We start from the raw sequence: 55433 nt of genomic DNA, 5'->3' as shown, positions 1-55433 counted from the left end.
CCCGCAGAACGTGGGTCAGGGTCCTGGGCTTCCTGTACCCCTTCTTCACCTTCACCGTCATCCTCGCCACCGGCAACCACTTCCTCGCCGACGCCGTGGCGGGCGCCCTCACCCTGGCCCTGGGCTTCCTCATCCAGCGCCTGTTGCTCGGCCGCCCCGCCTACCTCTACCCGGCCCCCGACCCGCTCCCGCCGGGCCCCCTGGGTCCGGTGGGCGCCCGCACGGGCACCAGGCAGTAGTCCTCCGCGCGCCGCCGACGAACGCGCGCGCACCGCGGCCGCGAGGACGAACGCGGCCAGGACGCACGAGGGCCCGAGCCGTGTCGAACGGCTCGGGCCCTCGTCGTGCGTGTGGTGCCAGTCGTGCTGGTGGCGCCGGTCGTGCTGGTCGCGCGCCCCTGAGGGGTTACGCGGCGCCGCGCATCGGGGACGAGCGGCGGCGGGACTGCGACGTCGGACGGCCGCGGCGGGCGCGGGAGGACGGCGCGCCGGAGCGCTGCGGTCGGTCGGCGACCGGGTTGGTGATGGTGACCGGGATGCCGGACGGCGCCTGGGCGCCGGTGATCCGGGTCAGCTCGGCCTCGCCCGACCGCACCTGGGCCACCTGCGGCGCGATCCCCGCGTTGGCCATCAGACGGGTCATCTCACGGCGCTGGCTGGGCACCACGAGCGTGACGACCCGGCCGGACTCGCCCGCCCGCGCGGTACGCCCGCCGCGGTGCAGATAGTCCTTGTGGTCGCTCGGCGGGTCGACGTTCACGACGAGGTCGAGGTTGTCGACGTGGATGCCGCGGGCCGCCACGTTCGTGGCGACCAGCACCGTCACATGCCCGGTCTTGAACTGCGCGAGGGTACGGGTGCGCTGCGGCTGCGACTTGCCGCCGTGCAGCGCCGCCGCCCGTACACCGCTCTTGAGCAGGTGCTGGGTGAGCTTGTCGACGGCGTGCTTGGTGTCGAGGAACATCAGCACCCGGCCGTCGCGCGCCGCGATCTCGGTGACGGTCGCGTACTTGTCGGCGTCGTGGACGTGCAGCACGTGGTGCTCCATCGCGGTGACCGTGCCCGCCGACGGGTCGACGGAGTGGACCACCGGGTCGGAGAGGTAGCGCCGCACGAGCTGGTCGATGTTCCGGTCGAGCGTGGCGGAGAACAGCATCCGCTGGCCGCCGGGCCGCACCTGGTCGAGCAGCTCGGTGACCTGCGGCATGAAGCCCATGTCGGCCATCTGGTCGGCCTCGTCCAGCACGGTGATCGCGACCCGGTCCAGCCGGCACTCGCCGCGGTCGATGAGGTCCTTGAGCCGTCCGGGCGTCGCCACGACGATCTCCGCGCCGCCGCGCAGCGCGCTGGCCTGGCGGCCGATGGACATGCCGCCCACAACGGTGGCCAGCCGCAGCCGCAGCGTGCGGGCGTACGGGGTGAGGGCGTCGGTGACCTGCTGGGCGAGTTCCCTGGTCGGGACCAGGACCAGCGCGAGCGGCTGCCGGGACTCGGCGCGCTGCCCCGCGGTACGGGCCAGCATCGCCAGGCCGAAGGCGAGCGTCTTGCCGGAGCCGGTGCGCCCGCGGCCCAACACGTCACGTCCCGCGAGGGTGTTGGGCAGCGTGGCGGCCTGGATCGGGAACGGTACGGTGACGCCCTGTACGGTCAGCGCGTTCAACACGGCGTCGGGCAGGTCGAGTTCGGCGAAGGACTCGACGGCGGGCAGCGGCGGGGTGACCGTCACCGGCAGGGCGAACTCGCCCTGCGGCGCGGAGGGCCGCCGTCCGTAGCCGCCGGAGCGGGAGCCGCCGCCGCTACGGGACTGGCCGCCGGAGCGGCCGGAGCCCGAGCCGGAGCCGCCCGTACGGGAGGAACCACCCGTTCGGGTGCGGCTGAAACGGTCGTTCGTGCGAGATGTGCGGTTCAAAGGAACCCTTCCTCGATGCGACACGTATCGAGGATTTCCCGGCGGCCGTGAGGCGGCGGGGACAATCGCAAGAACGAGCCGGATAAAAAGCGAAACGAAGCCGGTCGGGACATTTCCTCCCGTGGCTTCGACATTTCCGCGCCATGAAAAAGCCGTGGAAAACGGCGGAACGCGGTGGAAATCCGTACAACGCAACAAGCCGGGACCCGCACCCCAAGGCGCGGGCCCCAGCTATATCGCTGAACGTATCAGGCGTATTCAGACGCGTCAGGCGGGAACGATGTTCTCGGCCTGCGGGCCCTTCTGGCCCTGGGTGACGTCGAAGGTCACCTTCTGGCCTTCCTGGAGCTCACGGAAGCCCTGGGCGGCGATGTTCGAGTAGTGGGCGAAGACGTCGGCGCCGCCGCCGTCCTGCTCGATGAAGCCGAAGCCCTTTTCAGCGTTGAACCACTTCACGGTACCGGAAGCCATATTAATCTCCTTCAGGGGCAGTACATCGAAGCCCGCGGATTACGGACCCCGTGTCGCCGCAATGATTGCCCCGTTCAGGAAAGAACAGCGGAAATACAAAAGTGCACCTATCGGCACGTATGCCGATGAAGGAGCACTTGTAAGTCTTTGGGAACCACAACTGCAACTGAAAACAACGGTACCACGGAACCAGATTTTCGCCGGGTAAAACGCGTCACACCCCGCCCCGGCGCGCCCCACGGGGTGCCGACGGGGGTGTCGTCGGGGTGTCGTCGGCCCCGCGCCCGGGCGCGGGGGCGGCCGGGCGCGCGCGCATCACGATCGCGCCCGTATCCCGGTCCCAGGGGCCGTTACGGCTGTCGCGGGCACAGGTTCATCGGCCATACTTCGCGCCGTGGAGCAGAAAACAGGTCCGAACACCCCGCCGATACCGCCCGCCGGAGTCGACCCGGCGTACATACCCGGCCTGACGCCCCCCGCGCGGTCCGCCGCCGAGGCGCCCGCGCCCGTGGTGGACGACGACGCCCCGGAGGACGCGCCCCCGGCCGCGCCCGAGGCCGCGCCGGAACCGGCGCCCGAGGCCGTGCCCGAAGCCGCCGTCGAGGCCGTGGCCGAGGACACGGGCGCGGCGGACGACGAGGACGCGACGGAGGGGGACACCGGCCCGGTGTTCTCGGTCTCCGACCGCCGCGGCTCGATCACCGCCGACCGCACCGGCATCACCTTCAAACTGGACGGCGAGACCGCCGACTTCGGCTGGGACGAGATCGGCGCCGTCGAGATCGACACCCCGCGCTTCGGCCGCCGCTTTTCCGTCACCGTCTACACCTCGACCCGCCGCTGGTTCGACACCGACGTCGAGGCGCCCTCCAAGCCGCTGCTCAAGACCTGGGCGGCCGAGCTGGACGCGGTGCTGGACACGTACTTCGAGGACGACAAGCCGGACGCGGCCGACGCCACGGACGACGTGGAAGAGGTCGAGGAGACCGAAGAGGCCGACACGACCGACACGGCCGACGCCACGGAGAAGGCCGACGGGAAGAAGGCCGCCGAGAAGAAGGCCAAGGCCACCGAGGACGCCGAGGCGTAGCCGTACCGTCGTGGACGGCGCCGGTTCTCACCCTCCGGCGCCGGTTCCCACCCTCCGGCGCGGGGCACCGCATACCGCCGACGTACCCGGCGCCGTACGCCACCGCGGGCGACGCGTTGAGCGAGGTGCCGACGGAGACGCGCCACCGGCAGGGCCCTGGTCGCGGCGGGTGTCGACCGTCGCCAGGCGCAGCCGTCCGGCGTCGTCCTTGAGGCCGTGGCCAGTGAAGTAGAGCAGGACGAGGGCTTCCGCGTCGTGCCCCGGCGCGGTCAACTGCCGCAGCCCCGCGTCCTCGTGCTCGTGCTCGTGCTCGTGCTCGTGCTCGTGCTCGTACGGAGCGATCAGCGGAGCAAGTCGCCGCCCCACGCCTCGTCGCCTCCCCCGGGTACCGCTCTTCGTGCCTGCGCGCCAGCGCGCCTCCGCGTCCGCGCGGCGCCGAAGTCCCCCCGATTCTCCCCCTGTTCGCACCCCCGCCGGGGCCGCTTCCCGGCAATCGCTCCGGCGCGGAGGCGGGGACGCCTGCAACAGGAGTTGCAGGTGATTGCAAGAAGTCAACCAACAGACGTAGTTCGACAGCAGAGTTACGAAATCATTTCGCATGAGCCTTGTGGAACCGGACGCGCGCGCCCTAATGTCACCTCACCCTCTCGGCAGGTCTCGACAGAAACGAGCTTTCGATGTCACGGAGCAGCACAGGCGCTGTGGTGGAGTGGTCGGGCAGACCGCGGCGAAGAGCCGCGGTCGTGGTCGCGACGGCGACCGCGGTAGCCGTCGGGTTCAGCATCATGGCCGGTGGTACGACCGCCCTGGCGGGTACGGGATCGGGCGGAACAGGCGGCGGTACGGCCCCGGTGGTGACGCGGGCCGCGCTCGACCCCTCGCTCGTCGCCGGCCGCGGCGCGAACGTCGGCTTCGCGGAGCAGGAGGCGGAGAACGCCGCGACGAACGGCACGGTCATCGGCCCCGGCCGGGACGCGTACACGCTGCCCGCCGAGGCGTCGGGCCGCAAGGCGGTGTCGCTGAAGCCGGGCCAGTACGTCGAGTTCACCCTTCCGAGTGCCGCCAACGCGATCAACGTGCGGTACAGCATCCCGGACGCGCCGACCGGCGGCGGCATCACCTCACCGCTCGACGTGACGGTGAACGGCAAGGACCGCAAGGCCCTGACGCTCACCTCGCAGTACGCGTGGCTCTACAACCTGTACCCGTTCTCGAACGACCCGGGCGCCGACATCCTGCACCCCGACTACTGGGTGACCGAGTGCGCCTGCGTGCCCCAGGACACCACGCCCGCACCGGTGTTCGCCAAGCCGTTCCGCCCCAACCACTTCTACGACGAGCAGCGGCTGTCGCTGGGGAAGACGTACCGCGCGGGCGACAAGGTGCGGCTCCAGGTCCCGGCGGGCGCCACCGCCGCGACCACCACGATCGACCTGCTGGACTCGCAGCTCGTCGCGCCGCCGAAGATCGACCTGATCGCGGCCAACGTCCTCGCCTTCGGCGCCGATCCGACCGGCCGCCGCGACTCGGCGAACGCCATCGACAAGGCCATCGCCTTCGCGAAGCTCACGCACCTGAAGGTGTACATCCCGCCGGGCACGTACCAGGTGAACCGGCACATCGTCGTCGACAACGTGACGATCGAGGGCGCGGGTAGCTGGTACACGATCATCAAGGGCCGCCAGGTCGACCTCGCCACCCCGGCGCCCGACGGAAGCGTCCACACCGGTGTCGGCTTCTACGGCAAGGACGCGTCGAAGGGCGGGAGTTCGAACGTCCACCTGTCCGGCTTCGCGATCCAGGGCGACGTCCGGGAGCGCATCGACACCGACCAGGTCAACGGCATCGGCGGCTCGCTGAGCAACTCGACCATCGACGGCCTGTACATCCAGCACACCAAGGTCGGCATGTGGTTCGACGGGCCGATGAGCAACCTGAGGATCACCAACAACGTGATCGTCGACCAGATCGCCGACGGCATCAACTTCCACACCGGCGTGACGAATTCGACGGTCTCCAACAACTTCCTGCGCAACACCGGTGACGACGCGCTCGCGCTGTGGTCGGAGAAGACCGAGGACGCGCGCAACACCATCGACCACAACACCGTGCAGACGCCGGTGCTCGCCAACGGCATCGCGCTCTACGGCGGCACGGACAACACCGTCTCCAACAACCTGATCGCCGACCCGATCCGCGAGGGCAGCGCCATCCAGGTCGGCTCCCGCTTCGGCTCCGAGGCGTTCACCGGCCACCTGTGGATCACGGACAACACCACGGTCAGGGCGGGCACGTACGAACTGAACTGGAACATCGGGCTCGGCGCGATCTGGTTCTACGCGCTGGAGAAGAACATCGACGCGGACATCCGGGTGACCGGGGACAACTTCCTCGACAACACGTACAACGCGATCATGCTCGTCGCCGACTGGCCGGTGAAGGACCTGTACTCGGTCACCAACGTCCACTTCAAGGACATCAAGGTCGACGGCACCGGTACCTCGGTGGTCAGCGGCCGGGTGGCGGGCTCCGCGTCCTTCGAGAACGTGGTCGCGCGCAATGTCGGCGCCGTCGGCGTCAACAACTGCGGTTCCTTCAACTTCCCGCCCGCGGGCTCGGAGTTCTCCCTGACCGACCTCGGCGGCAACACCGGCGGCGGCACGACCGGGCCGTGGTTCGCGTCGTGGGAGCTGCCGAACACGATCACCTGCGACGACCGCCCGCCGGTCGTGGCACCGCCGGCTCCGTCGGCGTGGTGACGGCTGCCCTTCGAGGAGCGCGCGGTGAGAAGCGCGCGCTGAGCGACACCTCGTGACAAGCGCCTCGCGCGAAGTCCATACGGAGATCCGTACAGGTTTCGCGCGGGGCCGCTAAGAAAGCGTTAAGACTCGCGGGCCGCGGTGGCCGGCGCGCCGGGACAGACCCCGGCAAAGCCACCACCGTCCCGATGAAATGCCTGGTCGGCCGCCCGGAACACCCCGGGCGGCCGATCATGTGTCAGCGGGGCAGGGGTGCGTACGCTGGCCGGGCCGTCATCCGCGATGGCCCGACCGATCCGCCGCACCCCAGGAGCCCTCCGGATGACCACGACCGTCCCGCCCGAGCGGTCCTCGACGCCCCCGCGCAGCCGCTTCAGGGCCTGGCTGCTCGAAGGTCTCTCCGACATGGGCAAGCACCAGTCGGGCGGCGGCGGGGCGGCGGAGCGGGAAGCCGCGCCCGCCCACAAGGGCCAGCGCTGGTGGCGGGTGATGTGCCTGACCGGCGTGGACTACTTCTCCACCCTCGGCTACCAGCCCGGCATCGCGGCGCTCGCGGCCGGGCTGCTGTCGCCGATCGCGACGGTCGTGCTGGTCCTGGTCACGCTGGCGGGCGCGCTGCCCGTCTACCGGCGGGTCGCCGAGGAGAGCCCGCACGGCGCGGGCTCCATCGCGATGCTGGAGCGGCTGCTGTCGTTCTGGAAGGGCAAGCTCTTCGTCCTGACGCTGCTGGGCTTCGCCGCCACCGACTTCCTGATCACCATCACCCTTTCGGCCGCCGACGCCTCCACCCACCTGGTGGAGAATCCGCACTTCGCCACGGCGCTGCACAGCCACCAGATGGTGATCACGCTGGTCCTGGTCGCGCTGCTGGGCGCGGTGTTCCTCAAGGGCTTCCTGGAGGCCATCGGGATCGCCGTCGTCCTGGTCGGGCTCTATCTGGCGCTCAACGTGGTGGTCGTCATCGCCGGCTTCTGGCACGTCGCGACCGCCGGGCACGTCGTCACCGACTGGTCGCACGCGCTGACCGCCGAGCGCGGCAACGTCTTCGTCATGATCGGCGTGTCCCTGCTGATCTTCCCCAAGCTCGCGCTCGGCATGTCCGGCTTCGAGACCGGCGTCGCCGTCATGCCGAACGTCGCGGGCGACCCCGGTGACACCGAGGAGCGGCCGGTCGGCCGGATCCGCGACACGAAGAAGCTGCTCACGACGGCCGCGCTGATCATGAGCGTCTTCCTGATCTGCACCAGCTTCATCACCACCGTGCTGATCCCGAAGAAGGAGTTCGAGACCGGCGGCAAGGCCAACGGCCGCGCGCTGGCGTATCTCGCCCACGAGTACCTGGGGTCGGTCTTCGGCACGGTCTACGACTTCTCCACCATCGCCATCCTCTGGTTCGCGGGCGCCTCCGCGATGGCGGGCCTGCTCAACCTGATGCCGCGCTACCTTCCGCGGTACGGCATGGCCCCGCACTGGGCGCGCGCGGTGCGGCCGATGGTGCTGGTCTTCACGCTCGTCGCCTTCCTCGTCACCTGGATCTTCGACGCCAGCGTCGACAAGCAGGGCGGCGCGTACGCGACCGGCGTCCTCGTCCTGATGAGCTCGGCCGCGCTGGCCGTCACGATCGCCGCCCGCAAGGCCGGGCAGCGGCGCTGGACGGTCGTCTTCGCCGTGATCTCGGTGGTCTTCCTCTACACGACGGTCGTCAACGTCGTGGAGCGGCCCGACGGCGTCAAGATCGGCGCCTGCTTCATCGCCGGGATCATCCTCGTCTCGCTGCTGTCCCGGCTCGCCCGCGCCTTCGAACTGCGCGTCACCAGCGTGGAGTTGGACGACATGGCCACGCGGTTCGTCCGCGACATCGCCAGCCGCCGCATTCGCTTCATCGCCAACGAGCCGGGGCTGCGCGACGCGGCCGAGTACCGCGACAAGGTGCACCAGATCCGCGCCGACAACGACATCCCGCCCGAGGACGACCTCGTCTTCGTCGAGGTCACCGTCCTCGACGCCTCCGAGTTCGAGTCCGCCCTGCGCGTCACAGGCCATGTCCTGCACGGCCGTTACCGCGTGCTGTCCCTGGAGAGCTCGTCCGTCCCCAACGCGCTGGCCGCCCTCCTCCTCCACGTCCGCGACACCACCGGCACCAAGCCGCACATCTACTTCGAGTGGACCGAGGGCAGCCCCTTCACCAACTTCCTCCGCTTCTTCCTCTTCGGCCACGGCGAGGTCGCACCGGTCACCCGCGAGGTCCTGCGCGAAGCCGAGCCCGACCGCTCCCGCCGCCCCCGCGTCCACGTGGGTTAGTCCGCGCGGGCAGACCGCGCGGGTTTGTCAGCGTGCGTCAGCCCGCGTGCCTCAGACCGCGTGATCGGCGGCCTCGCGGTCGTTGGTCGCGGCCCAACTGGCCAGCAGATCAAGGGCGTCACGCGCGGGCGTGCCGGGTTCCGCGCTGTAGGCCATGATGGTCAGCCCGGTGTCGGCGGGCAGCTCCAAGGCGTCGTAGGCGAGGGTGAGTTCGCCGACGACGGGGTGGTTGAGGCGTTTGACTCCGCCGCGGTGCAGGTGGACGTCGTGGGTGGCCCAGCGGGTGCGGAACAGGTCGCTCCGGGTGGCGAGTTCTCCGACCAGGTCGCTCAGGGCCCTGTCGTGGGGGTCGCGCCCGGCTTCGGCGCGCAGGATCGCGACGGTGCCCGCCGCCATCCGCTCCCAGTCGCGGTAGAAGTCGGTGGCCGCGGGGTCCAGGAACATGAAGCGGGCCACGTTGGGCGGTCGCCCCGGGGTCGCGAGGACCGGGCCGAGGAGCGCCCTGCCGAGTCGGTTCGTGGCCAGGATGTCCAGGCGGCGGTCGCGTACGTAGGCCGGGGTCGTCGTGGACATGGAGTCCAGGATGCGCTGGATGCTGGGGCGCACATGAGGCTTCGGGGCGCGGGCGGGTGTCCGCGCTCCGGAACCGGCGGCGCGGGCCAGGTCGAACAGGTGGGCGCGTTCGGCCTCGTCGAGGCGGAGGGCGCGCGCGAGGGCTTCCAGGACGCCGTCGGAGACGCCGCGGGCGTTGCCGCGCTCCAGCTTGATGTAGTAGTCGGCGCTGACGCCCGCCAGCAGCGCGACCTCCTCGCGGCGCAGCCCGGTCACCCGGCGGAATCCGCCGCCGACCGGCAGGCCGGCTTGTTCCGGGGTGATCCCGGCGCGGCGCGAGGTGAGGAAGTCGCGGAATTCGGTGCGGGCGTCCATGCGTCCAACCGTACGGCTGTTTTCGCCCGCCTGACAGGCTCCGTCAGTACCTGTAACAGCAGGAATCCCCTGGTGAGAGGCCATGGGCAGCGGTTCATGCCACGGTGGGAAGGGAAGGCGATCCGCCGTCCCGGAGCAGGCGAGCGGCTCCGCGTCACCGAGGAGGAACAGGCCATGGAGTACACGCGACTGGGAACGTCAGGGCTCAGGGTCAGCCGGATCGCCCTGGGCTGTATGAGCTTCGGCGACCCCGCCACCAGACTGACCTGGTCCCTCGACGACGACGCGGCCGAGCCGGTCTTCCGCCGGGCCGTCGAGCTCGGCATCACCTTCTGGGACACCGCGAACATCTACGGCCTGGGCACCTCGGAGGAGATCGTCGGGCGGGCGCTGCGCAAGTACACCCGGCGTGACGACATCGTCCTGGCCACCAAGCTGTGGGCGCCGATGCACCAGGGCCCGGGCGGTTCCGGTCTGTCCCGCAGGGCCGTCATGGAGCAGATCGACGCCTCGCTGCGGCGCCTGGACACCGACTACGTCGACCTGTACCAGATCCACCGGTTCGACCCCCAGACGCCGGTCGAGGAGACGATGGAGGCGCTGCACGACGTGGTCAAGGCGGGCAAGGTCCGCTACATCGGCGCCTCGTCGATGTGGGCCTGGCAGTTCGCCACAATGCAGCACACCGCGCAGTTCCACGGCTGGACCCGGTTCGTGTCCATGCAGGACCAGTACAGCCTGCTCCACCGCGAGGAGGAGCGCGAGATGTTCGGCCTCCTCGCCCACCAGGGCGTGGGAAGCATCCCCTGGAGTCCCCTGTCCGGCGGGCTGGTCACCCGGCCCTGGGGCGAGCGCTCCACGCCGCGCGCGGCCGTCAACCGGACCGTCGACCCGCAGGACCGCCCGATCTTCCTCGACGCCGACCGGGCCATCGTCGACGCCGTCCAGGAGATCGCCCGGAACCGAGGCGTCCCCATGGCCCAGGTCGCGATGGCCTGGGTGCTGAAGAACCCGGTCGTCTCCGCCCCCATCGTCGGCGCGACCAAGCCCCACCACCTCGCCGACGCCGCCGCCGCGCTCGACCTCACGCTCACCCGGGAGGAGGTCGACTCCCTCGAGGCCCCCTACACCCCTCGCGAGCCGACCTTCTTCTGACCCCGTCAGGGCCTAGCGCTCCTCGCGGAACTCCACGTGCCGGCCCGCCGCCGGGTCGTACTTGCGCAGCACCATGCGGTCGGGGTCGTTGCGACGGTTTTTGCGGGTGACGTAGGTGAATCCGGTACCGGCGGTGGACCGGAGCTTGATCACGGGACGTACTTCGTTGCGTGCCATGACGTCCACTATACGAAAACGGTTGTCGTTGTCAATAGACGGACTCTGGGCCGTCCCGGCGACCGCCACTGCGATGCCCTGCGTCCGGCGTCCGGGATTCCGAGCCGCGCTCACGCCGTGAGGTGGCCGAGGACGGCGGAGACGGCGGCGCGCAGGGGCGGGGTGGAGACGCGGGCGGGGTCGCGGGATTCGAAGGCGTGGTGGGCCTCGGGGGCTTCGACGACCTCCAGGGGCGCGCCGGAGGAGGCGGCCGAGGCGATGAACCGGTCGACCGTGGCGGCGATTTCGGGGACTTCGAGAGCCACGCGGGTGAGGACGGTGGGGAGGGCGGCGGGGGCGGGGTGGAAGCGGGTGGCGGACAGGCCCCAGTTGGGGAGGGGGGCGAGGACGGGGTAGGTCAGGGCGACGCAGCGCAGCCACGGCGGCGGGGCCGCGAGCCAGTCGGCGCAGAGCAGGCCGCCCGCCGAGAAGAACCAGAGGGCGACACGGTCGGGGTCCACGCGCGGGTCGGCCCGGACGAGGGCGACGGCCTCGGCCACGTCGTGGGCCGCGCGGTCGAAGTCGGTGAGGTCGTGGAAGCGGTGGTCGACGGTGGCGGCCACCACGCCCTGGGAGGACAGGAGTTGGGCGTAGCCCAGGAAGGCCGGCCAGTCGCGCGGAGTCGGGCGGACGTCCGGCGATACGGGGCCGCCGTGGACGAACACGACGGCGGGGGACGGGTGTTCGGCACGGGGAAGGTGGAGGTCGACGCGGCCGTGCCGCTCGCGGGGGAGTTCGGGGACGGGGAGGGGGAACGGCCGCTGCCGGGGGGCCTGTTCACCCCTGGGCGCGAGCCGCCGCCCCTCCCCCGCGACCGCCCGCAGCAGGACGTCCGCCAGCCCGCGCGGAGCCGACAGCATCGGCCAGTGCCCGGTGCCGAGGTCGAAGAAGGTCACCCGCGGTTCGGTGAGCACGGCGAGCCGGGGGTCGCCGAGCCCGACCAGCGTCTCGACCAGCGCGATGCTCGAACCATTCGCCGTACAGAAGACACCCGTCACCGGCAGCGCCGCGACCGCGCCCGTCAGGCGCAGCGGCCGGGTGAGGGTGGCGCGCGGCTGCGGTACGGCGCGGTCGGTCAGCCGGGCCAGCGCGTCCGCCGGGACCCCGGCCGTACTGCCGTGCCGTGCCCACTCCTCCGGGCCGGACGGCGGCGGAACCGGCCCGTCACCGTCCTGCGCGCGGTCCCGCAGCTCCTGGTCGCGGTAGAGCGCGAACGGCGGATCGCCGTCCTGCGGGATACCGGTGTCCAGATGGACGACGCGGGCGGTACGCGCCGGGCGGCGGTCGGCGGCGCCGACCACCGGGTGGATGCCGTAGTCGTGCCCGACGAGCACCACCGGCCCCTCGGCGGCGGCCACCGCGTCGATCACCTCCAGCACGTCCCGGATGTGCGTCTCCAGATCGGTGTCGGGCCCCGCCGGACGGCCGCCGTCGCCCATGCCGGTGAGCGTCACCGGATACGCCCGCGCGCCCGCTTCCCGCAGCGCCCGCGCGGTCTCCCGCCAGATCCAGCCGCCGGTGTGAGCGCCTGCCACCAGTACGTACGCCGTCATGAGATCTCCTCGGTCACCCTGCGGAACGGCCGCTTTCCCGGCCGCGGGTACCGTAGGAACTCCCCCTGAGGGAGGTTCAAGCCGTGCCGCCTGACCGTTTGTGGACCATCGGGGAACTCGCCGAACGCGCGGGCGTCACCGTCAAGACCGTCCGCTACTACTCCGACCGCGGCCTGCTCCCCGAGGCGCGCCGCAGCAGCGGGGGCCACCGCAGGTACGGCCCCGCCGCGCTCGACCGGCTCCGCACGATCCGCTCCCTGCGCGGCCTCGGCCTCGCGGTCCCCGACGTCCACCGGGTCCTCGACGAGGACGACCGCGCGAGCGCGGCCGGGGCCGACGCGGCGGCCGACGTGCTCGACGGCCTGATCGCCGGGCAACTGCGCGAGGTCGGCGCGGGCCTGGCCGCCCTGCGCTGGCGCGAGGCCGCGCTCCAGGCGCTCCAGGACTGCGGCCCCGGAGAGCGCGCCGAGCGGCTGCTGCTGGTCGGCGCGCTGCCGAGCCCGCCGAGCACCGCCGCCATGGCCCGCTTCTGGCGGCGCTGGCTGCCGCCGCGGATGCCCGCCCGGCTGGTCTCGGCCATCCTCGACGGGACGATTCCGCAGCTCCCCGAGGCGCCGACCCCGGCGCAGGCCCTGGCCTTCGCGCGCCTGCACGCGCTGGTGTCGGGGAGCTGCGACGGTGCGGGAAAGATCTCCGGAAAAGCCTCCGGCACGAGCCCCGGCGACGGCCGCGACCCCACTCAGCCCGCCGCGCACCGGCCCGAGGAGGGCTACCGCCCGGCCGTCCTGTACGACGGCCTCATCGAGGCGTACGGGCTCGCCGCCCCGCACCTGCGGGCCGGGCAGCGACCGCACGAGGGCGAGGCGCTGGACTGCTTCGTCGCCGCGTACGCCCGCTCGCGCGGCGCCCGCGACACCCCGGCCTTCCGCCGCCGCCTCGGCGGGGTGCTCGGCGCGGACCCCCGGATCGACCGCTACTGGCAGCTCGCCGGGGAGCTGTTCGGCCCGGCGGAGCCGACCCCGGGCAGCACACACGACTGGCTGCTGGCCGCGCTGGACGGCGCGACCGCCGAGGCCGCCTGAGCCGTACGCCGGTACGCCGGTACGCCGGTACGTCGGTACGTCGGTACGTCGGTACGTCGGTAAGCCAATACGCGGATACGTTCACCGGACCGTACGCCGCGGAAACGTTCCGGAAGGCGTCCCCGGAGAACGTACGAACTCGTCCGGACCTGTCCGGAATGCGAAAACCTTCGGGGGCCCCGATGCTGGGAGGGCAACGGGGAGAGCAAGGCGTTCCCCCAAGGAGGGCAGCCATGTCCATGCTCGACAAGCTCAAGGGCCTGCTGAAGGGTCACGAGGACCAGGCGCACCAAGGCGTCGAAAAGGCCGGTGACATGGTCGACAAGAAGACCGGCGACAAGTACAGCGGCCAGGTCGACCAGGTCCAGGACAAGCTGAACGACCAGCTCGGCGGCGGCACCCGTCCGTCGAACGAGCAGCCGTAACCGTACGACGCGGCCGGCATTCGTACGGCGTACGCGTCGACGTACGGGCAGCCGCGTCCACCTCCGCGGAGGCGGACGCGGCTGCCCGACGCGTCAGCCCGACGCATCAGCCCGACACGTCATGCGCGAACGGGGGCTCACGCCCAGCCGTACAGCTCCTTGAGCCGGTTCACGACGAGGTTGAACCTGCCCCGGTCCAGGGCGCACGCCTCGCGCCGCATGCCCTGGTCGTGCAGGCGCAGGACGCGGTCGACGGCGACCCAGGACTCGCGGCCCTCACGGTCCCAGGGCCCGGTGCCGATCGGCACCCACTCGTGGTCGTTGTCGTGGCGCTTGCTGGAGAGCTGGACGGCGAGCAGCGTGCCGCCCGCCTCGCGCGCCACGACCAGCACCGGCCGGTCCTTGCCGCGCCCGTCGTTCTCCTCGAACGGCACCCAGGTCCAGACGATTTCCCCGGGGTCGGGGTCACCGTCGTGATCCGGCGCGTACGACGTCCGCACCCGGCCCACCTCGCGCGGCTCCGCCTCGGTGGTGGCGTACGGCCCGCTGGCGCCGGGGAATTCAGCATTGGCAGCATTCGCAGTCATCCGCAAGACGGTAGGCCCTGCGGGCGGCGGCCCGGCGAGCGGGTCGCAACCCGTCGGTCACGAACCGCCCGGCGGCGCACCCGCGCCTCAGCCGTGCCTCAGCCGTGCCTCAGCCGTGCCTCAGCCGTGCCTCACCAACGGCCGTGCACCTGCGCCCTGATGCGGCGGTCGTACAGCTCGCGCACCGCGTCCAGCGTGGCGTCGGTCAGCGGCGGCAGCGCGGCAGCGGCGGCGTTGGCCCGCGCCTGGGCGACATCGCGCGCGCCGGGGATGACGCTGCTGACGCCCGGCTGCTGGATGATCCAGCGCAGTGCGGTCTGCGCGGGCGTGGCGCCCTCGGGCGCGAGCGCGGCGAATTCGGCGGCGGCGTCGAGGCCGGTCTCGAAGTCCACGCCGGAGAAGGTCTCGCCCTGGTCGAACGCCTCGCCGTGCCGGTTGTACGTACGGTGGTCGTCGGCGGCGAAGACGGTGTCGCGGGTGTACTTGCCGGTGAGCAGCCCCGAGGCCAGCGGCACCCGCGCGACGATGCCGACGCCCGCCTCGGCCGCCGCGGGCAGCACCGCCTCAAGCGGCTTGAGGCGGAAGGGGTTCAGGATGATCTGCACGCTCGCGACGCCGGGCCGCGCGATGGCGGTCAGCGCCTGCTCGCACGTCTCGACGCTCACCGCGTACGCCGCGACGCGCCCCCGCGCCACCAGCGTGTCCAGGGCGTCGTACATCTCGTCCGAGGAGTAGACGGCCGTGGGCGGGCAGTGGAGCTGCACCAGGTCGAGGGTGTCGACGCCGAGGTTCGCGCGCGAACGGTCGTTCCAGGCGAGGAAGTTGGCCAGTACGTAGTTCTCGGGCACCTGCTCGGCCCTGCGGCCCATCTTGGTGGCCACGAACACCCCGGCGTCCGGGCGCTGCTTGAGATACCGCCCGATGAACTGCTCGCTGCGGCCGTCCCCGTACACGTCGGCCGTGTCGAAGAAGGTCACGCCCGAGGCGACGGCCGCGTCCAGCACGGCGAAGGCGTCCGCCTCGCGCACCTCGCCCCAGTCGGCACCCAACTGCCATGTCCCGAGCCCGACGACGGACACCTTCCGGCCCGTCCTGCCAAGAATCCGCTGCTCCATGCGGCGATGCTACGTCGCCGGTGTCCGGTCCCCGCTCGTGGCGTCCGCCGGTCGCCCGGCCGGTCGCCCGGTCCGGCGCTCCGCGCTCCTGCGGCGGCACGCGAGGAAGAACCCGAGCCCCGCCAGGAGCGCGGGGGCGATCATCTCGGCCGTCAGCGAGGCCAGCCAGTCGGGGTTGATCCGGTCGGTCATGCCGCTGGTGTACTGGCAGGTGGCCTGCGGCGGAAAGAAGCTGTACGTCACGGTGCGCGGCGGGCCGCTGCCCCAGTCGGCGCCCGCCGAGCACGCGGAGGACGGCCCGGCCAGCAGTTTCCAGCCCGCCAGCGCGTAGATCATCAGGAAGAAGGAGCCGGTGACGAAGAACGCCGCCCCCGTACGGCGGACCTTCTCGTCCCGCGACATCGGCACGACCAGCTCGCTGGCGAAGGCTCCGCGAAGCGGCGGCTCGAAGCACTCGGCGAGCAGCGCGAGGAACACGCACGCGGTCATGAACAGCAAGGCGGCCCAGAGCAGTCCGGTGAGCACCGCGCCGCCGCCGACGGAGGTCACGTCGCCGTCGCGGAACTCGCAGACGGTGGCGGGCGGAAACGCCTGGTTCCGGGTGCGCACCAGCGGGCCGGGGCCCTTCGTCATCCCCTGCGCGCACCGCTCGTCGAACTCCATCATGCCGAACAGCGCGACCGCGAGGCCCAGTGCGAGCACCGCGAAGGCCGCGCCCGCGCCCAGCCACAGCAGGCCCGTCCGATAGCCGCCGTACGCGCCGTATCCGCCCTGCCCGGCGGGGCCGCCCCGCGCGCTCCGCCCGCCGTCCATCCGCGCGTAAGACATTCGCGCACAGTAACCGACGGCCGCCGCCGGTGACCCGGCCTTGGGAAAACCCACGCAGGGGCCCGGTACGGTCACGGGGAGTGAGCCGTTTGCGGGGCGGGGGGACGGGCGTACGCTCGTCCGGGGAGAGGGATAAAAGGGACTAAAGGGAGCGAGGTGGTGGCCATGACGATCATGGGGTCGCGTCACCATGGGACCACGGACCCTGAGGATTGGGAGGCCAGTCACCGCAGGGCCCTGGTGCTGAGCGAGGTGGCGGCGGAGGGGATGGTGGGGCTGTCGCGAGTGCTGCGCAGGGCGGCGGCGGGCGACGAGGACGCGGCGGGCATCCGGGTGGAGGCGCTGCTGCGGGCGCTGCCGGGCATGGGGATGTTCGACAGCCACTACCTGCTGGTGCGGGCGCACATCCGCGAGTCGGGGCTCGCGGGGGAGCTGAGCCCGGGGCAGCGCGTGGCGCTGGTGGAATTCGTCGAGCGGGCGCGGCACCTGCACGACCCGGTACCGCCGTGGGCGGCCTGACCACTCGGCTCACGGCCTAGTCCAGAAGCTCGTTGAGGAGTCGGCCGACAGTCGGCCGAGGAGTCGGCCCGCGACCGGTGACAGCCCCCGGAAGCGGCTGCCGGAGTAGGCTGAAAGTGCAGGTGAGCGTGGCGGTGCGGCACGTGCCTGTGCGGCGCGCGCCTGTCTTCGGCCACGCCGAAAGGTCGTGAGATCGATGGTTGCTCTGATCACTGTGCTGGTGGTGGTCGTCCTGATCGGACTGATCCTGCTCGCCATGAGCCTGCACGATGTGCAGCAGTACGAGCGGGGCGTCGTCTTCCGCTTCGGACGTCTGCTGCCGAACCTGCGGCAGCCGGGCCTGCGGACGATCCGCCCGATCGTCGACCGGATGCGCAAGGTCTCCATCCAGACCGAGGTGCTCGGCGTCCCGGCGCAGGGCGCCATCACCGGCGACAACGTGACCGTGACCGTCGACGCCGTCGTCTACTTCCGGGTCCTGGACCCGGTCAAGGCCCTGGTCAACGTGCACGACTACCCCAGCGCCGTCTCCCAGATCGCGCAGACCTCGCTCCGGTCGGTCATCGGCCGCGCTGACCTCGACACGCTGCTGTCGGACCGCGACCACGTCAACGCCGAGCTGAAGACGGTGATGGACGAGCCGACCGAGGAGCCCTGGGGCCTGCGGATCGAGCGCGTGGAGATCAAGGACATCGCGCTGCCGGAGTCGATGATGCGGTCGATGTCCAAGCAGGCGGAGGCCGAACGTGAACGGCGGGCCCGTGTCATCGCGGCCGAGGGCGAATTCCAGGCGTCGCAGCGCCTGACCGACGCCGCCGCCACGATGGCCAACACTCCGGGCGCCCTCCAACTGCGGCTGCTGCAAACCGTGGTGGACGTCTCCGCCGAGAAGAACAGCACCCTCGTGATGCCGTTCCCGGTCGAGATCCTGCGCTTCTTCGACCGCGTGGCCGGGGACACGGCCACCGACGGCGCGGGCCACGCGGAACCGGATACCGGCCCCGACGCCCGTACGGGCCCGGTCGACGAGAACGTCCCGCCGGACCGGCCGAGGCTCGTCCATCACTGAGACCCGCCCCTTGCGATAGAGCGCACTCCAAGGTGTTGGCTGTGGAGCCATGAAGTACACCCAGCTCGGCCGCACCGGCCTCAAAGTCAGCCGCCTCGTCCTCGGCACCATGAACTTCGGCGGGCAGACCGACGAGCCCGGCAGCCACGCGATCATGGACACCGCGCTGGACGCGGGCATCAACTTCTTCGACACGGCGAACATCTACGGCGTGGACGAGCGCAAGGGCCGCACCGAGGAGATCCTCGGAAGCTGGTTCGCCCAGGGCGGCGACCGGCGCGACAAGGTGGTGCTGGCCACCAAGCTGTACGGGAACATGACGCAGGGCAACCCCTGGCAGGAGGAGCCCTGGCCGAACCACCAGCGGCTGAGCGCCCTCAACATCCGCCGCGAGGTGGAGGCCAGCCTGAAGCGGCTGGGCACCGACCACATCGACGTCTACCAGTTCCACCACATCGACCGGGCCACGCCCTGGGACGAGATCTGGCAGGCGATCGACGTCCTGATCCAGCAGGGCAAGGTGCTCTACGCCGCCTCCAGCAACTTCGCCGGCTGGCACATCGCGCAGGCCAACGAGGCGGCGGCGCGGCGCGGTTCGCTCGGGCTCGTCAGCGAGCAGTGCCTGTACAACCTCTTCGAGCGCACCGCCGAGATGGACGTCCTCCCGGCCGCCGAGGCGTACGGGCTCGGTGTCGTGCCCTGGTCCCCGCTGCACCAGGGGCTGTTGGGCGGCGCCATCCGCAAGTCCCGTGAGGGGGGCGGCTCCCGCACCCACGCCGGGCGCTCGGCGCGGGGGCTGGCCGATCCGGTGGTCCGCGACCAGGTTCAGCGCTACGAGGATCTGCTCGCCGAGCACGAGCTCGACCCCGGGGAGGTGGCCCTCGCCTGGCTCCTCACCCGGCCCGCCGTGACCGGGCCCATCATCGGGCCCCGCACCCCCGCCCACCTCGACGGCGCCCTCCGCGCCCTCGATCTCGACCTCTCCGTCGACCTTCTCGCCGCCCTCGACGCCATCTTCCCAGGCCCCGGCCCTTCCCCCGAAGCCTTCGCCTGGTAGCCCCGACCGCCGCCGCCCGGGCGGCTCAGCCACGTGCCTTTAGGGGCGCGGGGAACTGCGCCACCAGCCACGACGCTCCCGCACCTCACCACCCGCCCCAGCGGGGCAAATCGGTTGTCCCCGGACCACCGGCCGGTGGGGGCTTGTCGCGCAGTTCCCCGCGCCCCTGACGGGGCGCACCGTCTTTCGCCCGGGCGGCGAGCCGACGCTGCCGCAGGTCACCGCCCGCCCCGGAGGGGCAGTTGGGTGGTGTCCGGGCCACCGGCCGGTGGGGGCGGGGAAGCGGAGGGGAGGCGGAGGCGGAAGAGGGCGCCTTGGCCGGGAGCCGTGTCGAGCTCGATGTACCCACCGTGAGCGGCAGCGAACGCGGCACAGATGGAGAGCCCGAGACCGGCGCCGCCCCCGGCGCCCCGGCTGCGGGAGGCGTCCACGCGGTAGAAGCGTTCGAAGACCCGCGCGGCCTGGTCGGGCCCGAGCCCGGGCCCGGCGTCGGCGACTTCGAGGACCCCGTGTCCGCCGACGGTGCCGACGCCGATCCGGACGGGCGTGCCGGGAGGCGTATGGGCGACGGCGTTGCCGACGAGATTGGCGACGACCTGCCGCAGCCGGGCCTCGTCACCGAGCACGGGTGCGGGACCGGGGCCGGACCCGGAGCCGCCCGGCCCGGTGAGGGAGACCGGCCGGGACGGATCGAGGGCGGTCGTGTCGTGCAGGGCGTCCACGGCCAGGGTGCGCAGGTCCATCGGAGCGAGCTGCACGGGCCGCTGCTCGTCCATCCGCACCAGCGTCAGCAGATCCTCGACCAGGCCGCCGAGCCGTACGGCCTCGCTCTCGATCCGCGTCATCGTCCGCTTCACGTCGGCCTCGTCGGGCAGCGCGCCCATCCGGTACAGCTCCGCGAAGCCCCGGATACCGGCCAGCGGAGTGCGCAGTTCGTGGCTGGCGTCGGCGACGAACCGGCGCATCTGCTTCTCGGACTCCGCGCGCGCCGCGAAGGCCGACTCGATCTGCGCGAGCATCCCGTTGAGCGCGGCGGACAGCCGCCCGGCCTCGGTGCGCGGGGACGCGGCGGGCATACGGTGCGACAGCGGGCGCCCGGCGGCTATCTCGGCGGCGGTGGCCTCGATCTGCCGCAGCGGCCGCAGCCCGGCCCGTACCGCGAACCAGCCCGCCACCCCGAGCAGCGCCGCGACCACCGCGCCGATCAGCAGGAACGCGGTGCGCAGGTGGGAGGCCGTGGAGGACACCTCGTCCAGGGACGCGGCGACCACGACGCCCGCGGGCAGGTCGGCGGAGGGGGCGGCCGTGCCCGCGGCGACCGGTTCGATCAGCACCCGCCACCGCCCGCCGCCGTGGTCGCTGGCGACGTCGAACGGCTTGCCCAGCCGCTCGCGCAGCGACCCCGCGTCCATCGTCGGCCACAGCGGGCGCGGGTCCCCGGCCGAGACCGGCAGCCGGAACTGGTCGGAGACCCGCCCGTCCGCCGCGGCGAAGGCCACCACGAACTGGCTGGGCAGCCACGGCCGCGGCGCGCCGGGCCCCGGCCGTACGTAGCGCGGCGCGGGCACCCCGTCGGTGCCGAGCCGCCGCGCGAGCGGTTCGCCGTACCGCTGGAGCTGCTGGTCGACGCGCCGCACCTGCTGGCCGCGGACCGTGCCGAGGACGACGGTGTCGCTGACGGCGAGGCCGAGCAGGACGAGGACGAGGCAGAGCAGCACCAGCCGGGAGCGCAGCGAGAGCGCGGAGAGCCGCAACGAGCGGAGGGACCTGAGGAAGCTGAGGGACCTGAGGGAGCTGAGGGACCGCACGGTGCGCACGGCGTCAGCCCTGCGGTCGGCGCAGCACGTACCCGACGCCGCGCACCGTATGGATCAGCTTGACCGTGCCGTCGGCGCCGGAGTCGACCTTGCGGCGCACGTACGAGATGTACGACTCGACGATGCTCAGGTCGCCGCCGAAGTCGTACGCCCACACGTGGTCGAGGATCTGGAGCTTGGACACGACGCGGTCGGCGTTGGCCATGAGGTAGGCGAGCAGCTTGAACTCGGTGGGCGAGAGGGAGACCGGGCGGCCGGCGCGCAGCACCTGGTGGCCGACCGGGTCCAGCTCCAGGTCTCCCGCGACCAGCCGCCCCTCGTCGGTGGGGCCGCCGGTACGGCGCAGGATCGCGCGGATGCGGGCGATCAGCTCCTCCAGGCTGAACGGCTTGGTGACGTAGTCGTCGCCGCCCGCCGTCAGGCCGCTGATCTTGTCGTCCACGCCGTCCTTGGCGGTCAGGAACAGCACGGGGAGCCGGTCGGCGGCGCCGCTGCCGGGGCGCGCGTGCGGCCCCGACTCCTCGCGCAGGTGCCGGACGACCGCGAAACCGGTCATGTCGGGCAGCATCACGTCGAGGACGACCAGGTCGGGGCGCTCACGGGCGACGGCGGCCAGCGCGTCGGCGCCCGAGGCGGCGGAGACCACCTTGAAGCCGACGAAGCGCAGGGACGCGGAGAGCAGTTCCCTGATGTTGGGCTCGTCGTCGACGACCAGCAGGCTGGCCTCGGGCGTCGTCTCCATGGAGTCCTCCTGGCCCCCGTCGTACGGTGCGGTTTCGCACCGTACGCTCCCGTCCTGTGAAGGCGGGGTCAGTTGCCCGTACCGCCGCCCGAGCCGCCCGAGCCGCCCGAGCCGCCCGCCGTACCCGTACCGCCGCCCGCGCCTCCGGCACCTCCGGCGCCGCCACGGCCGCCGAAGCCTCCGAAGCCGCCCGCGGTGGCCGCGCCCTCGGTGACGGTGGTGGCGGCGATGTCGCCGGAGGAGTTCGCGCTGCCGCGTACGGTCACGCTCTGGCCGGGCTGGAGGTCCGAGGTCTTGCCGTCCTTGGTGACGGTGACCTTCGTGGAGCCGCCGGTGGTGACCTTGACGATGCTGCCCTGGGCGTCGGTGACGTAGATGGTGTCGCCGTCCACCAGCTTGACGGTGCCGACGGTGACGCCGGAGCCGGTGCCGCCGGAGCCGGTGCCGCCGCCCGCGCCGGGAGCCGCGCCCGGCGCCGTACCGGAGCCCGTACCCGTACCGGAGCCCGTACCCGTACCCGAGCCCGTGCCCGTACGGCCGTTGGCGCCCGCGAAGGCCGAGGCGAAGTCGCGGGCCGCGGCCGAACCGCCGCCGGACGAGCGGCCGTTGAGGTGGTTCTTCTCCACCAGCGCGCCGCCCGCGAAGGCCGCCGCGGCGACGACGCCCGCGGACAGCAGCAGCGTCAGCCAAGGCAGTTTGCGGCGCGGCGGCGCGGCCAGCTCGGCCGAGATGTCACGGGCGTCCGGCGGCTCGGACAGGACGTCCTCCGGCCGTTCGGTGAGCACCGCCTCGCCGGGCCGCTCGACGATCTCCACCTCGCCGAACGTGTCGGTGAGCGGCAGCAGCTCCGTGTCGGCGTCGGCCTTCACGAGTTCGGTGCGGCGTCGCGCCATGTCCGGTTCTCCCTCGTCCCTCGTACGTCGTGCGGTGTGGTGGTGGACGGCCTACTCATGGCGCAGGGCCTCGATCGGGCGCAGGGCGGCGGCCCGGTTGGCGGGGTAGCTGCCGAAGAACAGGCCGATGGCGACCGCGATGGCGAAGGCGCCCCACACCGACTCCGGGATGATCACCGGTTTGATGCCGACGATCGTGAAGCGCGAGCCGATCAGTCCCGCCACCACCCCGAGCCCGCCGCCGACCAGCGACAACAGGGTCGACTCGGCGAGGAACTGCCCGAGGATGACGCCCTTGGGCGCGCCGATCGCCTTGCGGATGCCGATCTCGCGGGTCCGCTCGGTGACCGTCACCAGCATGATGTTGGTGATGCCGATCCCGCCGACCAGCAGCGAGATCGCCGCGACCGCGCCGAGCAGCACCGTGAACGTCCTGTTGGTGTCGGACTGGGTGCTGAGCAGCGACTGCTGGCTGCTGACCCGGAAGTCCAGCGCGTTGGCGTCCTTGATGCCGTGCGTGCCCATCAGGATCGTGGTGATCTCGTTCTGCGCCGGGGTCGTCGCGTCGGCCGACGTGGCCTCCACCAGGATCTGGTTGACCGAGCCGAAGCCGGTGAAGGCGTTCTGCACGGTCGGCAGCGGCGCGACCAGGATGTCGTCCGGGTCCTGGAAGCCGGTGCCGCCCTTGGTCTCCAGCACGCCGACGACCGTGAACGGCGTCCCGCCGAGCACCACCTTCTTGCCGACCGGGTCGGCCGTGCCGAACAGGTCGGTGGCCGTGGTCGAGCCGATCACCGCCACCTTGCGGGAGTTGAGGACGTCGTCGGCGCTGAAGTAGTCGCCCTTGGCGACCTTGCTGTTGGACGCCTTGAAATACGCGGGGTAGGTGCCGACGACCTGCGCGACGTCGTGCGAGGTGCCCTCGTACAGCGCGGTCTGCGAGGACGTGGTCACCTCGGGGGCGACGGACTCGATGCTGGGCGCGGCCGTCGGGTCGGCGAGCGCCCGCGCGTCGTCCACGGTCAGCGGCTTGACGGTGGTCGCCGACGAGGACGAACCGCCGCCGAATCCGGCGCCGGAGGAGATGGTCAGCGAGTTGGTGCCGAGCTTCTCGATGGAGTCCTTGACGGACTGCGAGGAGCCGTTGCCGACCGCGAGCAGGATGATGACGGCGGCGACGCCGATCAGGACGCCGAGCATGGTCAGTCCGGAGCGGACCTTGTTGGCGGCGAGGCCGCCGAAGGCGAAGCGGAGGGTCTCGAAGGGGTTCACGCGGTGCCCCCGCTTCCGAAGCCGTTGCCCGTACTGCCGTTGCTCGTACCGCCGTTGCCCGTACTGCCGTTGCCGCCGTTGCCGGGGCGGCTTCCGGTGAGGGCCTGACGCCGGCCGCCGGTTATCGGGTCCTGCGGGTGGTGCGCGGCGAAGGACGCCGGGTCGCGCAGCGCGGGCGGCGGGCCGTCGGCCGGTGCCTGGCGCCGGTCCTCGACCACCTGGCCGTCGACCAGCGTGATCACCCGCTTGGCGTGCCGGGCGACCTCGTCCTCGTGCGTGATCAGTACGACGGTGCGCCCGGAGGCGTTGAGCCGGTCGACGATGGCGAGCACTTCCTCGGTGCTGTGGCTGTCCAGGTTTCCGGTCGGCTCGTCGGCGAGCAGCATGGCCGGTGCGGTGACCAACGCCCTTGCCACGGCGACGCGTTGCTGCTGGCCGCCGGAGAGTTCGTTCGGCCGGTGGTCGACGCGGTCGGCGAGGCCGACCAGCGCGAGCGCCGCCAGCGCGCGCCTCCTGCGCTCGGCGGACCGCACACCCGCGTAGGCCAGGGGGAGTTCGACCTGCGCGAGCGCGGGGGTGCGCGGCACGAGGTTGAACGACTGGAAGACGAAGCCGATCTTACGGTTGCGGACGAGCGAGAGCTGGTGCTCGTCCAGGCCGCCGACGTCGATGCCGTCGAGCAGATAGCGGCCCTCGGTGGGGATGTCGAGGCAGCCGAGGATGTTCATCAGGGTCGACTTGCCGGACCCGGAACTGCCCATCACGGCCACCATGTCGCCCTGTTCGACCAGCAGATTCACGCCGGGCGAGACGCCGGTGACGGGGTCGGGGTCGCCGCCGAGCGCGCGCACGGCGGCGTCGCCGTGCCCGTACGTCTTCAGCAGCGACCGCACCTCGATGACCGGGGGGCGGCCCCAGGGGCTGTCGTCGTCCCCCTCGACACCCGCGGTTTCCTCGCGGCCCGAGTTCTGCTCGACGCCCGAGATCTGCTCGACGCCCGAGGTCTCTTCCGCGCCCGGACTCTCTTCGGCGTCACCGGTACGGGCGCCGGGCCGCAGGCCGCCGAGGCGCTGCCGCAGGGCGGGCCTCATCCGCGGCCACCGCCGGCACCGCCGCCACCGCCGGTACGGAAACCGCCGCCCCCGCCGCCGATCCGGTTCGCGCCGCCGCCGAGGCCGCCGGGGAACGCGCCGCTCGGGAAACCGCCGTTGCCGGAGGACGCGACCGTGGCGATCTGCACCTGCTGGCCCTCCTTCAGACCGCTGGTGATCTGGTCGGCGGTGTCGCCCTCGACGCCGACGGTCACGGACGTACGGGTCGTGCTGCCGTCGGAGTTGACCACCGTGACCGTACGGTTGGCGCCGGTACCGGAGACCGCGGCGGTCGGCACGTTCAGCGCGCCGGACGCCGAGCCGGTGATCACCTGGATGCTGGCGCTCAGGCCGGTCCGCAGATCCGCGGTGGGGCTGGTGATGGCGAGCGTGGCCGCGTACTGCACGGCGCTGCCGCTCCCGCCGCCGCTGCCGCTTCCGCTGCTCACCGGGAGCGAACTGACCGACAGCACCTTGGCGTTGAGCACCGTGCTCGACTGCGCGTTGAGGGTGACGGTGGCGGGCTGGCCCGCCTTGACCTTCAGCGAGTCGGCCTCGGAGAAGTTCGCCGTCACCTGCATGCCGGTGGGGTTGGTCAGGACGACGAAGCCGGACGGGGTGCTGGAACCGCTGCTGCTCGACGTGGAGTTGGAGCTGCTGGAGTTCGAGCCCTGGCCGCCCGAGCCGCTGCCGGTGCCGCCGGTGCCCGACACCGTCTGGCCCTTGGCGGCCGAGACCGAGGCGACCGTGCCGGACACCGGGGCCTTGAGCGTGGTGCCGTCCACCGCGCGCTGGTCGGCGTCCACGGCGTTCTGGGCCTGGGTCAACTGAGCCTGCGCCTGGGCGAGTTGGGCCGGGTCGACGGTGTAGGTGGGGGACGGCGCGGGCGTCGGGGCGGCGTCCCGCGAGCCGCCGGAGCCGGTGCTGGAGCCGCTGCCGGAGCCCGTGGCGGAGGTGACCAGCTCGCCCGCCTCGACCTTGGTGAGGTTGGCCCGCGCCGCCGTCAGCGTCGCCTGGTCCTGCTGCAACGTCTCCTTGGCGTCGGTCGGATCGACCTTCGCCAGCACCTGGCCCTTGGTGACCTTGTCGCCCGGCTTCACGTCGACCTCGGTGAGCGTGCCGCCCGTGGTGAAGTCCACACCGGCGTCACTGGGCGAGGCGAGCGTGCCGGAGCCGGACACGGTCGCCAGCACCGTGCCCTTGGACACCGTCACCACGCGCGCGCCCGTACCACGGGTGTTGCCGCTGTCACCGTTGTTGACCGCCGCGTAGGCGCCGCCTGCGCCCGCGAGGACCACCACGCCGAGCACCGAGTTGATCAGGACGGCCCTGCGCCGCCGTGGGAGCACCTTCATGGCGCGCATCCTGGCCGCCGACGCCTTTGATGGCCTGGGAGAAGGCTGGGAGTTTCCTGGGAACGGCGCCGTGCGCGAGGCCGCCCCGCCACGGCACGAAGCGGTCGCTTTACGTCTCAACCGGACCGTACGGCGGGCCCGTACGGGTCGCGACGGCCGATTCCCGCGCCCCGGCTCCCCGGGAACTCACAGCTCGCGCCCTGGCTGTGCCTAACTCGCGGCGGTTCACTCATGCGCCGCCACTCATGGGTGCTCGTGTCCCGCGCGTGCGCGTGGGTGAGCGGCGCCCCCCGCCCCCGCATCCGAGGAGACCACGGTCATGACCCTGACCACCACCCGGCAGTCCGCGCGCCGCTCCGCGCTGCGGGCGGGCGCGTGCGTCGCCGTCCTCGCCTCGGGCGCGCTGCTGCTCACCGCCTGCTCGTCGTCGGGCTCCTCTGGCTCGGCGTCCGCCGACGCGAAGGCGTCGTCCTCGTCCTCGCCGTCGTCCTCCGCCAAGGGCGCCTCCGGCGGCGCGCAGGACATGGCGGCCTACCGCGACTGCCTCTCCCAGCACGGCGTGAAGCTGCCGTCCTTCTCCGGCCGTCCCTCCGACCGCGCGTCCGGCCGCCCCTCAGGCCGTCCCTCGGGCCGTCCCTCGGGCCGCCCGAGCGGCGGATTCGGCGGGGGCTCAGGCGGCTTCGGCGGTTTCGGCGGCGAGTCCGCCGACCCGGCCACCCAGAAGGCCATGGAGGCATGCGCCTCGCTGCGCCCCCAGTTCAACGGCCAGCGCGGCGGCGGCCCTGGCGGCGACAGCTCCGCCTTCCAGGCGTTCACGAGCTGCCTCAAGGACCACGGCGTCACCCTCCCCACCCCCTCCCCCAACGCCTCCGGCTCCCCCACCACCCGCCGCGGCGGCTTCGGCTTCGGCGACCTCAACACCTCCGACCCGAAGACGGCCAAGGCGTACACCACCTGCAAACCCCTCCTCCCCACCCGCCCGCCCGCCTCCCCCTCAGCGACATAACCGCCCTCCCGGCCCAGCCGTCCGGGGCACAGGTGCCCCCTTATCCGGGCACATGCGCAAAGGGCCGGGCGAATGGGATCGCGCGGGCACATTGCGGCGCTAAGGTGCAGGCAGCGCACGGCGGTTGTGCGCTGGGTCACAGCCTGTGGGGGGCCGTATGCGCGAGATGGTCAAGGGCGGCAATGTCGGGCTTTCGGCATTGAGCGAGCACGCCGGGGCGGTGATCGTCAGCCTGGGGTGGAGCAGCGCGAGCGGGGACGGGGACGCCGATGTGTCCGTGTTGCTGCTGGACGGCGACGGCAAGGTCCGCAGCGACGACGACTTCTACTTCTACAACAACCCCGCGGCGGCGGACGGAAGCGTGCAGTTGCTCGGCAAGACCCCGACGGAGAACGGCAGCGAGGACCGGATCAGCCTGGATCTGACGGCCGCCGCCGGGGATGTGCAGCGGATCGTGCTGGCGGCGAGCCGGTACGGGGGCGCGCGGTTCGGGGACCTGGACGACCTTCGGCTGACGCTCGCCGACGGCAACGGCGAGGGGCTGCTGCGGTTCACGATCGAGGACGCGGGCCCGATCGGGGCCGTGATCTTCGGGGAGCTGTACCGGCGGGACGGCGGCTGGAAGTTCCGGGCCGTCGGTCAGGGGTACGACTCGGGACTCGCGGGCCTGGCAACGGACTTCGGCATCGACGTGGACGACGCGGACGAGACGGCGGCCGACGAGGAGCCGGGCGGCGCGCTGGAAGCGGCGCCGGAGCCCCAGGCTCCCACGGACGCGTCGGCGCGGGTTGCCGTTCCGGACCCGGCACACGCCCAGGACCCGGTGGCCGCCCAGGGCCCGGTGGGCACCTCGGCGAAGATCCCCCGGCAGGTCGCGCCGCAGGCCGCCGTCCCGACGGCCGCCTCGTCGGTCGAGCAGGCACCGCCGCCCAAGCGCCCCCGCACCGCCCGCAAGAAGGTCACGCTGCCCGCCGTCACCCGCAAGTCCCTCGCGGAGAACGACTCCTGGCGCATGGCACGGCTCTTCCCCGCGGGCACGCTCAAGAGCGACCGCGAGCGGGAGACCAGGGCCACGTCCGTACTGCTCTCGGTGATGGCCCAAGTGCCCGAGTTCGGACGGCGGTTGACGGCGGCGTTCGGTGCGCCCGCCGGGCGGATGGAGACGTACACCGAGGTCTCGCTGCCGCACGGCGGCGAGAGCCCCAAGCGGCCCGACGGGCTGATCCGGGTGGAGCGCGCGGGCAAGCTGTGGACCGCGCTGGTCGAGACGAAGACCAACGGAAATCCGCTGCGGACCGCGCAGGTCCAGGACTACGTGGACATCGCGGGCCGCCGCGCGTACGAAGCGGTGATCACGCTCTCCAACGACGTCGCCCTGGACGGCAGTCCGCTCGTGGACGTCAAGATCGACGGCCGCCGCAAGCACAAGGTGGCCCTGTGGCACCTTTCCTGGGCGGAGGTCACCCACCAGGCGCAGATGCTGATCCGGCACGAGGGCGTCGGGAACGCGGCGCACGCCTGGCTGTTGCAGGAGTTGCTGTACTACCTCCAGCACGAGAACTCCGGCTGCCACGGCTTCCAGAACATGGGCCCGGCCTGGGTGCCGGTGCGCCGGGGCATCGACGAGGAGACGCTGTGCGAGGGCGATCCGCGCGCCGTCGACGTGGTCGCCAACTGGGAGCGGCTGATCCGTCAGGTCTGTCTGCGGCTGGGCGGTGAACTGGGCCAGAAGGTGCTGCCGGTGCAGCGGGTCAAGCGCGGCACCGACCCCGGGGAGCGCCGCGCCGCGCTCGCCGACCGGCTGTGTCGCGAAGGGCGCCTCCAGGCCGAGTTGCGGATCGAGGACAGCCCCGGCGTCCTCGGTCTCACCGCCGATCTGCGGACCAGCAAGTTGCGTACGTCCCTGGACGTTCCCGCGCCCGCCGCCGGCTCACCGCTGACCTGGGCGAAGCGACTGGTACGCCAACTTCCCGACGCTCCCGCCGACTTGCACGTGGAGACGCTGGTCGACGGGCGCGGCTCCGGCCCCCGGGGAACGCTGGAGCGGCTGCGCCCCGAGCCCGCCGACCTGCTCCCCCGGGACGGCGCCACGATCACCGGCTTCCGCCTCTCCCTCTTCAAGGGCATGGGCAGCACCCGCGGTACGGCCGAGACCGGCTTCATCCGCAGTGTGGACGAAGCCGTCGACCGCTTCCACGACACGGTCGTGACACCCCTCCAACGCGGCCCGCGCGGCTAGACCCCGCCGTCCCGCCCGCCCGCGCCCCCGGAGGGGAGACGGGGGTCACTTCGGGGGGCGGTCACATCGGGGTGGGGCGGGGCGTCAGGGAGGTGCGTGCGCCGGGGACGTCGTGGAAGGGCGGCGGCGGCGCGGAAACGCACGAGCGCGAGGAGTAGTAACGCCATGGAAGCCCGTCTGAACCTTTTCGAGAGCCCGCTCGCCGCGAAGTCGCTGCGGCACCTCACCGCGGCCGGCAAAGTGCTGGCGGATTCGACGGTGCCGCTCGCGACCCAGGAACTGGTACGGCTGCGCGCCAGCCAGATCAACGGCTGCGGATTCTGCACCGACATGCACACCAAGGACGCGGCGGCGGCCGGGGAGACGCAGCAGCGGCTCAATCTGGTGGCCGCCTGGCGCGAGGCCAAGGTCTTCACCGACGCCGAGCGCGCGGCGCTGGAGCTGGCCGAGCAGGGCACCCGTATCGCCGACGCGGCCGGGGGCGTCGCGGACGAGGTGTGGGCGAACGCCGCCAAGCACTACAACGAGGAGGAGCTGGCCGCCCTCGTCACCGGCATCGCCCTGATCAACGCCTTCAACCGGCTGAACGTGATCATTCAGCAGCCCGCGGGGGACTACGAGCCGGGCATGTTCGGCTGAGAGCCAAGGGGCGGGCGGCACCCGCGGCCCCGGCGTACAGGGGCCGTCGGGGCCGCCCCGTCAGGGGCCGCGGCTACCAGGGCAGCGGCCCCTCGGCGTCGAAGTACCCGCCGGTCGGGCCGTCGGCCGGCACCTGCGCCATCCGGACGATGATCTCGGCGCCCTGCTCGACCGTCTGGACCCCGGTGTTCCCGTTCAGATCGGTCTTGGTGAAACCGGGCTCGACGGCGTTGATCCGCATCTCGGGGAACGCCTTCGCGTACTGCACGGTGATCATGTTCACGGTGGTCTTCGACGCCGGGTACGCGACGCCCGGATACGCGTAGGCGGGGGTGCCGGGGGCGCTGAGCCGGGACAGCGAGGCCAGGCCGCTGCTGAGGTTGACCACGACCGGCGCGGCCGAACGGCGCAGCAGCGGCAGGAACGCGTGGGTGACGCGCACCAGGCCGAAGACGTTCGTCTCGAACGTCTCCCGCATGACGTCGGCGGTCAGGTCGGCGGCGCCGACGACGCCGTTGTCGGCGGTCCTGCTCTCGATGCCCGCGTTGTTGACCAGGACGTCGAGGCCGCCGTCCGCCGCGATCGCCTCGGCCGCGGCCCCGACGGACGCGTCGTCGGTGACGTCGAGCCGGACCGCCCGCGCGCCCGCGCCCAGCCGCTCGACGGCCTCCCGCCCGCGGTCGGCGTCCCGGCTGCCCACGTAGACGGTGTGCCCCGCGGCCAGCAGGCGGCGGGCGGTCTCGAAGCCGAGGCCCTTGTTCGCTCCGGTGATCAGTGTCGTTGTCATACGTCCACGGTGCGGCAGGCCCGCCGGGGCAGCCAGTGGCCCGGTCTTCCTGGGACTGCCGGTACCAGGACGGCGCGGGCCGCACGGTGCACAGTGGAACCATGGCGACCACGGAGTTCGGGCACACGGTACGGCGCTGGCGCGACCGGGTCTCCCCCGAGGCGGCCGGGCTGCCCGCCGGGGGCCACCGGCGGGCGGCCGGGCTGCGCCGCGAGGAGCTGGCCCTGCTCGCCGGGATCTCCGTCGACTACGTCACCCGGCTCGAACAAGGCCGCGCGGCCAACCCCTCCGAGCAGGTCGTCGAAGCGCTCGGCCGCGCGCTGCGGCTGACCACCGCCGAGCGCGAGCACCTCTTCCACGTCGCCGGACTCGTACCGCCGGGCCAGGGCACCGTCCCCGCGTACATCACGCCGAGCGTGCAGCGCATGCTCGACCGGCTGACCGGGACGCCGGTCGCCGTCAGCGACGCCGCGTGGACGCTGCTGCTGGCCAACCCCCTGTACGTGGCCCTGATGGGGCAGCAGCAAGGCAACGACCGCAACGCGATCTGGCGCAATTTCCTCGGCTCCGGCTCCCGGGTCCGCCACACCCCCGAGTCGCTGCGGCTGCTGGAGATCTCCCAGGTCGCCCAGTTGCGCGCCACCGCCAACCGCTACCCCGCCGACCAGCGCCTGCGCCGCCTGGTCGCCGAGCTGCGCGCCCGCAGCCCGCGCTTCGCCGAGCTGTGGGAATCCGGCGAGGTCACCCGGCACGACGCCTCCCGCAAGACGATCGACCACCCGGTGGTCGGCCCGCTGACCCTGGACTGCGACATCCTCAGCGTCGCCGGAAGCGATCTGCGGATCATGGTCTACACCGCCGAGCCCGGCACCGAGGACGCCGAACGCCTCACCCTGCTCGGCGTCGTCGGCACCCAGGCGCTCAGCCCCGCCGGGACCCCCGGCACCTGACCCGCGTCCGTACGCCTCGCGGAAGACGGCGCGGACGACTCCCCCGCGGTCTGCCGCCGGTGCGGTGGCGCGAGGGGGGCCGGGGCGAGGCGGCGCGGGCGCTCGCGGATACTTGGGGGATGCGGACGAATGGGGCGGTACAGAGCGCTGACCTGCGGTGGGCGCTGCGCGCGGCCGTCGCGGGGGACGTGGAGCCGATAGCCGAGTTGCGGGCCGTCGTGATGCGGGCGGATCTGGAACGGCTCGGGCGGTACGACGGGCACCGGGTACGGCAGCGGCTGCGGGACTCGTTCTCGACGCGGTACACCTCGGTCGTCACCGTCGAGGGGGACTTCGCCGGGTGCGTGACGCTGCGGCCCGCCGAGACCGGCGGCGCTCTGCTCGAACACTTCTATCTGGAACCCCGCTACCAGGGGCGGGGGTTGGGCTCGGCCATGCTGCGGGAACTGCTGGGCCGCGCCGACGCGCGCGGCGAGGACGTACGGCTGAACGTCCTCCAGGGCAGCGCCGCCCGGCGGCTCTACGAACGGTGGGGCTTCGTCCTGGAGACGGAGGACGCGGTCGACGTGTTCATGGTGCGCCCCTCGCCGGTCGCGAACGCCTGAGGTTACGGTGATTCACCTTGTGGTGACGGGTGTTAACCTGCGGATATGACGCCTCCTGCCGAGCGCACCGCACCGGCCCGCCGCAGTGGACAGCACCACGGCGACCTCCGCAACGCCCTGGAGCGGGCCGCCCTCGGCCTCGTCGCCGAGCGCGGGCCGCACGGCTTCACGCTCGCGGAGGCCAGCCGGCGGGCGGGGGTCAGCGCGGCGGCGCCGTACAAGCACTTCGCCGACCGGGACGCGCTGCTGGCGGCGCTGGCCGAGCGCGGGTACCGCGAGCAGCACCGCCGGTTCTCGGCCGCCGTCCGTCAATCCGCGGACCCGGTCGAGCAGTTGGCGGACTTCGCCGCCGCCTATGTCCGGTTCGCGGTGGAGGAACGGGCCCTGTTCGACATCACGTTCAGCGCGGGACTCGACAAGTCCCGCTATTCGAGCCTGGCTTCGGCGGGCGACCAGGTGCTGACCGCCGTGCTCCCGACGGCCCGCCGCCTCACCTCGGGCGACCGCGCGGTGGAGTTGATACTCGACGTCTCCTCGGCCGCGCACGGCATGGTCCTCTTCCTCGCGGAGGGTCTGCTCGGCCCGGCGCCGGACGCCGTCGCCCGCGCGGAGTCCCGCGCCGCGCGCACCGCCCGCGCCCTGGCCCGCGCGCTGCCGACCGTCACGCGGGAGCCGCGCTGACGCGTCGTCAGAGGTCGGTGATCTCCTGGGCGTAGAGCGTGGTGAGCGGCTGCGGGCCCACGTACTGCTGGCAGTTGCACGTGCCCGGCTCGTAGTGCGTGGGCTTCTTGTCCGCGTCCCAGGCCGTGGGGACCTCGACGGTCTCGTGGCAGCGGCCGGACTTGTCGTGCTTGGCCAGGTGGTGGGTGCAGCCGCAGACCGGCTCGGGGCCGCGCCCCGCCGCCTCCAGCTCGCGGCGCTCCTTGCGGTCCGCCTCAAGGCGCTCCATCGTGCGCTCGTGCCGGGTGCGCAGCGCGGTGCGGACGGTGTCGGCGATCGAGGTGAAACCGCCGACCGCGAAGAGGGCGATCACCCACCAGAGCCAGTTCATACGGAAGGAACCCCCGTGTCGAGCGTGCACAGCGTGTGGGCCCCAGCGTAAGCCGCCATCCGGCCGGGACGGCAGGGGGCGAAGGCCGTCCGCCGCTCAGCGGTCCTCCGACCGCACTCCGATCGTGAGCAGCAGATTGGCGTACGTACGCCGGTCGCCGGTGGCCACCACGAGGGCGGTGTCGGGGCCGCGGGCCGCGTCGTAGAAGGCGAAGCGGTCGAGGCCGTCGAGGGTGAGGCCGGGGAGGGCGGCACGGAACTCCGCGAAGATCTCCGGCGCGGAAAGGTCGGAAGTGTCGGACGTCTCGGAAGTGTCGTCACGGTCAGGCGGCGGGGTCATGACGGCCGCCGCCTCGATCGGGATCGCGTCGACCAGGGCGTCCAGTACCTCGGTGACCAGCAGCCGGTCGGGGCTGAGGTTGAGGTAGACGCGCTCGGCGGCCGGGTTGGCGCCCGTGGTGTGCGGATAGTGGCCGTCGCTGATCAGGACGCGGGAGCCGTGGCCCGCGGCGGCGAGCGCGGCGAGGATCGCGGGGTGGGTCAGTCCGTAGCGCAGCATGGGCGGCGGCTCCTTCGATACATCCGATCTCTGCATCCGACCCCGGGAGCGTACCCGGCCCGCCGACACAAGGGTCGGCGGGCCGGGGGCGGGAAGCGTCGGGCGCTACGGAAGCGTCAGGATCTGGTACGAGTCCCCGTACGTCTTCCACTTCAGCGGCGGGTCCAGGTTGAGGTTGCCCGCGTTGAGGAAGACGCGCTGCTCGGTGTCGACGCGGCTGGTGTCGTCGTGGGCGTCCTCGGTCTTCATCGCGGCCTTGCGGGCGTCGAGGAAGGCATTGAGGTACGTGGTCTCGTTGCCGCCCTGGGCCGGGGTCTTGGCCTTCTTCATGGCGGTCTTGCGGATGCCGCCGAAGCTGACGGAGTCGTCGCCGGGGCCGTGCATCACGATGGCGTCGTAGTAGATGAACTGGCCGAGGGTGCCGAGGCCGTCCGTCTTGGCCTGGTTGACCGACGGGTTGAAGTAGACGCGGTCGCGCTCGTCGTTCTGCGCGGTCTGGAAGACGGTGTCCTTGGCGGCGGTCTTCCACGCGCTCACGAAGGCCGAGCCGAGGCCGGAGTGCGAGTCGGAGCCGTTGACGCTCTCCAGCGCGGGGAGGTACTTGGCCAGGACGTTGCCGGGCTTGAGGTCGTTGTAGTGCTTGACCAGGTCCAGCATGTCGCCGGTGCCGGAACAGAAGCCGATGATGCCCGCGGTGTAGCCGCGGCCGTCGCCGATGTCCTCGATGTACTTGTACTGGGCCTTCCAGTCCAGCGAGGAGTTCTCCGCGCTGGAGACCAGCTCCATCGCGATTTCCTTCTTGTGCGGGTCGGCGAGACCGGCTGCCGCCGCCTTGGGCGCGACGGCGGCGGCGTGCGCGCCGGGCGCGGTGGCCGCGTTGCCCGCCGTGGCCAGGGCCAGCGAGGCGCCGCCGCCCGCCAGTACGCCGACGGCGGCGATCATGGCTATCCGGCGGCTGGGGCGCCGGTTCGAGCGGTGCGAGTGGGGGGATCGGTGCACGTGCGTCTCCGTTTCCGGCCGTCGGAGGAACGGCCAACTGCGGGGGCCTGCTGTGCAGTTAGGAAAGGTTCCTAACCAATGGAGAGCATTGAAGCACTGCGACGGCCGCACGCCAAGGGGCCGCCGCGACCGAGTTCGGGTCGCGATGTCGTACCCCCGCGCGACACTGGAGGCATGTGCAGAAGCATCAAGACCCTGCGACCGCCGATGACGCCCGATCCGGACGAGGACGACATCGAAGCGGCGGCGCTCCAGTACGTCCGCAAGATCTCCGGTTTCCGTGCGCCCGCCGCGCACAACCGGGAGGTCTTCGACGCCGCGGTGGCCGCCGTCGCCGCGGCCACCGCCGACCTCCTCGACGGCCTGGAGGTACGCGGCGCCGCCGCCCGCGCCCACGGCGGGGCGGCCTGACCCCCGGACCCGCCCGGCCCTAACCTGACCCCATGCAGCACATGACCGAGGCCGAATGGCGCGCCTTCGCCTCCACCGGTACCCGCACGGGGAAGCTCGCCGTCCAGCGCAAGGACGGCGGTCCCCACGTCACGCCCGTCTGGTTCCTGCTCGACGACACCGACCCCTCCGACATCCGCGTCGTCTTCAACACCGGCAGCGACTCCCTCAAGGGCAAGGCCCTGCGCCGCGACGCCCGCTTCGCGCTCTGCGTGGACGATCAGGAGCCGCCCTACTCCTACGTCCTCTTCGAGTGCACCGCCGAGCTCGTCGAGGACCCCGCCGCCCTGCTTCACTGGTCCACCAAGATCGGTTCCCGCTACATGGGCTCCGCCCGGGGGGCCGAATTCGGTGCCCGCAACGCCGTTCCCGGTGAATATCTCGTCCGTGGCCGCATCAACCGTGTCACGGCCCAAGCCGCCGTAGCCGACTAGCCCCCGGGCCCCGCCCCCACCCAGGACGGTAAGCCGATCTTTCCCGGGGCCCCGCCCCGGCCCCCGCACCTCCCCGGGACAGTAGGCCGGATCTTTTCCGGGGCGCCGCCCCGGGCCCCGCACCTGGCCGGGACGGTGGGCCGGATCTTTTCCGGGGCCCGGCCCCCGTGCCCGCACCTGGCCCGGACGGTGGGCCGATCTTTTTAGGGGCGCGGGGAACTGCGCGACCAGCCCCCACCGGGCTTTCAGCCCGAAAACAACCGCATCTGCCCCGCTGGGGCCGGTTCTCACGGCGCACCACCGCCGTGGCTGAGCGCGCAGTTCCCCGCGCCCCTAAAAACACGTGGCTGGCCCCCCGGCAAAAGAACCGCCCCAGGCCCGCGCCCCAAAAAACACGGCGTACCGCCCAGCGCAGAAGAACCGCCCCAGGCCCGCGCCCCCAAAAAATCGGCGTGCCGCCCAGCGCAGAAGAACCGCCCCAGGCCCGCGCCCCAAAAAGATCGGCGTGCCGACCAGCGCAGAGGAACCGCCCTGGGGTCGGGCCCCTGGAAGAGGGCCCTGGCCGGGAGGGGCCCGGCGGGGGGCTAGCCGTAGGAGAGTTTTTTGCAGGGGTCGGTGTCCGCGGCGCGAGCCTGCTGCGTGAGATTGGTCGGCAACGGCTTCGGCTTGCTCGCCGCCGAGGCGAAATCCTGGCCGACGACGAGATTGATGCCCGAGATGTCGAGCGGAGCGAGCTCCGCGCCGGGAAAGAGCTTGGCGAGCTCGGTGGCGTGCGCCTTGTCGGCGGGCCCGTACTCGATACGGGTGGTGGCGTGGTCCTGGGACTTGGCGGTGGAGGTCCCGGTGACGGTGTAGCCGGAGCCCTTGAGCTTGTCGGCGGCCTTGCCGCCGAGCCCGTCCACGGTGGTGCCGTTGAAGACGCCGACCGAGACGCCGGTGCCGTCGACCGTGGCGGCGGGCGTCGGGGAGGCCGTCGACTTCGGCTTGCCCGAGGCGTCGACGCCTTCCAGGGTCCGGTTGGCCCGCAGCTCCGCGAAGAGGTCGTCCACGTCGGGGTGGACGAGGTCGATGCGCGGCCCGTCGTACTTCCACGGCGCGGTGATGAACTGGATGTTCTTGAGGTCGATGTTCTTCAGCGACAGCCCGAAGGACATCAGCTTGGTGGCGCTGCCGAGCCCCGGGTCCACGGTGAGCGACTTGGTGGCGGCGTCGGCCAGCGGCAGCAGCGTCGTCGGGTTCATGCCCTGCCCCTTGATCTTGGCGATCAGGGCGGACAGGAACGCCTGCTGCCGCAGCATGCGGCCGACGTCGGAGTTGTCGCCGACCCCGTGCCGTACGCGGACGTAGTCCAGTGCCTGCTGGCCCTGGAGGTTCTGCATGCCCGCGTCGAGGACGACCTTGCCCTTGCTGCCGCGGTTGGGGTTCATGTCCCCCTGGTAGATCTTGTTCGGCACGCAGACCTCGACGCCGTGCACGGCGGAGGTCATGGACGCGAAGCCCTCGAAGTCGACCACCATGGTGTGGTCCACGCGCAGCCCGGACAGCTTCTCGATGGTGTTCTGCGTACACGCCGGATTGCCCTTGGCCGTGTCGCCCATCGAGAACGCCGAGTTGAACTGCGCCCTGGGCTGGTCCGGCGACCACTTGCCGTCGGGCAGCAGGCACGGGGGTATGTCGACCATCGAGTCACGCGGTACGGAGATGCCCACCGCGTGTTTGTGGTCGGGGTAGACGTGCAGCAGGATCGTGGTGTCCGAGCGGCCGATGTCGCCGGAGGCGGAGCCGCCGAGCTTGCCGTTCGCGCCGGAGCGGGTGTCGGAGCCGATCAGCAGGACGTTGACGGCGGTGTGGCCGTTGGCGTCCGCGGGCCCGGCCTTGGGCCGGTTCTTGCTCAGCCCCGCCGAGTCGAACGTCGAGATATTGGCGTTGAGCTTCAGGTAGATCGCGCCGGCGCCGCCGGCCAGCAGCACCACGAAGGCGACGGATATCGCGATGATCCAGCGCTTGCGACTGCGCTTGGGTTCTCGCTTGCGCCCACGAACGCCCATTCCCACACCTTCAGTCCGGTGGCTCGCACGCACACGACGAAGCCCCAACGTTTACCACTTGAACCATCCCGCTCGTATGACGCGCGTCACACCGGCTCCGCCTCGGGGGAATTGCCCGGCGAGACACTGTACGTGGTGCGCATTTCGGTAATCGTCAATGCGGGGAGGGTGACGGAATCGGGAGCGGAAGCTCCGCATCCGCGGCTGTCCGCGGCGCGGCGCGCACGCGAAGGGCCGGGGCGCACGCGAAGGGCCGGGGCGCACGCAAAGGGCTCGGGCGCACGCAAAGGGCCGGGGCGCACGCGAAGGGCCGGCTCCCGCCGTCATCGGCGGAAGTCGGCCCCGGGCGCACGACTCACAGTTCGCGCTGGAAGGAGTTCAGCCAGTCCAGGGAAGCGGTGGGCGTCAGCGCGACATCACTCAGCGCGTTCATCGCCTTCTGGTACTCGACCACTTCGTCGGGCTTGTCGATGTAGAGCGCCCCGGTGAGCTGCTCCAGGTAGACCAGGTCCGGCAGATCGGACTCCGGGAAGCTCAGCAGCGTGAAGGCGCCGCCGCCCGCCGCGTGCCCGCCCGTGGCGAACGGCAGGATGCGGACGTCGACGTTGGGCCGCTCGGCGGCTTCCAGGATGTGCCGCACCTGGTCGATCATCACCTGCCGGCCGCCGAACGGACGGCGCAGCGCGCCCTCGTCCATGACGGCGACGAAGTGGGGCGCCTGCTCGGAGACGAGAAGCTTTTGCCGCTCCAGGCGTAGACCGACTCGTCTTTCCACCCAGGGCACGGCTGCCTCGGGGTGACCAAGCCGGATCACCGATCTTATGTAGTCCTCGGTCTGCAACAGGCCGTGCACGAACTGCACTTCGAAGGTGCGGATCAGCGCGGCCGACTCCTCCAGGCCCACGTACGTCTGGAACCACGTCGGCATGACCTCGCCGTATCCGTGCCACCAGCCGGCCGCGTTGGCCTCGCGGACCAGGCCCAGCATGGCCGCCCGCTCGGCTTCGTCCGTGACCTCGTAGAGGGTCAGCAGATCGGCGACGTCACGCTCCTTGAAACTGACTCTTCCCAGCTCCATGCGGCTGATCTTCGATTCGGAGGCCCGGATCGAGTAGCCCGCCAGCTCGCGGGTGATGCCCTTGGACTCACGCAGCCGCCGCAGCTGCGCTCCGAGCAGCATTCGTCGCACGATGGACCCGCCTCCCGGCTGCCCTGCGCTCATAGGTCACGCTCCGCCCTTGGTTCATCAGCAGTCTGCCACTAACGGACTGCGCGGTGTACCCGTTCGGTCACTCTCCACCGACACGTGCATCAATTCCTTGCAGATGCACGTGCAGACGCTCTTGCATCGGAGGGTGCTGATCCATGAGCATGGTGGACGTGCAGATACCCCGGGGGCACGTATGAAGGCAGAGGCAGTCGCCGTGCTGGAGCCGTTATGGCAGGGAGTGCTCGCGCCTGAGCGCGTGGCCTCGGGTAACGGAGCCACCTGTGAGCTGCCCGCCGCCCTGGAGTCAGTGGGTGAGGCACGTCACTTCACGCGCGCGACGCTCCAACGATGGGATCTGTCCACGCTCCGCGACTCGGTCGAACTGGTCGCGTCCGAGCTGGTGACCAACGCGCTGCGGTACGCGGTGCCGATCGGCGCGCCCGGCGCCCCGGTACGGCTGAGCCTGGTGCGCTGGACCTCGCGCGTAGTGTGTGCGGTGCGTGACCCCAGCGGGGTGGCGCCCGTCGCCAAGGACCCTGATTTCGTGGCCGAGACCGGCCGCGGACTTCATCTGGTGGACTCGTTCAGCGAGAACTGGGGATGGCACCCGCTGAGCGGCACGGGAAAGGTCGTCTGGGCGCTTTTTCTCACACCGGGCGGACCCTGTTAGTTCCGCCGGTTCCACGCGGGTCGCGGCGCAACCGGCGCATTACGGGACCAGGTGGTCGAATTCACCGGCTTTCACGCCGATGATCATCGATTCGATCTCCGCACGTGTGTATATCAGCGCCGGACCCTCGGGGAAGCGCGAATTCCGTACGGCGACCTCGCCGTCGGGCAGGGCGGCGAACTCGACGCACGTTCCATTGGCATTACTGTGACGGCTCTTCTGCCAGACCACTCCACGTAGGTCTTCTGCAGCCATTCCGTTGTGCGTCCGGCGCATCAGCCACTCCCCATAAGTGCCATGTCTGGTACGGCAGATCATAACTCGTTGGGCAGGCACGTGCATGTGCACGTGCATGTGCACGTGCAGTCACTCGCTGTGATCTTCAGGGCTCGACCCCCCGGGGCTGTTCACAGCCCTTCACAGCCCGGCTACCCGGAAAAGGGGCGGCGGATGCCCCCCGGTCGTCCGATACGATATTGACCGTCCGTAGAGGAATTACTCACTCCCCGCAACGAATTGGGAGCAGCCCGCAATGGCGCGTCACCTCATCACCTCAGCCCTCCCCTATATCAACGGGATCAAGCATCTGGGCAACATGGTGGGGTCCATGCTCCCGGCCGACGTCTACTCGCGGTATCTGCGGCAGCGCGGCCACGACGTCCTCTACATCTGCGCCACCGACGAGCACGGCACCCCCGCCGAGCTGGCCGCCAAGGAGGCGGGCCTGCCGGTCGACGTCTTCTGCGGCCAGGCACACCTCGCGCAGAAGGCGATCTACGACGGCTTCGAGCTGTCCTTCGACCACTTCGGCCGCAGCTCCTCGGCGGAGAACCGCGACATCACCCAGCACTTCGCGCGCAGGCTCAACGAGAACGGCTTCATCGAGGAGCGGGCCGTCCGGCAGGTCTACTCGCTCGCCGACGAACGCTTCCTGCCCGACCGCTACATCGTCGGCACGTGCCCGTACTGCGGGTACGACAAGGCCCGCGGCGACCAGTGCGAGAACTGCACGCGGGTGCTCGACCCGACCGACCTCATCGACGCGCGCTCCGCGATCAGCGGCAGCAGCGCGCTGGAGGTCCGCGAGACCAAGCACCTGTTCCTCCTCCAGTCCAAGCTCGCCGGCGAGGTCGAGGCGTGGATCGACGCGAACGGCGCCGACTGGCCCACCCTGGCCTCGTCCATCGCGCGGAAATGGCTCACCGAGGGACTCCAGGACCGGGCCATCACCCGTGACCTGGATTGGGGCGTTCCCGTACCGGCCGACACCTGGCCGGAGCTGGCCGCGGACGGAAAGGTGTTCTACGTCTGGTTCGACGCACCCATCGAGTACATCGGTTCCACCAAGGAGTGGGCCGACGCCGCGTCCGAGGGTGAAGTACGGGACTGGAAGTCGTGGTGGTACGAGGCCGACGACACGGTCCGTTACACCGAGTTCATGGCCAAGGACAATGTGCCCTTCCACACCGTGATGTTCCCGGCGACCCAACTGGGCACCCGTGAACCGTGGAAGAAGGTCGACTACGTCAAGGCTTTCAACTGGCTGAACTACTACGGCGGCAAGTTCTCCACCTCGCAGCGCCGCGGTGTCTTCACCGACGCCGCCCTCGAGTTGCTGCCCGCCGACTACTGGCGCTACTTCCTCATCGCGAACGCGCCGGAGTCCGACGACACCTCCTTCACCTGGGAGCTGTTCGCGGCGGGCGTCAACAAGGACCTCGCCGACACCCTCGGCAATTTCGTCAACCGCGTCCTGTCCTTCTCGCGCAAGCGATTCGGCGACGAAGTGCCCGCGGGTTCGGCGGCCGGCGCCGCCGAGGCGAAGCTCGGCGAGCAGATCGCCGCGCTGCTCGCCGAATACGAGGGCCACATGGAGACGCTGCAATTCCGCAAGGCCGCGCAGTCGTTGCGGGCGCTGTGGAGTGCGGGCAACTCCTACCTGGAGGAGAAGGCCCCCTGGATGGAGATCAAGACCGACCAGGACGGCGCCGCTCTCACGCTGCGTACCGCGATGAATCTCATCCACCTCTACGCGGTGGTGTCCGAGCCGTTCATCCCGGCCTCGGCCGCCGCCATGCGGGCCGCCTTCGCGCTGCCCGCCGACGACGCCCGCTGGGTCACCGCCGACGAGGCCCGCGCGCTGGACTCGGTGCCCGCGGGCACCCCCTTCACGGTGCCGCCGGTGCTCTTCGCGAAGATCTCCGACGAGGACCTGGCGTCGTACATCGAGCGGTTCGGCGGCGACCCGGACGCGCCGGCCGCCTGAGGAACGCGATCGGGGCCGTGCGTACGGCCGTTCAGCGCGCCAGCGCGGCCCCGTCGCCCATCACCACCACCGGGTGCAGCTTCGGGTCCAGGGTGCGCAGCAGCGTCCGCATGGCCTGCTGCGGCAGCGAGACACAGCCCTGGGTCGGGCCGCCGTGGTCCACGTGCAGCCAGATGCCGCCGCCGCGCGAGGCGCCCAGCGGACGCGTCCAGTCGCGCGGTGACGTGCCGGGCAGGTGGTTGTAGTTGATGGCGATGACGTAGTCGAAGGAGCCCGCCAGCGGCTCGCCCCTGAAGCCGGTGCCGGAGACGCTGAAGCCGATCGGCGCGTGGTCGTAGGGGAGTTCGGTGCCGGGGTCGGGGAGGTGGCCGCCCGCGTCGGTGAGGCCGAAGACGCCGATCGGTGAGCGCAGATCGCCGGTGTGGTGCGTGTCGGTCCAGCCGCGCAGCGCGTTGTGCGCGGCCCACACCGGACCCGAGGGCCGCCAACCGGCCGTGTTCTCGCGGGTGTAGAAGGTGACCTTCGCGTCGGGCGAGTCGGGGCCCGCGCCGGTGACCAGGACGGCCTGCCGCGCGTCGGCGGGGATCTGCGAGCGCGTCTTCGGCCCCAGGCCCGGCAGTTGGGCGGGCGGCGCGGGTGTCGTGCGCACCGGCTCGGGCGCGGACCTGCCCGCCCGGCCCGCGGGACCGCTCACCACCGTGCTCAGCGGCCCCTCGTCGCCGACCTTCGACGCCCGCACCCCCGTGCCACCGGCCACGCAGCCGGACACCAGCGGGGCGGCGGCCAGCGCGGTCAGGACGGCGGCGGCCAGGAGACGGCGGGGGCGGCGGGTGGTGCGCATGACGTGGCGGGGGCCTTTCACGGGAGCCTTCACGAGAAGACGGCGTTCTTCAGCGCGTCGTTGATCTGGGACTGCTGCGCGTCGGTGGCGTCGGCCAGGCACACCGAGACCTCGATCAGGACGTCGGAGCCGGACGCGTCGGTGAGCAGGGCCTTGGTCTGCGCGGTGCCGCCGACCGCCCGGCAGGCGCTGACGACGACGGACGAAGTCACCGGGTGGCCGTCGGCGTTGAGCTTGCCCACCGTCGTCTTGCTGTGCCGGAGCGTCAGCATCATCAGCGCCCCGCCGCGGGTCAGGGTGCGGACCAGCGGGGTGCAGAAGCCGTCCAGCGGCTTGACGCAGCCGTCGGTGGGCAGGCCGAGCGCCTGCGAGGAGGCGAAGACGTCACCCGTCTTGGGCGCGACGACCGTCGTCCAGCCGGGCGGCAACCGCAGGTCGAGACCGGCCAGTTCGGGGAAGTGGTACGTGACCGCCGCCGACGCGGCGGACGCCGACTCGGTCGCGCGGGTGGTCTGTCCGAGGCTCGGGGTCGGGCTCGGACCGCTGTCCACCGGGCCGGTCGCCGTCGGAGCGCTCGCCGTCGGGCCGCCGCTGCCGGACGCGGGCGGCGCGAGCGAGGTGACGACGGCGGGCGGCGCCGGGGCGCTCGCCGCGCCGCCGAGACCGGGCAGCACCGTCCCGGCCGCCGCGACCGCCACCACGACGGCGGCGGACATCCCGACCGCGCGGCGCCTGCGACGGCGCAGCGCACGCTCCTTGACCCGCTCCAACCGCTGTACGGGTGCGGGCAGTTGGGGCACCGCGCGCTCCAGCAGGTCGCGCAGCTCGTCCTCCGCGAAACGCTCATCCGGCATGGTGTTCACCTCCGACGCCCGTGTCGACCGCTTCGGGCAGCCGTCCGCGCAGCGCCCGCAGCGCCTTGGACGCCTGGCTCTTGACGGTGCCCTCCGTGCAGCCGAGGACATCCGCGGTGTCGGCCACGCTCAGGTCCTCGAAGTAGCGCAGCACGACCACCGCGCGCTGGCGTACCGGCAGTTCCCGTATGGCCGCGGCCAGCGCCTGCTCCAGGTCCACGTCCCCGTACGGGTCCGCCGGCTGCGGGCGGTCGGGCAGCTCGCCGTGCGGCACCTCGCCGCGCCAGCGCCGCCGCCACCACGAGGCGTGGGTGTGCACCAGCGCCTTGCGTACGTACGCCTCCGGGCTGTCGCCCGCGATCCGGTGCCACTTCGGCCACACCCTGGCCAGCACCGTCTGGAGCAGGTCCTCTGCGAGGTGCGGGTCGCCGGTCAGCAGCCACGCGACCCGCAGCAGTCTGGGGCCGCGGGCCGCCACGAACTCCTCGAAACCGGGGTGCGACACCGTTGTTCCTCTCCACACCCCTTCAACGCGGTGACCCGCCTCCGGGGTTGCCCCCCGGCTCGCCCCTCCCGAGACGCCGTCCTAGCGCCCCGCGGAAGGGCGCCCTGCCGAAGGGCGGAGCTGGATGTGGAGCTCGCGCAGCCGCGCCTCCTCGACCTCGGAGGGCGCGCCCATGAGCAGGTCCTGGGCGTTCTGGTTGAGCGGAAACGCGATCGTCTCGCGGATGTTGGGCTCATCGGCGAGGAGCATGACCATACGGTCGACGCCCGGCGCGATGCCACCGTGCGGCGGCGCGCCGAAGTGGAAGGCGCGGAGCATGCCGCCGAACTCGGCCTCCACCGTCTCGCGGGTGTAGCCCGCGATCTCGAACGCGCGGTACATGACGGCGGGTTCGTGGTTACGGATGGCCCCGGAGGACAGCTCGATGCCGTTGCAGACGATGTCGTACTGCCAGGCCAGGATGTCCAGCGGGTCCTTGGTGTTGAGGGCTTCGAGGCCGCCCTGCGGCATGGAGAAGGGGTTGTGCGAGAACTCCACGGCCCCGGTGTCCTCGTTGCGCTCGAACATCGGGAAGTCGACGATCCAGCAGAAGCGGAAGACGTTCTCCTCGAACTGGCCGGTGCGCTTGGCGGCCTCAACCCGGACCGGGCCCATGATCTTGGAGACCTCGTCGAACTCACCGGCGCCGAAGAAGATCGCGGTGCCGGGCTTCGCGCCGACGGCGGCGAGCAGCGCGGTGACGTCCTCGGGGGTGAGGAATTTGGCGATCGGGCCGGTCAACGCGTTGCCGTCGCCGACCCGGACCCAGGCCAGGCCCTTGGCGCCGAGCGAGACCGCGTACTCGCCGAGCTGGTCGAAGAACTTGCGCGGCTGCTCGGCGGTGTCGGGCACGGCCAGCGCGCGTACGTGCTTGCCGGCGAACGCCTTGAAGCCGCTCCCGGCGAACACGTCGGAGACGTCGACCAGTTCGAGCGTGGTGCGCAGGTCCGGCTTGTCGTTGCCGTACTTGAGCATCGACTCGCGGAAGGGGATGCGGGGGAACGGCGAGGTGACCGTGCGTCCGCCGCCCAGCTCGGTGAAGAGGTCGGTCATGACCTTCTCGATGACGCCGAAGACGTCCTCCTGCTCGACGAAGCTCATCTCGACGTCGAGCTGGTAGAACTCGCCGGGCGAGCGGTCGGCGCGCGAGTCCTCGTCGCGGAAGCAGGGCGCGATCTGGAAGTAGCGGTCGAAGCCGGAGATCATCAGGAGCTGCTTGAACTGCTGCGGGGCCTGCGGCAGCGCGTAGAACTTCCCGGCGTGCACGCGAGAGGGCACCAGGAAGTCGCGGGCGCCCTCGGGGGAGGTGGCCGACAGGATCGGGGTGGCCATCTCGTTGAAGCCGAGCGCGGTCATCTCGCGGCGCAGGAAGGAGATGACCTGGGTGCGCAGCATGATGTTGCGGTGCATGCGCTGGCGGCGCAGGTCGAGGAAGCGGTTGGTGAGCCGCATCTCCTCGTTCGCGTTGTCCTCGGGGAAGACCGGGAAGGGCAGCGGGTCGGCCGCGCCCAGCACCTCCAGGGCGGTCACGTCGACCTCGACCTCGCCGGTCGGCAGCTCCGGGTTGACGTTCTCCGCGGAGCGGGCCAGGACGCGGCCGTCGACGCGGACGACGGACTCCTTGGACTGGCCGCTGAGCTGGTCGTACACCGGGGAGCCGGGGCGGACGACGAGCTGGGTGAAGCCGTAGTGGTCGCGCAGGTCGACGAAGAGGATGCCGCCCAGGTCGCGGCGATTGTGCAGCCAGCCGGACAGGCGGACGTCGGTGTCGACGTCGGTGGCGCGCAGCTCGCCGCAGGTGTGGGACCGGTACCGGTGCATCATTCGTCCTCGACGCTGGATGTTGGGTGGGTGGCCGGGCCAGCGGCCCAGCACAGCTTACCGGCGCCCGCACACCGGCCTCACTCCGGATTCGGTGGGGCGTAAGGCCACGAAGGCCGCCCTACTGGGCCATAACGCCCCAATTCTCATAAACTGTCACAATGCGCACCGAGGACGTCCTGGCCGCAGTCGGTACCGGGCTGTGGCAGTGGCACGAGGCCACCGGCACCGTGACGGTCGACGCCCGCGCCGCGCGCCTGCTCGGGCTGTCCGGCGGCCCGGCCGAGCACCGGACGTCCGCCGTTCGGGCGTGCCTGCACGCCGCCGATTACGTGTCGCTGGCCGGCGCGGTCTCGCTGGCCTACTCGGAGGGCACGGTCGCCGAGGCGCTGGTGCGGGTGGTGGGCGACGACGGCGCGACCCTGCGGACGGTACGGGCCAGGGTGCGCCCGCAGGGCACGGTGATGGCGGGCACGCTGCACGAGGTGCGCGGCGGCCCCTCACGGGCGGCGGCGCAGGCGGGCGGCGGCTGGCGGCGGGCCAGGGAGGCGTTCCTACTGGACGCGGGGCGCGCGCTGGCCGAGGCCGACTCCACCGCCGAGGTGCTGCGGGTGGCGGCCACCTTGTCGATGCCGGGTTTCTCACCCGACGGCCTCGCCGTCTTCGGCACGGACGGCGACCGGCTGTCGGTGATCGGGCACCACGGGCAGGCGGCGGGCACCGAGGACCCCTTCCTCGACATGCCGCTGGACACCGACTACCCGGCCGCGCTGGTGGTCCGTACCGGCCAGGCGGTCTATCTGCCGTCGCCGGCCGCGTACGAGGACCGCTTCCCGGTCACCTGGCCGCTGGTGAAACCGTTCGGCCGCTCCTCCTGGGCGTATCTCCCGCTGGTCGTGGCCGGGTCCACGATCGGCGCCTGGATGGCGGCCTTCCGCGACCCGGTGGCCTTCACGCCCGACGAGCGCTCGGTGCTCACCACCGTGGCCCGGATGCTCGCGCAGGCGCTGTCCCGCGCGCATCTGCACGAGTCGGAGCGCGCCCTGACCGACGGCCTCCAGCGCACGATGCTGCCCGCTCGCAGGCCCGGCATCGAGGGCATGGCGGTGGCCGCCCGGTACGTGCCGACCGGCGGCGGCCTCCAGGTCGGCGGCGACTGGTACGACGTGATCGGGCTGCCGTCGGGCCGAACCGCGATCGTCATCGGCGACGTCCAGGGCCACGACGTACGGGCCGCGGGGATCATGGGCCAGCTGCGGATCGCGCTGCGCGCCTACGCGGCCGAGGGCCACCACCCGGACGCGGTGCTCTCGCGCACCTCCCGCTTTCTGGCCGGGCTGCACGACGGGCTCCCCGACGGGCCGGCGGACGGGCTGCGCGACGGCCTGCACGAGGGGCTGAGCGCCGACGAGTCCGCCGACGTACGCTTCGCGACCTGCCTCTATCTGGAGGCCGACCCGCTGACCGGCACGCTCGACGTGGTGCGCGCCGGGCACCCGGAGCCCGCGATCCGGCTCGGCGACGGTACGACGATCGTCCGGCGTACGGCGGGCGGCCTGCCGCTGGGCATCGAGCCGGACACCGACTACCCGACGACCCGGCTGGTCCTGGAGCCCGGCGAGGTGCTGCTGCTGTGCACCGACGGCCTGATCGAGACCGGCGGCCACGACCTGGAGACCGGCTGGCAGCGGCTGCGCGATGTGCTGGAGGCCGGGCCCGCGGGCGATCTGGAGGAGCTGGCCGACTCCCTGATCCGCGCGGTGCACGGGCCCGCCTCCCACCACACCACCGGGCCGCTGGCCGACCGCCGCGAGGACGACATCGCGCTGGTCCTGCTGCGCCGCGACCCCGACGGCCCGACCTGCGCGGTCCCGGTCCGCCGCGCGGTGCTGACCGTCTCGCAGACCGACCCGGGCCGCATCCGCGCCACCCGCGACGACATCCGTGCCCTGCTGCACGACTGGACCTCGGCCGACCAGGTCGAGTCCGCCGTCCTGCTCGTCTCCGAACTGGTCACCAACGTGCTGGTGCACACCGACGAGGACGCCGTACTGACCGCCATGGTCACCGGCATGCCCGGCACCCGCCGCCTCCACGTCGAGGTCGGCGACCGCTCCGACGACATGCCGCACCGCCGCTCCCCCGGCGAGATGGCCTCCTCAGGCCGCGGCCTGATGCTCATCGAGGAGCTCGCCGACGCCTGGGGCGTCGACCCGCGCGGCGACGGCAAGTCCATCTGGTTCGAGCTGTACGAGGCGACGAGCCCGTCGATCGGGTGACCGCCCGGCGGGGGGCGGGGTCGGCCGCGGACGCGAATCCGTCACGGTCGTGTGAACCGGCCGTGAAACGGAGGAAAACACTGGTCGCACAGAGCGGTTGGGCCCGCTCCAACGCCCCGTGGGACCGGTGCCTCCACCTAGCCTGAACGCCTACGTGACGGGCGATCGTACGGCCGACCGCGCGCCCTGACACTCACGCCGGCGAAAAGGCAGCACTGGGATGAGCCTGAAACTCCCCGCACCCACGGACGATCCGACGTCGCCCGGCGACCCGACCGCGCCCGGCGATCCGACGTCGCCCGGCGACCCGACGTCGCCCGGCCACGTACCGGCGGCGTCCGCCGCACCGGCACCGCGTGGCGGCGGGAAGGGCCGGTTGCGGGCGCTGGACGGGCTGCGGCTGGTGGCCGCGCTCATGGTGGCGATCTACCACCTGGCCTTCCGGGGCAGCGGAGCCTGGCGCGGACAGCCGCTGGAGATCTTCCCGCACCTGTCGCACGCCGCCGCGTACGGACCGCTGGGCGTGCAGTTCTTCTTCATCATCAGCGGCTTCGTGATCTGCATGAGCGGCTGGGGCCGCAGCGTCAAGGCGTTCGCGATCTCCCGGATCAGCCGCCTGTACCCGGCCTACTGGGCGGCGCTGATCCTGGTGACCGCCGTCCTGTTCGTCCTCGGCTACAAGACCGTCTCGCGCACCGACCTGCTCACCAACTTCACGATGCTCCAGACCCCGGCGGGCTCCGAGCGCGTCCTGGGCGTCTCCTGGACGCTGTGGGCCGAGATGCGCTTCTACGTGCTCTTCGCCGTCACCGTCCTGTGGCGCGGCGCCACCCGCAAGCGCGTCCTGGCCTTCTGCGCCCTGTGGACGATCGGCGCCCTGTACGCGGACTCCTCCGGCCAGGAGTTCCTCAAGCTGGCCCTGATGCCCGAGTACGCGCCCTTCTTCATCGGCGGCATCGGCCTCTACCTGCTGCGCCGCTTCGGCCACGACCTGCTGACCTGGGGCGTCGTCGCGACCGGCTTCCTGCTCGGCCAGCACTACGCGGTCCTGGGCCTCGTCCCCAAGCCCGGTGTGGCCGTCACCTTCCACCGCTCGCCGACCGTCGTCATCGCCCTGGTCGCCGCGGGCTTCGCCGCCATCGCCGCGGTGACGCTCGTGCGCCGCGTCGCCGACGTCGACTGGCGCTGGCTGACCACGGCGGGCGCCCTGACGTACCCCTTCTACCTGGTGCACGAGATCCTGGGCACGCTCGTCATCGAGAAGCTGAAGGCCCACACCGGCATACCGAACTACGGCGTGCTCGCCCTCGCCATCGGCTCGATGCTGCTGCTCGCCTACCTCATCCACCGCCTGGTCGAACGCCCCCTGACCCCGGTGCTGCGCCGCGCGCTCACCCACCAGGCCAACCGCCTGTCCGAACCCCGCCCGGCCTCGACCGGCTGACGTCGCTGAGCCCGGCGACCACCGACTTCCCGCGCACCGGGCGCGGCACGACTCCCCAGACCTCCGCGAGGGCGTCGATGAGCACCAGCCCCCTTCCGCCCTCGCTCTCCGGCCCGGCCTCGGCCAACTCCGGCTTCTCCGGCCCGCCGTCGGACACCGCCACCCAGTAGTGCCCGTCGGCGGGCCACAGCACCAGTTCGATGACCGCGTCCTCCTCGCACCGGTCCCCGTGCCGCACAGCGTTCGTGACCAGCTCACTGGTCACCAGCCCCAGATCCGCGGCCAGTTGGGGCTCCACCCCACGAGGGAGCGCCTGCGCGACGGCGTGCCGCGCCCGGCGCACGGACTCCGGCCGCGCCGGGAAGCGCCAGAGTGCTGGTAAGCGGGGGATTTCAGGCATGACGAACTCCGTTGCGTCGAAGGGGTCTTGTGGCGTCTTGAGGGTTCGCCGGTGGCATGTCGCCGTCACTCGCGGTGCGCTTCCGACGTAGTTGTGCGTAGCTGCGCGCTACTACGGTAGGGCATCGGGGGTACGTGTGCTACCTATTCGCCGATGACCCGTTGGACCGGGCTTCTCACCGCAAGGCAGACTGGGCCACGGAGGGGAGGGAGCCCATGCCGCCGAGAAGCAACCCGACAGCACGCCAGCAGCGTCTGGGTGCGGAGCTCCGCAAGCTACGGGAGGACGCGGGGCTGTCCACCGAGCAGGCGGCCGCCCTGCTGGACACGAAGCGGACCGTCATCTCCAGCACCGAGGCCGGTCGGCACGGGACGAGTCCCGAACGGGTGCGCCGGATCGCCTTCGTCTACGAGTGCACCGACCAAGCGCTGATCGACGCGCTGGTGGCGATGTGCGGCGACCGCGTGCGCGGCTGGTGGGAGGCGTACGAGGACGTCCTGCCGTCGACCTTCCTCGACATCGCCGAACTGGAGTGGCACGCCCAGGGCTTGCGCGTCAGCACGATGACCCACATGCCCGGCCAGTTCCAGACCGAGGCTTACGCCCGCGCCCTCTTCGACGCCGCCATCCCGGCGTTGCCCCCGGCCGAGTACGAGGCCAGGGTCGCCCACCGCGTCCAACGCCACGAGGCGATCGACCGGCAGGACGCCCCGGCGTACGAACTCGTCGTCCACGAGGGTGTCCTCCGTACCGAGGTGGGCGGGCGCGCGGTCCTGCGCGACCAGCTCAACCACCTGATGACCGCCGCCGAACGCGACAACGTCACGGTCCAGGCCATCCCGTTCTCCGCCGGCGCCTTTCCCGGCTCGGGCCAGTCCATCCTCTACGCCCGCGGCCAGGTCGCCCGCCTGGACACGGCCCTGCTGGACCGCGCCACGGTCGGCGAATTCCTGCACACCGAGGCGCACTTGTGCAAGTACCGACTGCACCTCGACGAGATGCAACGCATAGCCCTTCCGCCCGAAAAGACGCGCGACCTCGTGCACTCCATCACGTCCCAGCTCTAGGAGAGTCCCCCCGTGCCCGACATCACCTGGGAAGCCCCCTTCTGCCAAGACGCAAGCAACTGCTTCCGCCTCGGCACCGACGCCGACGGCAACGGCTACATAGCCGTCAACGGCCAAGAAGACCGTCCCCTCACCGACACCCGCGAAGCCCTCCGCACCCTGATCACCGACATCAAGGCCGGCAAGGCCGACCACCTGCTGTAGGCCGGCCACCTCGCGGTCAAGAAGCCCCCGACGGCCGACGGCCGTCGCCGTCGGGTCAGGTCACGACCCGCAGTGCCGCGGGCCTGCTCGACACACCGCCCGGCGCGCGGCCCGGCGCACCGTCCGGGCCGCCGGGGCGGACCGGCTAGCGGCCGAGGACCGTGTCGGCCGGGATGGTGCCCAGGCGGCCGGCCTGGAAGTCGTCGAACGCCTGGGCCAATTCGGCGTGGGTGTTCATGACGAAGGGGCCGTACTGCATCATCGGCTCGCGGATCGGGAGGCCGCCGAGCAGGACGACCTCGAAGTTGGGCGAGCGGGACTCCTGGGTCTCGTCCGCGCGGATGGTGAGGGAGTCTCCCTTGCCGAAGACGACGGCCTGGCCCATACGGAAGGGGCGGGCGTCGGGGCCCGCGAAGCCGCGGCCGGCGAGGCCGTAGGCGAGGGCGTTGAAGTCGGCGCGCCAGGGCAGGGTCACCGAGGCGCCGGGGTTCACCGAGACGTGGATCATCGTGATCGGGGTGTGGGTGGCGCCGGGGCCCTCGTGGCCCGCGAGGTCACCGGCGATCAGCCGGATCAGCGCGCCGCCGTCACCCGAGGTGAGCAGCTTCAGACCGCCCGCCCGGATGTCCTGGTACTTGGGCGGCATCATCTTGTCGGCCTTCGGCAGGTTCACCCAGAGCTGGAGGCCGTGGAAGAGGCCGCCGCTGGTGACCAGCGACTCCGGCGGGGTCTCGATGTGCAGCAGGCCGGACCCGGCGGTCATCCACTGGGTGTCGCCGTTGGTGATCGTGCCGCCACCGCCGTGCGAGTCCTGGTGGATGAAGGTGCCGTCCATGATGTACGTGACGGTCTCGAAGCCGCGGTGCGGGTGCCAGGGGGTGCCCTTGGGCTCTCCCGGCGCGTACTCCACCTCACCCATCTGGTCCATCATGATGAACGGGTCGAGGTTGCGGTAGTCGATGCCCGCGAAGGCGCGGCGCACGGGGAAGCCCTCCCCCTCGAAACCGCTCGGGGCGGTGGACACCTGTAGCGCCTTGCGGGGCTGGGCGTCGTCGGGCGCGCTCACACGCGGCAGGGTCAGCGGGTTCTCTACGGTCACGGCGGGCATGACTGCCTCCTTCGGGATGCTCCGGTTCCAAAGTAGTTGAACACTGAACATCTCGCAAGGCGTGACTATTCCAGCACTCACCGGAGGGGAAGATCGAAAGCGCGGGCGTACGAGCCGGGACGTGCGCCCGTACGGTCTCAGGCGTGCCGCCGTACGGCCTCAGGCGTGCCGCCGTACGGCCTCAGGCGTGCCGCCGGGCAGCCTCAGCCGTACATCCGGCGCATCGTGAAGTCGACCATCTGCTCGACCGCCTTGGCGTCGAAGACCATGCGATGCTGGCCGTCGATGTCCAGCACGAAGCCGTAGCCGGTGGGCAGCAGGTCCAGCACCTCGGCGCCGGTGATCACGAAGAACTTGGACTCCTTACCCGCGTACCGCCGCAGCTCCTTCAGGGAGGTGAACATCGGGATGACCGGCTGCTGGGTGTCGTGCAGTGCCAGGAAGCCCGGATTGTCGCCGCGCGGGCAGTACACCTTGGACGTGGCGAAGATCGCCTGGAAGTCCTCGGCGGCCATCGAACCCGTGGTGAAGGCGCGGACCGCGTCGGCCAGGGACGGCGGGGAGGGCTCCGGATAGCCACCGGGCATGGGTGCGGCGCCCTGGACCGGGCCGGGTCCGGGATTCACGCTCTGCTCGTAGCCGTACACGGCCTCAAGAGTAACGGCCCCCGGGACGAGGAAACGGTCACATCCGACCCTTCCGGGGTTGCTTCTTATTACCGACGGGTAGCATTATTTTCCACGAGTGCCACGACCACCCCACTTGCGATACGGAGCCGACGTCATGGGCCACTACAAGTCGAACCTCCGCGACATCGAGTTCAACCTCTTCGAGGTGCTCGGCCGCGACCAGCTCTACGGCACGGGTCCGTTCGCCGAGATGGACGTGGAGACCGCGAAGGACGTCCTCGCCGAGCTGGCGCGCATGGCGGAGAACGAGCTGGCGGAGTCCTTCGCCGACGCCGACCGCAACCCGCCGGTCTTCGACCCGAAGACCAACACCGCCCCGGTGCCCGAGACCTTCAAGAAGAGCTACCAGACCTTCATGGACGCCGAGTACTGGCGGCTCGGCCTGCCCGAGGAGATCGGCGGCACCACCGCGCCGCGCTCCCTGATCTGGTCCTACGCGGAGCTGGTGCTGGGCGCCAACCCCGCCGTGTGGATGTACTCCTCTGGCCCGGCCTTCGCCGGAATCCTCTACGAGGAGGGCACCGAGGAGCAGAAGAAGATCGCCGCGCTCATGGTCGACAAGCAGTGGGGCTCCACCATGGTCCTCACCGAGCCCGACGCGGGCTCCGACGTCGGCGCGGGCCGCACGAAGGCGGTCAAGCAGGACGACGGCACCTGGCACATCGAGGGCGTCAAGCGCTTCATCACCTCGGGCGAGCACGACATGTCCGAGAACATCATCCACTACGTGCTGGCCCGCCCCGAGGGCGCGGGACCCGGCACCAAGGGCCTGTCGCTGTTCATGGTCCCGAAGTACGAGTTCGACTTCGAGACCGGCGAGCTGGGCGAGCGCAACGGCGTCTACGCCACCAACGTCGAGCACAAGATGGGCCTGAAGGCGTCCAACACCTGCGAGATGACCTTCGGCGACGGGCTCCCCGCCAAGGGCTGGCTGATCGGCGAGAAGCACGACGGCATCCGGCAGATGTTCCGGATCATCGAATTCGCCCGCATGATGGTCGGCACGAAGGCCATCGCGACGCTCTCCACCGGCTACCTGAACGCGCTGGAGTACGCCAAGGAGCGCGTGCAGGGCCCGGACCTCGCGCAGTTCATGGACAAGACCGCGCCCAAGGTCACCATCACCCACCACCCCGACGTCCGCCGCTCGCTCATGACGCAGAAGGCGTACGCCGAGGGCATGCGGGCGCTGGTGCTCTACACCGCCTCCGTGCAGGACGCCATCCAGGTCGCCGAGGCGGCCGGCGAGGACGCCACGAGGCTGCACGGGCTCAACGACCTGCTGCTGCCGATCGTCAAGGGCTACGGCTCCGAGAAGTCGTACGAGCAGCTCGCCCAGTCCCTCCAGACCTTCGGCGGCTCCGGGTACCTCCAGGAGTACCCGATCGAGCAGTACATCCGGGACGCCAAGATCGACACGCTCTACGAGGGCACCACCGCCATCCAGGGGCAGGACTACTTCTTCCGGAAGATCGTCCGCGACCAGGGGCAGGCGATGACGGCGCTCAGCGAGGAGATCAAGAAGTTCCTCGCCGAGGCGACGGGCGGGGAGGACCTGGCCGCCGCCCGCGACCAGCTCGCCAAGGCGGCGGTGGACCTGGAGGCGATCGTCGGCGCCATGCTCACGGACCTTTCGGCCACCGAGCAGGACGTCCGCTCGATCTACAAGGTGGGGCTCAACACCACGCGGCTGCTGCTCGCCTCCGGTGACGTGGTCATCGGGTACCTGCTCCTGCGCGGGGCCGGCGTGGCCGCCGAGAAGCTCTCCGGGGCCTCCGCCAAGGACGCCGCCTTCTACGCGGGGAAGGTCGCCGCCGCGAAGTTCTTCGCCGCCAATGTCCTTCCCGGCGTGGGGACGGCTCGGTCCCTGGCCGAATCCGTCGACCTCGGCCTCATGGACCTCCCGGAGGACTCCTTCTGACCCGCCCCAGGGGACTCCTTCCAACCCGCCCCGGGGGGGGGGGGGGGGGGGGGGGGGGGGGGCTGGGGGGGGGGGGGGGGTGGTGTTGGGTTCTCTTCCCCACCAGGGGGAGAGAGC

The 55433-nt window shown here is 71.6% G+C and carries 54 protein-coding genes (1 of these 54 cut by a window edge); 25 read left to right on the top strand and 29 right to left on the bottom strand.

Annotation, left to right across the window (positions count from 1 at the left end):
- On the top strand, positions 1–239 hold the final stretch of the coding sequence (locus tag ACZ37P_RS19985; RefSeq protein WP_467347759.1) for a phosphatase PAP2 family protein. 751 nt of this gene lie to the left of the window's left edge; only the last 239 of its 990 coding nucleotides appear in the window; its start codon lies beyond the left edge, outside the window; its stop codon occupies positions 237–239.
- 166 nt (positions 240–405) lie between these two features.
- Here the strand turns inward: ACZ37P_RS19985 and ACZ37P_RS19980 are convergent, their stop codons facing one another.
- Complete coding sequence (locus ACZ37P_RS19980; protein WP_391041817.1) at positions 406–1908, bottom strand: DEAD/DEAH box helicase; 1503 nt, start codon at positions 1906–1908, stop codon at positions 406–408.
- Between the two features lie 267 nt (positions 1909–2175).
- Entirely contained in the window at positions 2176–2379 is a 204-nt protein-coding gene (locus ACZ37P_RS19975; RefSeq protein ID WP_161307368.1) for a cold-shock protein, read from the bottom strand.
- Between the two features lie 394 nt (positions 2380–2773).
- Here ACZ37P_RS19975 and ACZ37P_RS19970 point away from each other — a divergent pair, with 394 nt between their 5' ends.
- Positions 2774–3469, top strand: coding sequence for a hypothetical protein (locus tag ACZ37P_RS19970; protein ID WP_467347756.1), 696 nt, complete (start codon positions 2774–2776; stop codon positions 3467–3469).
- 27 nt (positions 3470–3496) lie between these two features.
- Here the strand turns inward: ACZ37P_RS19970 and ACZ37P_RS19965 are convergent, their stop codons facing one another.
- Positions 3497–3835 carry a hypothetical protein gene (locus tag ACZ37P_RS19965; protein WP_467347754.1) on the bottom strand — a complete coding sequence of 113 codons (339 nt, stop codon included), beginning with the start codon at positions 3833–3835 and terminating at the stop codon, positions 3497–3499.
- 311 nt (positions 3836–4146) lie between these two features.
- Between ACZ37P_RS19965 and ACZ37P_RS19960 the strand changes: the two genes are divergently transcribed.
- Complete coding sequence (locus tag ACZ37P_RS19960) at positions 4147–6228, top strand: glycosyl hydrolase family 28-related protein (RefSeq protein ID WP_467347752.1); 2082 nt, start codon at positions 4147–4149, stop codon at positions 6226–6228.
- Positions 6229–6549: 321 nt separating this feature from the next.
- The gene (locus ACZ37P_RS19955) at positions 6550–8529 is read left to right on the top strand and encodes an APC family permease (protein WP_355339728.1); all 1980 of its coding nucleotides are present in this window, start codon (positions 6550–6552) and stop codon (positions 8527–8529) included.
- Positions 8530–8580: 51 nt separating this feature from the next.
- On the opposite strand, the gene ACZ37P_RS19950 is transcribed toward ACZ37P_RS19955, so the two are convergent.
- A complete protein-coding gene (locus tag ACZ37P_RS19950) occupies positions 8581–9456 on the bottom strand; it encodes a helix-turn-helix transcriptional regulator (protein ID WP_391041822.1) in 876 nt (291 codons plus the stop codon).
- A 174-nt stretch (positions 9457–9630) separates the two neighbouring features.
- Between ACZ37P_RS19950 and ACZ37P_RS19945 the strand changes: the two genes are divergently transcribed.
- Entirely contained in the window at positions 9631–10611 is a 981-nt protein-coding gene (locus ACZ37P_RS19945; RefSeq protein WP_391041824.1) for an aldo/keto reductase, read from the top strand.
- A gap of 12 nt (positions 10612–10623) precedes the next feature.
- Here the strand turns inward: ACZ37P_RS19945 and rpmG are convergent, their stop codons facing one another.
- Positions 10624–10788 carry a 50S ribosomal protein L33 gene (gene rpmG / locus ACZ37P_RS19940; RefSeq protein WP_355339719.1) on the bottom strand — a complete coding sequence of 55 codons (165 nt, stop codon included), beginning with the start codon at positions 10786–10788 and terminating at the stop codon, positions 10624–10626.
- Positions 10789–10898: 110 nt separating this feature from the next.
- Positions 10899–12380, bottom strand: a complete 1482-nt coding sequence (locus ACZ37P_RS19935; protein ID WP_467347748.1) for an alpha/beta fold hydrolase — start codon at positions 12378–12380, stop codon at positions 10899–10901.
- Between the two features lie 83 nt (positions 12381–12463).
- Here ACZ37P_RS19935 and ACZ37P_RS19930 point away from each other — a divergent pair, with 83 nt between their 5' ends.
- Together ACZ37P_RS19930 and ACZ37P_RS19925 are read left to right on the top strand one after the other, a co-directional pair.
- Positions 12464–13462: a MerR family transcriptional regulator gene (locus tag ACZ37P_RS19930; RefSeq protein ID WP_467347746.1), complete on the top strand. Its 999-nt coding sequence runs from the start codon at positions 12464–12466 to the stop codon at positions 13460–13462.
- Positions 13463–13695: 233 nt separating this feature from the next.
- Positions 13696–13887 (top strand): antitoxin, encoded by a 192-nt coding sequence (locus ACZ37P_RS19925; RefSeq protein WP_355339710.1) that lies wholly within the window; start codon positions 13696–13698, stop codon positions 13885–13887.
- A 137-nt stretch (positions 13888–14024) separates the two neighbouring features.
- Here ACZ37P_RS19925 and ACZ37P_RS19920 read toward each other — a convergent pair whose 3' ends face one another.
- From ACZ37P_RS19920 to ACZ37P_RS19910, 3 genes are all read right to left on the bottom strand, one after another.
- Positions 14025–14474 carry a type II toxin-antitoxin system PemK/MazF family toxin gene (locus ACZ37P_RS19920; RefSeq protein ID WP_391158600.1) on the bottom strand — a complete coding sequence of 150 codons (450 nt, stop codon included), beginning with the start codon at positions 14472–14474 and terminating at the stop codon, positions 14025–14027.
- Positions 14475–14605: 131 nt separating this feature from the next.
- Complete coding sequence (locus ACZ37P_RS19915; RefSeq protein WP_391041830.1) at positions 14606–15589, bottom strand: aldo/keto reductase; 984 nt, start codon at positions 15587–15589, stop codon at positions 14606–14608.
- 9 nt (positions 15590–15598) lie between these two features.
- Positions 15599–16417, bottom strand: a complete 819-nt coding sequence (locus ACZ37P_RS19910) for a hypothetical protein (protein ID WP_467347743.1) — start codon at positions 16415–16417, stop codon at positions 15599–15601.
- A 165-nt stretch (positions 16418–16582) separates the two neighbouring features.
- On the opposite strand from ACZ37P_RS19910, the gene ACZ37P_RS19905 reads away from it, so the two are divergent.
- The 3 genes from ACZ37P_RS19905 (at position 16583) to ACZ37P_RS19895 (ending at position 19062) form a co-directional block, all read left to right on the top strand.
- Positions 16583–16936, top strand: coding sequence for a hypothetical protein (locus ACZ37P_RS19905; RefSeq protein ID WP_467347741.1), 354 nt, complete (start codon positions 16583–16585; stop codon positions 16934–16936).
- Positions 16937–17132: 196 nt separating this feature from the next.
- Positions 17133–18005 carry a slipin family protein gene (locus ACZ37P_RS19900; protein WP_355339695.1) on the top strand — a complete coding sequence of 291 codons (873 nt, stop codon included), beginning with the start codon at positions 17133–17135 and terminating at the stop codon, positions 18003–18005.
- A 49-nt stretch (positions 18006–18054) separates the two neighbouring features.
- Positions 18055–19062 carry an aldo/keto reductase gene (locus tag ACZ37P_RS19895; RefSeq protein WP_467347739.1) on the top strand — a complete coding sequence of 336 codons (1008 nt, stop codon included), beginning with the start codon at positions 18055–18057 and terminating at the stop codon, positions 19060–19062.
- 218 nt (positions 19063–19280) lie between these two features.
- Here ACZ37P_RS19895 and ACZ37P_RS19890 read toward each other — a convergent pair whose 3' ends face one another.
- The 6 genes from ACZ37P_RS19890 to ACZ37P_RS19865 all read right to left on the bottom strand — a co-directional run bounded on the left by ACZ37P_RS19890 (position 19281) and on the right by ACZ37P_RS19865 (position 26232).
- Positions 19281–20879: a sensor histidine kinase gene (locus tag ACZ37P_RS19890; RefSeq protein ID WP_467347737.1), complete on the bottom strand. Its 1599-nt coding sequence runs from the start codon at positions 20877–20879 to the stop codon at positions 19281–19283.
- 4 nt (positions 20880–20883) lie between these two features.
- The gene (locus ACZ37P_RS19885; RefSeq protein ID WP_402712896.1) at positions 20884–21621 is read right to left on the bottom strand and encodes a response regulator transcription factor; all 738 of its coding nucleotides are present in this window, start codon (positions 21619–21621) and stop codon (positions 20884–20886) included.
- A 68-nt stretch (positions 21622–21689) separates the two neighbouring features.
- Entirely contained in the window at positions 21690–22514 is an 825-nt protein-coding gene (locus ACZ37P_RS19880) for a hypothetical protein (RefSeq protein WP_467347735.1), read from the bottom strand.
- 51 nt (positions 22515–22565) lie between these two features.
- Positions 22566–23786 (bottom strand): ABC transporter permease, encoded by a 1221-nt coding sequence (locus tag ACZ37P_RS19875; RefSeq protein WP_355339680.1) that lies wholly within the window; start codon positions 23784–23786, stop codon positions 22566–22568.
- On the bottom strand, positions 23783–24877 hold the full coding sequence (locus ACZ37P_RS19870; protein ID WP_467347734.1) for an ABC transporter ATP-binding protein: 1095 nt from the start codon (positions 24875–24877) through the stop codon (positions 23783–23785). Before ACZ37P_RS19870 ends, ACZ37P_RS19875 begins: the two co-directional genes overlap by 4 nt.
- Positions 24874–26232, bottom strand: coding sequence for an efflux RND transporter periplasmic adaptor subunit (locus tag ACZ37P_RS19865; RefSeq protein ID WP_467347732.1), 1359 nt, complete (start codon positions 26230–26232; stop codon positions 24874–24876). The genes ACZ37P_RS19870 and ACZ37P_RS19865 overlap by 4 nt, the downstream gene beginning before the upstream one ends.
- Before the next feature lie 319 nt (positions 26233–26551).
- Between ACZ37P_RS19865 and ACZ37P_RS19860 the strand changes: the two genes are divergently transcribed.
- The 3 genes from ACZ37P_RS19860 to ACZ37P_RS19850 all read left to right on the top strand — a co-directional run bounded on the left by ACZ37P_RS19860 (position 26552) and on the right by ACZ37P_RS19850 (position 30116).
- The gene (locus ACZ37P_RS19860; protein WP_391041845.1) at positions 26552–27238 is read left to right on the top strand and encodes a hypothetical protein; all 687 of its coding nucleotides are present in this window, start codon (positions 26552–26554) and stop codon (positions 27236–27238) included.
- 166 nt (positions 27239–27404) lie between these two features.
- The gene (locus tag ACZ37P_RS19855) at positions 27405–29477 is read left to right on the top strand and encodes a TerD family protein (protein ID WP_467348111.1); all 2073 of its coding nucleotides are present in this window, start codon (positions 27405–27407) and stop codon (positions 29475–29477) included.
- Positions 29478–29642: 165 nt separating this feature from the next.
- Positions 29643–30116 carry a carboxymuconolactone decarboxylase family protein gene (locus ACZ37P_RS19850; RefSeq protein WP_355339668.1) on the top strand — a complete coding sequence of 158 codons (474 nt, stop codon included), beginning with the start codon at positions 29643–29645 and terminating at the stop codon, positions 30114–30116.
- A 73-nt stretch (positions 30117–30189) separates the two neighbouring features.
- On the opposite strand, the gene ACZ37P_RS19845 is transcribed toward ACZ37P_RS19850, so the two are convergent.
- Positions 30190–30903: an SDR family NAD(P)-dependent oxidoreductase gene (locus ACZ37P_RS19845; RefSeq protein WP_355339665.1), complete on the bottom strand. Its 714-nt coding sequence runs from the start codon at positions 30901–30903 to the stop codon at positions 30190–30192.
- A 101-nt stretch (positions 30904–31004) separates the two neighbouring features.
- Between ACZ37P_RS19845 and ACZ37P_RS19840 the strand changes: the two genes are divergently transcribed.
- The 3 genes from ACZ37P_RS19840 (at position 31005) to ACZ37P_RS19830 (ending at position 33139) form a co-directional block, all read left to right on the top strand.
- Complete coding sequence (locus tag ACZ37P_RS19840) at positions 31005–31853, top strand: helix-turn-helix transcriptional regulator (protein ID WP_391158623.1); 849 nt, start codon at positions 31005–31007, stop codon at positions 31851–31853.
- Between the two features lie 119 nt (positions 31854–31972).
- On the top strand, positions 31973–32458 hold the full coding sequence (locus tag ACZ37P_RS19835) for a GNAT family N-acetyltransferase (protein WP_467347727.1): 486 nt from the start codon (positions 31973–31975) through the stop codon (positions 32456–32458).
- Between the two features lie 45 nt (positions 32459–32503).
- A complete protein-coding gene (locus tag ACZ37P_RS19830) occupies positions 32504–33139 on the top strand; it encodes a TetR/AcrR family transcriptional regulator (RefSeq protein ID WP_401305587.1) in 636 nt (211 codons plus the stop codon).
- 7 nt (positions 33140–33146) lie between these two features.
- On the opposite strand, the gene ACZ37P_RS19825 is transcribed toward ACZ37P_RS19830, so the two are convergent.
- From ACZ37P_RS19825 to ACZ37P_RS19815, 3 genes are all read right to left on the bottom strand, one after another.
- On the bottom strand, positions 33147–33509 hold the full coding sequence (locus ACZ37P_RS19825; RefSeq protein ID WP_355339653.1) for a hypothetical protein: 363 nt from the start codon (positions 33507–33509) through the stop codon (positions 33147–33149).
- A 96-nt stretch (positions 33510–33605) separates the two neighbouring features.
- The gene (locus tag ACZ37P_RS19820) at positions 33606–34067 is read right to left on the bottom strand and encodes an RbsD/FucU domain-containing protein (RefSeq protein ID WP_391041855.1); all 462 of its coding nucleotides are present in this window, start codon (positions 34065–34067) and stop codon (positions 33606–33608) included.
- 105 nt (positions 34068–34172) lie between these two features.
- Positions 34173–35009 (bottom strand): chitosanase, encoded by an 837-nt coding sequence (locus tag ACZ37P_RS19815; RefSeq protein ID WP_355340133.1) that lies wholly within the window; start codon positions 35007–35009, stop codon positions 34173–34175.
- A gap of 231 nt (positions 35010–35240) precedes the next feature.
- Between ACZ37P_RS19815 and ACZ37P_RS19810 the strand changes: the two genes are divergently transcribed.
- Positions 35241–35477, top strand: a complete 237-nt coding sequence (locus ACZ37P_RS19810; protein ID WP_355339648.1) for a DUF2277 domain-containing protein — start codon at positions 35241–35243, stop codon at positions 35475–35477.
- 32 nt (positions 35478–35509) lie between these two features.
- Positions 35510–35950 carry a PPOX class F420-dependent oxidoreductase gene (locus ACZ37P_RS19805; protein WP_355339645.1) on the top strand — a complete coding sequence of 147 codons (441 nt, stop codon included), beginning with the start codon at positions 35510–35512 and terminating at the stop codon, positions 35948–35950.
- Positions 35951–36534: 584 nt separating this feature from the next.
- On the opposite strand, the gene ACZ37P_RS19800 is transcribed toward ACZ37P_RS19805, so the two are convergent.
- Both ACZ37P_RS19800 and ACZ37P_RS19795 read right to left on the bottom strand, forming a co-directional pair.
- Positions 36535–37998, bottom strand: a complete 1464-nt coding sequence (locus tag ACZ37P_RS19800; protein WP_355339642.1) for an LCP family protein — start codon at positions 37996–37998, stop codon at positions 36535–36537.
- A 355-nt stretch (positions 37999–38353) separates the two neighbouring features.
- Positions 38354–39220 carry a helix-turn-helix domain-containing protein gene (locus ACZ37P_RS19795; protein WP_355339639.1) on the bottom strand — a complete coding sequence of 289 codons (867 nt, stop codon included), beginning with the start codon at positions 39218–39220 and terminating at the stop codon, positions 38354–38356.
- A gap of 181 nt (positions 39221–39401) precedes the next feature.
- On the opposite strand from ACZ37P_RS19795, the gene ACZ37P_RS19790 reads away from it, so the two are divergent.
- Positions 39402–39878, top strand: a complete 477-nt coding sequence (locus ACZ37P_RS19790) for an ATP-binding protein (protein WP_355339636.1) — start codon at positions 39402–39404, stop codon at positions 39876–39878.
- A 39-nt stretch (positions 39879–39917) separates the two neighbouring features.
- Here the strand turns inward: ACZ37P_RS19790 and ACZ37P_RS19785 are convergent, their stop codons facing one another.
- Positions 39918–40154 (bottom strand): DUF397 domain-containing protein, encoded by a 237-nt coding sequence (locus ACZ37P_RS19785; RefSeq protein WP_355339633.1) that lies wholly within the window; start codon positions 40152–40154, stop codon positions 39918–39920.
- 256 nt (positions 40155–40410) lie between these two features.
- Here ACZ37P_RS19785 and metG point away from each other — a divergent pair, with 256 nt between their 5' ends.
- The gene (metG, locus tag ACZ37P_RS19780) at positions 40411–42144 is read left to right on the top strand and encodes a methionine--tRNA ligase (protein ID WP_355339630.1); all 1734 of its coding nucleotides are present in this window, start codon (positions 40411–40413) and stop codon (positions 42142–42144) included.
- Between the two features lie 31 nt (positions 42145–42175).
- Here metG and ACZ37P_RS19775 read toward each other — a convergent pair whose 3' ends face one another.
- From ACZ37P_RS19775 to aspS, 4 genes are all read right to left on the bottom strand, one after another.
- Positions 42176–42985: a hypothetical protein gene (locus ACZ37P_RS19775; RefSeq protein WP_467347722.1), complete on the bottom strand. Its 810-nt coding sequence runs from the start codon at positions 42983–42985 to the stop codon at positions 42176–42178.
- 29 nt (positions 42986–43014) lie between these two features.
- Entirely contained in the window at positions 43015–43839 is an 825-nt protein-coding gene (locus ACZ37P_RS19770) for a hypothetical protein (protein ID WP_467347720.1), read from the bottom strand.
- Complete coding sequence (locus ACZ37P_RS19765) at positions 43829–44344, bottom strand: SigE family RNA polymerase sigma factor (RefSeq protein ID WP_355339621.1); 516 nt, start codon at positions 44342–44344, stop codon at positions 43829–43831. Before ACZ37P_RS19765 ends, ACZ37P_RS19770 begins: the two co-directional genes overlap by 11 nt.
- An 81-nt stretch (positions 44345–44425) precedes the next feature.
- Entirely contained in the window at positions 44426–46204 is a 1779-nt protein-coding gene (aspS, locus tag ACZ37P_RS19760; RefSeq protein ID WP_355339618.1) for an aspartate--tRNA ligase, read from the bottom strand.
- A gap of 161 nt (positions 46205–46365) precedes the next feature.
- Between aspS and ACZ37P_RS19755 the strand changes: the two genes are divergently transcribed.
- Positions 46366–48483 carry an ATP-binding SpoIIE family protein phosphatase gene (locus ACZ37P_RS19755; RefSeq protein WP_355339615.1) on the top strand — a complete coding sequence of 706 codons (2118 nt, stop codon included), beginning with the start codon at positions 46366–46368 and terminating at the stop codon, positions 48481–48483.
- A 220-nt stretch (positions 48484–48703) separates the two neighbouring features.
- The gene (locus ACZ37P_RS19750; protein WP_467347716.1) at positions 48704–49927 is read left to right on the top strand and encodes an acyltransferase family protein; all 1224 of its coding nucleotides are present in this window, start codon (positions 48704–48706) and stop codon (positions 49925–49927) included.
- On the opposite strand, the gene ACZ37P_RS19745 is transcribed toward ACZ37P_RS19750, so the two are convergent.
- Complete coding sequence (locus ACZ37P_RS19745; protein WP_467347714.1) at positions 49875–50327, bottom strand: ATP-binding protein; 453 nt, start codon at positions 50325–50327, stop codon at positions 49875–49877. The genes ACZ37P_RS19750 and ACZ37P_RS19745 overlap by 53 nt on opposite strands.
- Before the next feature lie 215 nt (positions 50328–50542).
- On the opposite strand from ACZ37P_RS19745, the gene ACZ37P_RS19740 reads away from it, so the two are divergent.
- Positions 50543–51394: a helix-turn-helix domain-containing protein gene (locus ACZ37P_RS19740; RefSeq protein ID WP_391158644.1), complete on the top strand. Its 852-nt coding sequence runs from the start codon at positions 50543–50545 to the stop codon at positions 51392–51394.
- Positions 51395–51406: 12 nt separating this feature from the next.
- On the top strand, positions 51407–51598 hold the full coding sequence (locus ACZ37P_RS19735; protein WP_391158647.1) for a hypothetical protein: 192 nt from the start codon (positions 51407–51409) through the stop codon (positions 51596–51598).
- 145 nt (positions 51599–51743) lie between these two features.
- Here ACZ37P_RS19735 and ACZ37P_RS19730 read toward each other — a convergent pair whose 3' ends face one another.
- Together ACZ37P_RS19730 and ACZ37P_RS19725 are read right to left on the bottom strand one after the other, a co-directional pair.
- Complete coding sequence (locus tag ACZ37P_RS19730) at positions 51744–52706, bottom strand: pirin family protein (protein ID WP_355339584.1); 963 nt, start codon at positions 52704–52706, stop codon at positions 51744–51746.
- A 203-nt stretch (positions 52707–52909) separates the two neighbouring features.
- Positions 52910–53353 carry an SseB family protein gene (locus ACZ37P_RS19725; protein ID WP_391041886.1) on the bottom strand — a complete coding sequence of 148 codons (444 nt, stop codon included), beginning with the start codon at positions 53351–53353 and terminating at the stop codon, positions 52910–52912.
- A 136-nt stretch (positions 53354–53489) separates the two neighbouring features.
- On the opposite strand from ACZ37P_RS19725, the gene ACZ37P_RS19720 reads away from it, so the two are divergent.
- On the top strand, positions 53490–55316 hold the full coding sequence (locus tag ACZ37P_RS19720; RefSeq protein ID WP_467347711.1) for an acyl-CoA dehydrogenase: 1827 nt from the start codon (positions 53490–53492) through the stop codon (positions 55314–55316).
- Positions 55317–55433 lie beyond the last annotated feature (117 nt).

Source organism: Streptomyces sp. NPDC024632 (assembly GCF_055559175.1).
This window is presented reverse-complemented; position numbering and strand designations above follow the sequence as displayed.

Bases quoted from the DNA above. Each gene is read 5' to 3' on its own strand.
- ACZ37P_RS19810 (WP_355339648.1), top strand. From the start codon at position 35,241: ATGTGCAGAAGCATCAAGACCCTGCGACCGCCGATGACGCCCGATCCG.
- ACZ37P_RS19855 (WP_467348111.1), top strand. From the start codon at position 27,405: ATGGTCAAGGGCGGCAATGTCGGGCTTTCGGCATTGAGCGAGCACGCC.
- aspS (WP_355339618.1), bottom strand. From the start codon at position 46,204: ATGCACCGGTACCGGTCCCACACCTGCGGCGAGCTGCGCGCCACCGAC.
- ACZ37P_RS19955 (WP_355339728.1), top strand. From the start codon at position 6,550: ATGACCACGACCGTCCCGCCCGAGCGGTCCTCGACGCCCCCGCGCAGC.
- ACZ37P_RS19800 (WP_355339642.1), bottom strand. From the start codon at position 37,998: ATGGGCGTTCGTGGGCGCAAGCGAGAACCCAAGCGCAGTCGCAAGCGC.
- ACZ37P_RS19900 (WP_355339695.1), top strand. From the start codon at position 17,133: ATGGTTGCTCTGATCACTGTGCTGGTGGTGGTCGTCCTGATCGGACTG.
- ACZ37P_RS19860 (WP_391041845.1), top strand. From the start codon at position 26,552: ATGACCCTGACCACCACCCGGCAGTCCGCGCGCCGCTCCGCGCTGCGG.
- ACZ37P_RS19730 (WP_355339584.1), bottom strand. From the start codon at position 52,706: ATGCCCGCCGTGACCGTAGAGAACCCGCTGACCCTGCCGCGTGTGAGC.
- ACZ37P_RS19885 (WP_402712896.1), bottom strand. From the start codon at position 21,621: ATGGAGACGACGCCCGAGGCCAGCCTGCTGGTCGTCGACGACGAGCCC.
- ACZ37P_RS19740 (WP_391158644.1), top strand. From the start codon at position 50,543: ATGCCGCCGAGAAGCAACCCGACAGCACGCCAGCAGCGTCTGGGTGCG.
- ACZ37P_RS19750 (WP_467347716.1), top strand. From the start codon at position 48,704: ATGAGCCTGAAACTCCCCGCACCCACGGACGATCCGACGTCGCCCGGC.
- ACZ37P_RS19840 (WP_391158623.1), top strand. From the start codon at position 31,005: ATGGCGACCACGGAGTTCGGGCACACGGTACGGCGCTGGCGCGACCGG.
- ACZ37P_RS19755 (WP_355339615.1), top strand. From the start codon at position 46,366: ATGCGCACCGAGGACGTCCTGGCCGCAGTCGGTACCGGGCTGTGGCAG.
- ACZ37P_RS19770 (WP_467347720.1), bottom strand. From the start codon at position 43,839: ATGCCGGATGAGCGTTTCGCGGAGGACGAGCTGCGCGACCTGCTGGAG.
- ACZ37P_RS19975 (WP_161307368.1), bottom strand. From the start codon at position 2,379: ATGGCTTCCGGTACCGTGAAGTGGTTCAACGCTGAAAAGGGCTTCGGC.
- ACZ37P_RS19830 (WP_401305587.1), top strand. From the start codon at position 32,504: ATGACGCCTCCTGCCGAGCGCACCGCACCGGCCCGCCGCAGTGGACAG.
- ACZ37P_RS19880 (WP_467347735.1), bottom strand. From the start codon at position 22,514: ATGGCGCGACGCCGCACCGAACTCGTGAAGGCCGACGCCGACACGGAG.
- ACZ37P_RS19945 (WP_391041824.1), top strand. From the start codon at position 9,631: ATGGAGTACACGCGACTGGGAACGTCAGGGCTCAGGGTCAGCCGGATC.
- ACZ37P_RS19925 (WP_355339710.1), top strand. From the start codon at position 13,696: ATGTCCATGCTCGACAAGCTCAAGGGCCTGCTGAAGGGTCACGAGGAC.
- ACZ37P_RS19745 (WP_467347714.1), bottom strand. From the start codon at position 50,327: ATGCCTGAAATCCCCCGCTTACCAGCACTCTGGCGCTTCCCGGCGCGG.
- ACZ37P_RS19805 (WP_355339645.1), top strand. From the start codon at position 35,510: ATGCAGCACATGACCGAGGCCGAATGGCGCGCCTTCGCCTCCACCGGT.
- ACZ37P_RS19895 (WP_467347739.1), top strand. From the start codon at position 18,055: ATGAAGTACACCCAGCTCGGCCGCACCGGCCTCAAAGTCAGCCGCCTC.
- ACZ37P_RS19790 (WP_355339636.1), top strand. From the start codon at position 39,402: ATGAAGGCAGAGGCAGTCGCCGTGCTGGAGCCGTTATGGCAGGGAGTG.
- rpmG (WP_355339719.1), bottom strand. From the start codon at position 10,788: ATGGCACGCAACGAAGTACGTCCCGTGATCAAGCTCCGGTCCACCGCC.
- ACZ37P_RS19720 (WP_467347711.1), top strand. From the start codon at position 53,490: ATGGGCCACTACAAGTCGAACCTCCGCGACATCGAGTTCAACCTCTTC.
- ACZ37P_RS19910 (WP_467347743.1), bottom strand. From the start codon at position 16,417: ATGTCTTACGCGCGGATGGACGGCGGGCGGAGCGCGCGGGGCGGCCCC.
- ACZ37P_RS19850 (WP_355339668.1), top strand. From the start codon at position 29,643: ATGGAAGCCCGTCTGAACCTTTTCGAGAGCCCGCTCGCCGCGAAGTCG.
- ACZ37P_RS19795 (WP_355339639.1), bottom strand. From the start codon at position 39,220: ATGAGCGCAGGGCAGCCGGGAGGCGGGTCCATCGTGCGACGAATGCTG.
- ACZ37P_RS19785 (WP_355339633.1), bottom strand. From the start codon at position 40,154: ATGCGCCGGACGCACAACGGAATGGCTGCAGAAGACCTACGTGGAGTG.
- ACZ37P_RS19815 (WP_355340133.1), bottom strand. From the start codon at position 35,009: ATGATCGCCGCCGTCGGCGTACTGGCGGGCGGCGGCGCCTCGCTGGCC.
- ACZ37P_RS19920 (WP_391158600.1), bottom strand. From the start codon at position 14,474: ATGACTGCGAATGCTGCCAATGCTGAATTCCCCGGCGCCAGCGGGCCG.
- ACZ37P_RS19820 (WP_391041855.1), bottom strand. From the start codon at position 34,067: ATGCTGCGCTACGGACTGACCCACCCCGCGATCCTCGCCGCGCTCGCC.
- ACZ37P_RS19870 (WP_467347734.1), bottom strand. From the start codon at position 24,877: ATGAGGCCCGCCCTGCGGCAGCGCCTCGGCGGCCTGCGGCCCGGCGCC.
- ACZ37P_RS19775 (WP_467347722.1), bottom strand. From the start codon at position 42,985: ATGCGCACCACCCGCCGCCCCCGCCGTCTCCTGGCCGCCGCCGTCCTG.
- ACZ37P_RS19960 (WP_467347752.1), top strand. From the start codon at position 4,147: ATGTCACGGAGCAGCACAGGCGCTGTGGTGGAGTGGTCGGGCAGACCG.
- ACZ37P_RS19935 (WP_467347748.1), bottom strand. From the start codon at position 12,380: ATGACGGCGTACGTACTGGTGGCAGGCGCTCACACCGGCGGCTGGATC.
- ACZ37P_RS19835 (WP_467347727.1), top strand. From the start codon at position 31,973: ATGCGGACGAATGGGGCGGTACAGAGCGCTGACCTGCGGTGGGCGCTG.
- metG (WP_355339630.1), top strand. From the start codon at position 40,411: ATGGCGCGTCACCTCATCACCTCAGCCCTCCCCTATATCAACGGGATC.
- ACZ37P_RS19825 (WP_355339653.1), bottom strand. From the start codon at position 33,509: ATGAACTGGCTCTGGTGGGTGATCGCCCTCTTCGCGGTCGGCGGTTTC.
- ACZ37P_RS19865 (WP_467347732.1), bottom strand. From the start codon at position 26,232: ATGAAGGTGCTCCCACGGCGGCGCAGGGCCGTCCTGATCAACTCGGTG.
- ACZ37P_RS19950 (WP_391041822.1), bottom strand. From the start codon at position 9,456: ATGGACGCCCGCACCGAATTCCGCGACTTCCTCACCTCGCGCCGCGCC.
- ACZ37P_RS19915 (WP_391041830.1), bottom strand. From the start codon at position 15,589: ATGGAGCAGCGGATTCTTGGCAGGACGGGCCGGAAGGTGTCCGTCGTC.
- ACZ37P_RS19845 (WP_355339665.1), bottom strand. From the start codon at position 30,903: ATGACAACGACACTGATCACCGGAGCGAACAAGGGCCTCGGCTTCGAG.
- ACZ37P_RS19905 (WP_467347741.1), top strand. From the start codon at position 16,583: ATGACGATCATGGGGTCGCGTCACCATGGGACCACGGACCCTGAGGAT.